The organism is Cupriavidus pauculus (assembly GCF_008801835.1).
GTDB classification, from domain to species: domain Bacteria; phylum Pseudomonadota; class Gammaproteobacteria; order Burkholderiales; family Burkholderiaceae; genus Cupriavidus; species Cupriavidus pauculus.
On the sequence record NZ_VZOW01000045.1, the window covers coordinates 1 to 41,733 of the forward strand.

General features: G+C 59.3%; 40 protein-coding genes and 2 pseudogenes. 31 read left to right on the forward strand and 11 right to left on the reverse strand.

Annotation, left to right across the window (positions count from 1 at the left end):
* Positions 1–124: 124 nt before the first annotated feature.
* The 16 genes and pseudogenes from F7R19_RS26825 to F7R19_RS26900 all read left to right on the forward strand — a co-directional run.
* Positions 125–1,042 (forward strand): annotated as a pseudogene (locus F7R19_RS26825) (VirB4 family type IV secretion system protein); the annotation flags it as partial.
* Positions 1,043–1,058: 16 nt separating this feature from the next.
* The gene (locus F7R19_RS26830) at positions 1,059–1,817 is read left to right on the forward strand and encodes a TrbJ/VirB5 family protein (RefSeq protein WP_008649459.1); all 759 of its coding nucleotides are present in this window, start codon (positions 1,059–1,061) and stop codon (positions 1,815–1,817) included.
* A gap of 12 nt (positions 1,818–1,829) precedes the next feature.
* Positions 1,830–2,882, forward strand: coding sequence for a type IV secretion system protein (locus tag F7R19_RS26835; RefSeq protein ID WP_008649461.1), 1,053 nt, complete (start codon positions 1,830–1,832; stop codon positions 2,880–2,882).
* Positions 2,882–4,123: a TraI domain-containing protein gene (locus F7R19_RS26840; RefSeq protein WP_008649463.1), complete on the forward strand. Its 1,242-nt coding sequence runs from the start codon at positions 2,882–2,884 to the stop codon at positions 4,121–4,123. The genes F7R19_RS26835 and F7R19_RS26840 overlap by 1 nt, the downstream gene beginning before the upstream one ends.
* Positions 4,123–5,988, forward strand: coding sequence for a conjugative transfer system coupling protein TraD (gene traD, locus F7R19_RS26845; RefSeq protein ID WP_008649464.1), 1,866 nt, complete (start codon positions 4,123–4,125; stop codon positions 5,986–5,988). Before F7R19_RS26840 ends, traD begins: the two co-directional genes overlap by 1 nt.
* Positions 5,989–5,994: 6 nt before the next feature.
* Positions 5,995–6,501: a hypothetical protein gene (locus F7R19_RS26850; RefSeq protein ID WP_008649465.1), complete on the forward strand. Its 507-nt coding sequence runs from the start codon at positions 5,995–5,997 to the stop codon at positions 6,499–6,501.
* Positions 6,476–6,772 (forward strand): hypothetical protein, encoded by a 297-nt coding sequence (locus tag F7R19_RS26855; protein ID WP_150982632.1) that lies wholly within the window; start codon positions 6,476–6,478, stop codon positions 6,770–6,772. Before F7R19_RS26850 ends, F7R19_RS26855 begins: the two co-directional genes overlap by 26 nt.
* A 3-nt stretch (positions 6,773–6,775) precedes the next feature.
* The gene (locus F7R19_RS26860) at positions 6,776–7,393 is read left to right on the forward strand and encodes a DUF4400 domain-containing protein (RefSeq protein ID WP_008649469.1); all 618 of its coding nucleotides are present in this window, start codon (positions 6,776–6,778) and stop codon (positions 7,391–7,393) included.
* Positions 7,394–7,448: 55 nt separating this feature from the next.
* On the forward strand, positions 7,449–8,282 hold the full coding sequence (locus tag F7R19_RS26865; protein ID WP_008649471.1) for a hypothetical protein: 834 nt from the start codon (positions 7,449–7,451) through the stop codon (positions 8,280–8,282).
* A gap of 278 nt (positions 8,283–8,560) precedes the next feature.
* Positions 8,561–10,300 (forward strand): ATP-dependent helicase, encoded by a 1,740-nt coding sequence (locus F7R19_RS26870; protein ID WP_008649473.1) that lies wholly within the window; start codon positions 8,561–8,563, stop codon positions 10,298–10,300.
* A gap of 246 nt (positions 10,301–10,546) precedes the next feature.
* Positions 10,547–11,737 carry a ParA family protein gene (locus F7R19_RS26875; protein ID WP_008649475.1) on the forward strand — a complete coding sequence of 397 codons (1,191 nt, stop codon included), beginning with the start codon at positions 10,547–10,549 and terminating at the stop codon, positions 11,735–11,737.
* A complete protein-coding gene (locus F7R19_RS26880; RefSeq protein ID WP_008649477.1) occupies positions 11,734–12,732 on the forward strand; it encodes a ParB/RepB/Spo0J family partition protein in 999 nt (332 codons plus the stop codon). The genes F7R19_RS26875 and F7R19_RS26880 overlap by 4 nt, the downstream gene beginning before the upstream one ends.
* 238 nt (positions 12,733–12,970) lie before the next feature.
* Positions 12,971–14,149: a helix-turn-helix domain-containing protein gene (locus F7R19_RS26885; RefSeq protein WP_008649479.1), complete on the forward strand. Its 1,179-nt coding sequence runs from the start codon at positions 12,971–12,973 to the stop codon at positions 14,147–14,149.
* 114 nt (positions 14,150–14,263) lie between these two features.
* Positions 14,264–14,455 (forward strand): hypothetical protein, encoded by a 192-nt coding sequence (locus F7R19_RS26890; protein WP_080710358.1) that lies wholly within the window; start codon positions 14,264–14,266, stop codon positions 14,453–14,455.
* Between the two features lie 867 nt (positions 14,456–15,322).
* Positions 15,323–16,030, forward strand: coding sequence for a hypothetical protein (locus tag F7R19_RS26895; protein WP_008649482.1), 708 nt, complete (start codon positions 15,323–15,325; stop codon positions 16,028–16,030).
* Positions 16,030–16,686: an RES family NAD+ phosphorylase gene (locus F7R19_RS26900; RefSeq protein ID WP_008649485.1), complete on the forward strand. Its 657-nt coding sequence runs from the start codon at positions 16,030–16,032 to the stop codon at positions 16,684–16,686. The genes F7R19_RS26895 and F7R19_RS26900 overlap by 1 nt, the downstream gene beginning before the upstream one ends.
* Positions 16,687–16,716: 30 nt before the next feature.
* Here the strand turns inward: F7R19_RS26900 and F7R19_RS26905 are convergent, their stop codons facing one another.
* Positions 16,717–17,913 (reverse strand): tyrosine-type recombinase/integrase, encoded by a 1,197-nt coding sequence (locus tag F7R19_RS26905; protein WP_008649488.1) that lies wholly within the window; start codon positions 17,911–17,913, stop codon positions 16,717–16,719.
* Between the two features lie 225 nt (positions 17,914–18,138).
* On the opposite strand from F7R19_RS26905, the gene F7R19_RS26910 reads away from it, so the two are divergent.
* Positions 18,139–18,969 (forward strand): hypothetical protein, encoded by an 831-nt coding sequence (locus F7R19_RS26910; RefSeq protein WP_011239987.1) that lies wholly within the window; start codon positions 18,139–18,141, stop codon positions 18,967–18,969.
* Between the two features lie 538 nt (positions 18,970–19,507).
* Here F7R19_RS26910 and F7R19_RS26915 read toward each other — a convergent pair.
* Positions 19,508–19,711: a hypothetical protein gene (locus F7R19_RS26915; RefSeq protein ID WP_029306646.1), complete on the reverse strand. Its 204-nt coding sequence runs from the start codon at positions 19,709–19,711 to the stop codon at positions 19,508–19,510.
* Positions 19,712–19,854: 143 nt separating this feature from the next.
* On the opposite strand from F7R19_RS26915, the gene F7R19_RS26920 reads away from it, so the two are divergent.
* The 4 genes from F7R19_RS26920 (at position 19,855) to F7R19_RS26935 (ending at position 23,012) form a co-directional block, all read left to right on the forward strand.
* Positions 19,855–20,418 carry a hypothetical protein gene (locus F7R19_RS26920; protein WP_029306645.1) on the forward strand — a complete coding sequence of 188 codons (564 nt, stop codon included), beginning with the start codon at positions 19,855–19,857 and terminating at the stop codon, positions 20,416–20,418.
* Positions 20,399–20,623 carry a hypothetical protein gene (locus tag F7R19_RS26925; RefSeq protein WP_029306644.1) on the forward strand — a complete coding sequence of 75 codons (225 nt, stop codon included), beginning with the start codon at positions 20,399–20,401 and terminating at the stop codon, positions 20,621–20,623. Before F7R19_RS26920 ends, F7R19_RS26925 begins: the two co-directional genes overlap by 20 nt.
* A gap of 91 nt (positions 20,624–20,714) precedes the next feature.
* On the forward strand, positions 20,715–21,524 hold the full coding sequence (locus F7R19_RS26930; protein ID WP_011514918.1) for a TIGR02391 family protein: 810 nt from the start codon (positions 20,715–20,717) through the stop codon (positions 21,522–21,524).
* 48 nt (positions 21,525–21,572) lie between these two features.
* Entirely contained in the window at positions 21,573–23,012 is a 1,440-nt protein-coding gene (locus F7R19_RS26935) for a Shedu immune nuclease family protein (RefSeq protein ID WP_150982634.1), read from the forward strand.
* 64 nt (positions 23,013–23,076) lie between these two features.
* Here F7R19_RS26935 and F7R19_RS26940 read toward each other — a convergent pair whose 3' ends face one another.
* On the reverse strand, positions 23,077–26,835 hold the full coding sequence (locus tag F7R19_RS26940; RefSeq protein ID WP_029306750.1) for an SIR2 family protein: 3,759 nt from the start codon (positions 26,833–26,835) through the stop codon (positions 23,077–23,079).
* 241 nt (positions 26,836–27,076) lie between these two features.
* Here F7R19_RS26940 and F7R19_RS26945 point away from each other — a divergent pair, with 241 nt between their 5' ends.
* The 4 genes from F7R19_RS26945 (at position 27,077) to F7R19_RS26965 (ending at position 31,463) form a co-directional block, all read left to right on the forward strand.
* A complete protein-coding gene (locus F7R19_RS26945; protein ID WP_011514921.1) occupies positions 27,077–28,345 on the forward strand; it encodes a DUF5623 domain-containing protein in 1,269 nt (422 codons plus the stop codon).
* A gap of 74 nt (positions 28,346–28,419) precedes the next feature.
* On the forward strand, positions 28,420–28,692 hold the full coding sequence (locus F7R19_RS26950) for a hypothetical protein (protein WP_011514922.1): 273 nt from the start codon (positions 28,420–28,422) through the stop codon (positions 28,690–28,692).
* 1,132 nt (positions 28,693–29,824) lie between these two features.
* Complete coding sequence (locus F7R19_RS26960; RefSeq protein WP_029306746.1) at positions 29,825–30,310, forward strand: hypothetical protein; 486 nt, start codon at positions 29,825–29,827, stop codon at positions 30,308–30,310.
* A 121-nt stretch (positions 30,311–30,431) separates the two neighbouring features.
* Positions 30,432–31,463 carry a hypothetical protein gene (locus F7R19_RS26965; RefSeq protein WP_150982636.1) on the forward strand — a complete coding sequence of 344 codons (1,032 nt, stop codon included), beginning with the start codon at positions 30,432–30,434 and terminating at the stop codon, positions 31,461–31,463.
* 57 nt (positions 31,464–31,520) lie between these two features.
* Here the strand turns inward: F7R19_RS26965 and F7R19_RS26970 are convergent, their stop codons facing one another.
* From F7R19_RS26970 to F7R19_RS27000, 7 genes are all read right to left on the reverse strand, one after another.
* Positions 31,521–31,871: a hypothetical protein gene (locus tag F7R19_RS26970; protein ID WP_011514926.1), complete on the reverse strand. Its 351-nt coding sequence runs from the start codon at positions 31,869–31,871 to the stop codon at positions 31,521–31,523.
* 94 nt (positions 31,872–31,965) lie between these two features.
* Positions 31,966–32,628: an SOS response-associated peptidase gene (locus F7R19_RS26975; protein ID WP_035832126.1), complete on the reverse strand. Its 663-nt coding sequence runs from the start codon at positions 32,626–32,628 to the stop codon at positions 31,966–31,968.
* 2 nt (positions 32,629–32,630) lie between these two features.
* A complete protein-coding gene (locus tag F7R19_RS26980) occupies positions 32,631–32,906 on the reverse strand; it encodes a hypothetical protein (RefSeq protein WP_150982637.1) in 276 nt (91 codons plus the stop codon).
* Between the two features lie 311 nt (positions 32,907–33,217).
* Positions 33,218–33,826, reverse strand: a complete 609-nt coding sequence (locus F7R19_RS26985; protein ID WP_223506440.1) for an ATP-dependent DNA ligase — start codon at positions 33,824–33,826, stop codon at positions 33,218–33,220.
* A gap of 26 nt (positions 33,827–33,852) precedes the next feature.
* Entirely contained in the window at positions 33,853–34,071 is a 219-nt protein-coding gene (locus F7R19_RS26990) for a DUF2188 domain-containing protein (RefSeq protein ID WP_029306742.1), read from the reverse strand.
* A 1,239-nt stretch (positions 34,072–35,310) separates the two neighbouring features.
* A complete protein-coding gene (locus F7R19_RS26995) occupies positions 35,311–35,550 on the reverse strand; it encodes a hypothetical protein (protein WP_029306741.1) in 240 nt (79 codons plus the stop codon).
* A gap of 531 nt (positions 35,551–36,081) precedes the next feature.
* Positions 36,082–36,969 carry a DNA-binding protein gene (locus F7R19_RS27000; protein WP_029306740.1) on the reverse strand — a complete coding sequence of 296 codons (888 nt, stop codon included), beginning with the start codon at positions 36,967–36,969 and terminating at the stop codon, positions 36,082–36,084.
* 138 nt (positions 36,970–37,107) lie between these two features.
* On the opposite strand from F7R19_RS27000, the gene F7R19_RS27005 reads away from it, so the two are divergent.
* The 6 genes from F7R19_RS27005 (at position 37,108) to F7R19_RS27030 (ending at position 41,397) form a co-directional block, all read left to right on the forward strand.
* Positions 37,108–37,851 (forward strand): DUF6884 domain-containing protein, encoded by a 744-nt coding sequence (locus tag F7R19_RS27005; RefSeq protein ID WP_029306739.1) that lies wholly within the window; start codon positions 37,108–37,110, stop codon positions 37,849–37,851.
* A complete protein-coding gene (locus F7R19_RS30040) occupies positions 37,848–38,207 on the forward strand; it encodes an ATP-binding cassette domain-containing protein (protein WP_063834240.1) in 360 nt (119 codons plus the stop codon). The genes F7R19_RS27005 and F7R19_RS30040 overlap by 4 nt, the downstream gene beginning before the upstream one ends.
* A 37-nt stretch (positions 38,208–38,244) precedes the next feature.
* Complete coding sequence (locus F7R19_RS27015; RefSeq protein WP_029306737.1) at positions 38,245–39,174, forward strand: tyrosine-type recombinase/integrase; 930 nt, start codon at positions 38,245–38,247, stop codon at positions 39,172–39,174.
* 220 nt (positions 39,175–39,394) lie between these two features.
* Positions 39,395–39,793: a hypothetical protein gene (locus tag F7R19_RS27020; protein WP_051731334.1), complete on the forward strand. Its 399-nt coding sequence runs from the start codon at positions 39,395–39,397 to the stop codon at positions 39,791–39,793.
* A 39-nt stretch (positions 39,794–39,832) separates the two neighbouring features.
* On the forward strand, positions 39,833–40,891 hold the full coding sequence (locus F7R19_RS27025) for a hypothetical protein (RefSeq protein WP_011514871.1): 1,059 nt from the start codon (positions 39,833–39,835) through the stop codon (positions 40,889–40,891).
* Between the two features lie 83 nt (positions 40,892–40,974).
* Positions 40,975–41,397: an HU family DNA-binding protein gene (locus F7R19_RS27030; RefSeq protein ID WP_011239982.1), complete on the forward strand. Its 423-nt coding sequence runs from the start codon at positions 40,975–40,977 to the stop codon at positions 41,395–41,397.
* A gap of 242 nt (positions 41,398–41,639) precedes the next feature.
* Here the strand turns inward: F7R19_RS27030 and F7R19_RS27035 are convergent.
* A pseudogene (locus F7R19_RS27035) lies at positions 41,640–41,733 on the reverse strand (MerR family transcriptional regulator); the annotation flags it as partial.

Consider the following 41,733-nt stretch of genomic DNA (forward strand, 5'->3'; position numbering starts at 1 on the left):
CCCGGAAAAACAGCCAGAAAACGACAACTGCAGTGCCAGAATCTACACCAGAGGAGCTGTGACCATGAAGCGAGGGTGGGTCAAATTTAGATGAAAACGGCGGGTCAGTATTCGATGGACATCAACAGGGGGGGCATTCATCGACGTAACCGGCAAGTTCCAGGCGAGCACACCGGTCAATCCGCTGTCTCTGCTCGCCGACCCGGGCAGCTTTACCTACGTCACCGAATGGCTAACGCTGGCCCTCGAAGACGACGATTTCTCCCTTTCTCCGCAACAGAGTCAGGACATGTTCGAGGCAGTGAAGCTGCTCGCGAGCTATCCCCGCGAGCGGTGGACCCTCAGTGCCCTCTCCACGATGCTCCATGCCGATCTGCGCGAGCGGCTTCAGATCTGGCTGGTGGGCGGGCAGTACGGCCACTTCTTTGATCACGTCGAGGATGCGTTCGCAGTGAGCGACAACCTCTGCATCGAGTGCGGCGAACTGTTCCAGAAGTTTCCTCGGGCGGCAGCTCTCTTCACCGACTATGCGTTCTACCGGATTAGCCAGTCGATGGACGGCATCCGCTACACCGTCATCGAAGTGGAGGAATGCGGCTTCTTCTTTCAGAACGAGCGCTTCTATAAGCGTTTCGAAGACTGGATCACCACCATCCGGAAGCTCAACGGAGCCATCTGGGCGGCGACGCAGTCCCTGCGGCAAATCGCGCGTGTGGCGAATTTTGAAATCCTCAAGGAAAACATCGCCAACTGGATCTATCTGCCGAACAGCCAGGCAAAGACGAGCACGGACCTTTACGGAGACATGTTTGGCCTGACCAAAGACCAGATCCAGATGATCTCCGATGCGGTACCGAACCGTGACTACCTCTGGATCACCAACGTCCAGACCCGCATGCTCCAGACCGCTTTCAACGACGAGATGGTGGCGATGCTGCGCTCGGACGGTGTGGCGCAATCCATCTGCGACACCCATTACGCGTCGGGCGAGCCCGACTGGCAAGACCGCTACGTGCGCGAAATGCTCGCGCGCGCAGCCTAAACAGGGAGATATAAGAGTGAAGAAGTGGATCGCCAACCTTGCCGTCGCCGCGTCCGTGCTCGGCGCCGCCCCCGCTCACGCCGCCCTACCCGTCACCGACTGGGTGGGTCTGGTGCAAACCACGATCTCGGCGTTGCAGTCCATCAAGTCCGAGGTGTACGAGAACACCAACATCGTCTACCAGTACCAGATGATGGCGAATCAGTTGCTGCAAGCTACAGGTCTGGATGCAGAGGCCATCACCGAGCAGTTCAACAGCATCAAAGACGAGATCGGAAAGTACGAGGTGTACGGCACCACGCTCAAGGACCTCTATGGCACCGTCTCCGACAACGCCGACTATCTGAAGAAGATTCAGAGCATGGTCGTCTCGTCCGGCAAGACGAAGGAACAGTGGTTCGAAGATCAGCGCTCCCTCCTGACCAACGGCGACAAAACTGCCAAGGCGCTCTTCAGCCTGGGCGAGCAGATCTTCAAGAACACACAATCGGTCGCCAAGCGCCGCCAGAAGATCCAGTCGCAAATCAAGCTTTCGGCAACCGCGCAAGCTGCCGCGCAAACCACGAACCAGATGCTCGACGTATTGGCGAGCCAGAACTCCGATTTGCTACAGCTCATGAGTGTGCGTGCCCAGGCCGACGCCGATCGGGACCAACAGACCGTTGCCAAGGAGACCCAGAGCGCAGAAGCGATGCGATCACTGGCAGCCGCTCAAGATGAAGAGCTCAAGAACCTCCGGGCCCGCGTCTTCTCCCGCAAGCTGCAGTCCAACTGACCGTCACACACTATGCAGATCGCCCGCTTCATCGTCTTGCTTCTGACGGCCCTTCTATTGCATTCGCCGCCGGCTTTCGCACAAGCGTCCGCCCCTGAAGCGGGCACCGACACCGCACAGCAAACTGCCCCGAACAAGGGTGGCAAGCCCGGGCTATTCGCGCAGCCGGGATCGATTGGTGAATCGCTCAAGAGCTGGCTCAGCCAGTTCGAATCGTTCCGTACCGGTCTGATCGGGGGCGCCACCACATTGAGCAAGACCCTCACTCCGGACGCGGACAAGATCGCCTTCGGGCTTGCCGTCATTTCGCTGACGTTGGCTGGAATTCGTTTCGCCGCGGCGTCGCAACCTGTCGCGGCCTGGACCGAGGTCTTCGAGACGCTCCTTATGCTTGGCATCTTCGCGTCCCTCTACACCGGATATGACAAGTTCGGGCCTGGCATTTACGAATACTTCCAGCATCTCGCCGACAAAATCGCAGGCACACAAGCGATGTCACCTGCGATGACGCTCGCTTCCGTCGGCGCCGGATTCATTGATTCCTATATTGAGTCTATGAAGGCGGCAAGCGGTATCTCAGACGTCTTGATGATAGCGTTTGCTGGAATGCTGTTGCTGGCTGCGTTCGTTTTTTGCGCCCTCGCAGCTCTTCTCTACACGTTTTTCATATCCCTGGGCGAGATTGCGGCAGCCATCGGAATTGTAATTGGACCTATCGCAGTCGCCCTCGGATTCTCCGACTATAGCCGTCGCTACTTCTCTTCGTGGCTGGACTATATGATCGGCGCATCGATGTATTCGGTCGTTGCCGCTGTGATGGCTCGCCTCGTCTCGAGTGCACTGGTGTCCACGCTTATCGATCAGAAGAGCGCCGGCACAGCGACGCTGGCTGGTGCCGTGTATGCCATGAGCATTGCGCTGTTCATGATTCTTGTCGCCTTCGAGCTTCCTAAAATCGCCGGTGCGATCTTCGGCTCCGGTGGTGGCATCAGCGGCGGTGGGGCCATGCGGGTTGGCCTCAAGGCCGCCGGCGGCATCGGCAAGTTCCTTGCGAAGTTGAAATAATGAGTACGCACACCCATTCCTCGATGCCGGCAGCAGCGCTTTTGTCAGCTCACGAGAGCCGGATCGCGTTGATTCGGCAGTATGCAAACGAGGTGTCCGGCGACTTGTTCGCCGTAAAGTGGCTGAGCATTCTGACGCGGTGCGCGGACTGGTTTTCCAGTATGCCCCTGCGCTTCGCTGAACATGCGGAACCGGGCGGTGCATTCCGCGCTACGGTCGAAGCGGCGTACTTTGCGATGCGCCTGTCCGGCGCGCAGAAGTTCGGTGCAGACCAGCCGTCTGAGCGCCGGCGCATGCTCGAGCCTCAGTATCTCTACGCCCTTTTCCTTGCAGCGTGCTGCTCGCGGCTCGACGAGCCGTGCCGTCACTTTCAGTTCTATCGCGACAGCGATGGTGCAGAGTGGATCCCCGCTGCCCACGGCGCCTTCGGTCCCTGGGTCGGCACAAGCAATTACCGTGTCACGAGACGCGAGGCTATCCAGCCCATTGAGCGTATGCGCACCGCACTTCTCGCGCGCGAGATTCTTGGTAGCGAACGATTAAGTGCCTTCGACAGCCAGGTGCTCACCGAGCTTTTCGGTGCGATCAATCCGGATCCTCGACCGACCGGACTCGAAACGCTGCTGCATAAGGTTGTACGGCAATCCATCGACACACTGACCCAGTTCGAGATCAAGGCCAGAAAAGCAGAATTCCCCCCGGACTCGACGCCCGTTCCGACAGCCGAGAGGCTGGAGAAGGCTGTCAATCCGTCCTTGGCTCAGGCTGACGCACCGGTGCCGGCGCCGCCGCCGGCCACTTCCACGCAGCACGCCGACGGAAAGGGTAACGTCTCGCCAGCGGAATCCGCGGGCCTTGGTTCGCAGGCTCAGGTCGAATCGCCGGATGCCACGGCCTCGGATGCCTCGGCGGCGCGAAATGTGGTTCAGCTCGACGGAGCGCGTTCGTTGCGCAAGGAGTTATCCGCCGACGATCCCTTCAAGGCTTTGGCCGGCAGCTCTAACTTGATGCGGGAGTTCTTCAAGGCGCTGGCCCAGGACGTTGCCAGCGGCAAAGCCAAGGTCGCGCGGATCGACGGCAAAGTCTCGATTAGCAAGCGCTCGCTCGGCAACTTTGGCCTGGCGTCCGACACCCTTGTCGAGCATCTGCGAAAGGGCAAGCACCTATACAAGGTCGATGGCCAGAATATTCTGTTGGTCGACGAAGTAGGACGTCTCATCGCGCCGGAGACTGCATCATGATGAATCACTACATCAACCATTTCCGGCCCATTTACGAATTTCGCGCGGCCGTTGGCTGGACCGTCGCAGCTTTGTTGATTCTGTTGAGCGGCATGCCGCACGCTGGCTATTTCGCGCTCTTGTGCCTATGTGCCCTACTGCTACGGTCCGCGCAGGTTTGGCGCGCCCTCAGATTCCGACTCGCCATTTCCACCAAGTGGCTTACCGTGGTCAAGATCGATGATCTTCTCGATGCCAGCCGCGGTCTCCGCTCGAAGGACAAAGACGTGGACGCCATGTACCTCGGCACCGGCTACGAATGGACCCAGAAGCACTGTCAACTTGCGCACGATATTCTGCGCATGCCGTCCACCGATATTCCCGGCTTGCCAAAATGGTTGCCGAACGAAACGGTACGTGCCATCGAAAAGGCCTTTGCTCCCGCCAACAGCATTGCGGACCATTCGCCTCAAGGCAAACCTTGGATTGCGGGTCTGGAGACCAAGAAGCAGCCAGTGCCGTTTCACTACAAGGCGATGGGCGGCCACACGTCCATCAGCGGCACCACCGGTGCGGGCAAGACGCGCACATTCGAACTGATTTCCACGCAGGTTATTCATAACCCTAATGACGTTTTGATCGTGATCGATCCGAAGAACGACGTCGAGTGGGTCGCAAGATGCCGGCGAGAATGCGAGCGTACGGGTCGGAAGTTTCTGTATTGGAAGCAGGCGGCGCCGTCCCAATCCATCCGTTTGAATCCACTGGAAAACTGGTCGCAACCGTCGGAGATACCCACGCGCGTCGCCCAGCTCATGGAGGAAGGCCCGTTCCGGCAGTTTGCGTTCCTGTTCATCGATCGTTCTGTCAAAGGCGAGCTCTACGTCGGCGACAAGCCCAACCTGCGCTCCATCCTCCAATACGCACAGAACGGTATCAACAACCTGCTCGAGCGTGCGCTTCAGCGCTTTTTCCCCGAAGCCGGCATGACGGACTGGGAAGACGAGGTCGCCGGATACATGCAGCAAGTCGGTCAGAAAGGTGGCGGTACCCGTCTGGACGCTATGGTTCGACTGTATATCGACCGCTTCTCGAATCTGGGCAAGGGCCACGAGTCGATCGACGGTCTCATCTCGACGTTTCAACACGATCGAGACCACTACGGCCGTATCATCGCCTCTGCCCTGCCCCTCCTGCAGATGCTGGCCACCGGCGAGACCGGCCTCATGCTAGCGCCCAAAGCGGATGACTTCGAGGACGATAGAGAAATCTGGGATATCGACAAGGTCATCAAACAGAAGGCCGTGCTCTACGTCGGTGCGGACTCCCTGTCGAACTCCATGGTCGCGCAAGCGGTGATGTCCATGCTGCTCGCGGACATCGCTTCGGTCGCTGGCGCGATCTACAACTTCTACGCGAAGCCTCCCGAGATCGTCCTTCAAGTTGACGAAACGGCTGAGGCCATCAACGAGCAGTTGCTCCAGCTTCTCAACAAGGGGCGTGGTGCAGGCTTCAAGGCGTTCGTTGCTTACCAGACGCGTTCCGATTTCACGGCAAAACTTGGAAACGTGGCCAAAATGCAGCAGGTTTTGGGCAATCTGAACAACCAGATCGTTCTACGCTTGGAAGACATCGACACCGCGCAGTGGTTCGCCGAGAAGGCCGGGACGACGGCTATCCGGAACCTGGTGATCTCCAGCAGCACGAGTACCGGCACGGAAGCGCACGTAGGTGAATTTAGTGGCTCCGTTTCGCGATCCGCACAGCTTGAAAAGGTACCCCTGATTCCGCATGACCTGGTCATGCAACTGCCGAACCTCCAGTACTTCCTACGGATATCCGGCGGCGCCGTCTACCAAGGTCGTATTCCAATTATTCAGGACTAACCATCCATGCGCAGCAGCCTGTTCCGCGAAGTTATCAAGCAACACAATTTGTCGGCGAAGCTCTCCCCGGTGTTCACCCTCTCTCCGGACCTCGATGAGATCTGTGCCCGCGTGGTCGACTACATCGGCACGAACTACCGTGTGCGGGAAGAGCCTTTGATCAAAGAAATGCTGACGGACGGCATCGCAGCATGGCGCGCCGCGCGCAAGCATGGTGATCCGTCTGTCGCGTTCATGAAGGGCCTCTTCTCGCGCGCGCATGACCTGTACAACAAGCGCTATGCCGCATTCAAGGGCGAAAAGTACAACGTCTGGTACCCGTTCCACGAATCGATCCCGGCATTCGAGCAACGGCAGCTGGCGGGCTACGTCTGCCAAGTCGTTGACGAGCCGGTCCCCGGCGAGGTTTCCCAGCGCTGTGCTGCGTTTCAACTCGCGGCCCGGGTGCTGACCGGATACGCCTTCTCCCGTTACTTCGAGAGCTACGATGTCGCTGGCAACTTTGCACACTGACGCCCGCTGGGTCGGGCAGCGGCTTCGCCGTATTCCGGCTATGGTGGCCGCACGCATCTGTAACGTCGACCCGGCCCTGGCGCTGGCCATGCAAGATTGGTTGGTCTCGCATGCTTACCCGGACGAGACGCCGCCTGAGGCGTTCACAGCCACCAAGGCCGCACCTTGCTTCGCGCTTGTGAACATCTCTCTCGCCAAGCCGGGTGTGTTCTGGGCCGCGCTTGTTGCGATCCCCAGCTTCCCCGTCCTGCTGCTACTGCGGTGGATCTGAACCATGGCAAGTAGCCGATTCGCATCCCACGTCCGTCTTTGGCTGATTATTTCGCCACTCATGATCTGCACGCTGGCGCCATTCATTCAGGACCAGACAGCGTTCGAAATCAGTCGTTCCGAAAGGGCGTCTGTGGAAGGGGTCCTTGGGACGGAGAAGGCCGATATCGCGGTGGCATCGGCAAACGCTCGCTTTCGCGAGTGGTTCATCGACTCTGGGGCGGTGAAAGCATCCTTCGCCGGTTCCGATGCCCCAACTGCTTTCTCGGACGGGGGCGCGTCAACGTTCGGCCGCGGCTGGATGCAGCACTTCTGGCTGACCATCTATCGGGCGCTATACCGTTCCGCGGTTGCCCACCACTGGCTCTTGGGCGCGACAGTGTTGATTCTGGCGATTTTCAATGACGGATCGGTATCGCGAAAGATCCACGCTGCAAGCGCGGGATTCGCCAATCCCGTGTCATTCCATGTCGCAGCCCACGGCCTGATGCTTTGCTTCGGGATTGGAGCCTCCGCTTTGCTTCTCCCGATTTCCCTGCTCGCCAATTGGTGGACCTATGTGGTGTGCCTGGTGGGCCTGCTTTGCTGGCGCCTCGCGGCGTCGTTCCATGTCGGCAAATAGTCCGGCCACTCAATTACGACGAGGCCATGTGGATGGCCTTCCAAACGGAGAAATCATGACCACGACCGACCTGATCCCCGCCGATGAGAGCAGCCTTGACGCTTCGGTAGCGGCTTCCCCTACCCCGAGCACGCTCGGAACCATCGACAGCACCGGGGACGTCGAGCACGAGCTCAACGAGATGGACGCGTCCGCCGATGCGCTGCGCAATGAGGGGCTGCTCTCGCCGGCCGATCATGAGCAACGCAAGGCTGAGGTCGAGCGAACCCGGAAGCTCTTTCGCGAACTTCAGCCGGAACAGCGCCAGGCAATCATCCGCCGGCGTCGCGAGCTGGGCCTGCAGATCCTGGACCGCGAACTCGCGGGCGCTGCCGTCGTGTCTGTCGCCCTGAAGCTGAATCACACGCGCCTGCGACCCCTGTTCGAACAATGGTGGCCCTACATGAACAGGATGTCGCTGAATCTCCAGCGCTTCGGCCAGAGCACCTTCACGCGAACGGAGTTGTCCACACTGGAGACGTTCCTGGAACGCGAACTGTCGAAGCTCGAGGACTATGTGGACGAGCAGGTGCGAGTGGCCAGCGCATACCGAGAGCAACGCGAAACCGAGATGCGGGGGGCCGGGGATATCGTATTTGTACCTACGATCCAGCGCCCGTCGGTCTCCCTTGAGGTCCAGGCGTACTCCCGGTTCGCGGTGCGGGCGTTGCAGGTGCTGATCAAATTCGACCAGACGATGGACCAGTTCGACTTCATGGTGTGGAACGGCATCCGCGACCAGAGCGACGTCAATGAAGAGGTGTCGCGGTTCTTGCGTAAGTTCCAGCCTTTGGGCCTGCGCAGCTACACGACGCACCTGAAGCTCATGACAACCGTGCGCGGCATCTAGTGCTTCCGGCGCGACTATGGTCGCACCAAGTCCGTCGCCATCCGACATGGTTGGACGTGGTGCCATTAGGTGCCAGATGACGGATCGGAGTTACCCACAGCGTAAGTCGGACATTGTGTCAGCACGTGCCACCAATTGGGGCTAAGTCTTACATGGTGCCTGTTTGCATAACGGCACAAGTCAAGCAACAGGCAGTTGGTGGCACTTCCTCTTCGTTGCTGGCACCAAGTCCGACCAAGTCGGTCAATGACCATCCCAGGCATTCGCCACACCGAGTTATGTCTCTCGCAGAAGTTCTCGAAAAGCTGAATCCGTCCCAGCGGGAAGTCGTTGACTGCCGCGACCATTGCGTGGCCGTCGCTGTGCCTGGTGCAGGGAAGACAGCGACGATTGCCGCCAAAGCCGCGTTGCTTCTGAGCAACCCAGCCCTTACCGTAGGTGCGGTCACTTTTAGCAAGGATGCTGCGATTGAGCTTCGCGATCGGATTCTCAAATTGGCGGGTCCTACGGCAAAAAAGCGGCTGGTCGCAGGCACCTTTCACTCACTCGCATACAAGCAATTGGGCAAGAATGGAGGCAAGTTGAACGACATCGTCACCGACGGTGTCCGCGCAGCGATCGTTGGCCAGATCCTTCAGGAGCGCGGCATCGATTGGAAGGTGGAGGATGCGCTGGCCTCCATAGAACGTTCGAAGCATCATTTGGACGATCCGAAGCCCGGTACTGTAGACGCACAGATCTTCGAGGCATACCAAGCCGCTTTGTCACGAAACGGGAAGATCGACTTTCAGGACATGCTGCGCATGGCGGTGGCCGGCATGCTAACGGGTGGCATCCGGCCCTACTCCGTTCACCACCTGCTGGTCGACGAATATCAAGATTGCGATAGCCTGCAATCGCGGTGGACTTCATTGCATGCGGCGGCCGGCTCTGTTGTGTGTGTCGTCGGGGACGATGATCAAACCATCTTTGGCTTTCGTGACGCCCTCGGCTATCAGGGCATGGAGGCGTTCATCAAGGAGTTTGATGCTCGCGCTATCGTGCTCGGCAAGAACTATCGCTCTCATTCCGAGATTCTGAGTGCCGCTGACAAAATTATCCGTAACAACGCGCAGCGGATTTCGAAGGACCTGTTGGCACATCGGGGCTCCGGCGGCTCAGTCGAATTCAAGAGATTCGACGACGAGTACAAGGAAGCGGTTGCCGTAGTTGAAACGCTGGCGCCGGCGATTCGTGCTGGGAAGACCGCCGCGGTGCTCGCTCGGACTAATCGCATTCTTGATCCCATAGAGGCGGTGTGTAGATCCCATGGAGTGAAGTACTACCGTGCCGCCGGCAAATCGATCCTCGATCGTCCCGAGGCAGCACTGATGGGAGATATGTTGGAGCTTATACAGCGAGCAAAGTTGACTGGTGTCGATGCTCTACTTGGATACTCTGGCATCGGAACCCTTGAGCTTCAACAGCTTCACGCCCAGGAAGCCGCCGAGGGTGAGTTGATCTCTGCCCCGCGCAAAAAGGACCTGGTCGAATCGGGAATATCAGAGGAGACGGCCGAGAAGTACAGGGATTTCTTGAAACGACTCGCCGAATGGCGTGCCCTATACGATCGCGAATTCCATGCGCTGACGTTGGATGGGGTCCGCGAATGGATGCTCAAGTATGTGACTGAGGACGCCGGCAAGCGTGCCATCAACACCTGCTACGACGTCCTCAGCCAGCTCAACGGACCATTCGTGGCCCGCCTTGAGTATCTTCGACGGAGAAACAACGAACCCGCCGCCGACGCCCTCGTGCTAACCACCATGCACGCCTCAAAAGGACGGGAGTGGGACAGCGTAGCCATAGTCCGAGCCGAAGAGACAATCGTTCCCGACAGCGAAAGCCCAGAAAGCGAAGAAAGGCGCCTCTTCTACGTCGCCGTCACGCGCGCCAGGGATTGCCTGTTTATCTCAACGGCGAAGAAGAACCCGACCTCGCGCTTCGTCCTTGAGGCTGGCCTAAGCCTTACTTCCTGAGGCGCGCATTCTTTGTGCGTTATATGGCACTTTCGTAGAATTCCTCGCCTTTTACTTTAACAACGACCCGTAAGTACCGGGGGAACAGCTCGATCTCTCGGGTACAACAGGCACAAAGTTAACTTGCGTATACGTCTAAGGGCCGCTAACCTTCACGGCAACGCAACCGCGGACGTCATTTTTGCCGAAAACGGTTGCACGATCCACCGGCGGTTCCGGTGAACAGCTTAAAGGTTTTTGAACCGAATGGATATCAAGCTAGCCCACCCCAGCAAGACGACGCCTGAGGATTTGAAGCAGTTGGCAAATCTCTCCGCGGTGATGCTGCAGAAAATTCGGGATGAGATGCTGGAGCCATTTCCTCGGAAGGAAGCCCCGCTGATCCCGTCTGGCCGCCTACAAGAATTGTGTGGCATCGACAAAACGCGGATGAACCGGTCCCTCAAAAAGGGGGATCTCCCTCAGGGCCAGCAATCGCGACCCGGTGCAGTGCGCTATTTCAGCCTCAGCGAGGCAATGCAATGGATCCGAGCGGAACTTAAGCCTGTCCCGCGAAGGGGACCAGGTAAAGTCATTGCAGTTGCGAACTTCAAGGGCGGTGTCACGAAGACCACTATGTCCACCCTCCTCTGCCAGGGCTTGAGTCTGCGGCGAGGTCGGAAGGTGTGCCACGTTGATCTGGATCCGCAGGGAAGCGCAACCACGCTGTATGGCATCAATCCACATGCCGAGGTGTCGTCCGAAAACACCATTATGCCGCTCATCGAGGCGTATTTGGCGGGCGAGTCCTTCGATATGCGAGGGCTTCCTCAGGAGACTTACTGGCCTAACCTGGATTTGATTCCTTCGTCTACTGAGCTTTTCAACGCGGAGTTTATGCTTCCGGCTCGGGCGACGGCAGAGGAAGGCCATATTCCGTTCGAGCGCGTGTTAAGTAACGGCCTCGATTCGTTGAAAGACGAATATGACTACATCATCCTCGACACGGCTCCTACCCTCAGCTACCTGACCATCAACGCGATTTTCGCTGCCGATGGCGTCATCGTACCGGTGGTCCCGGACACCTTGGCTTTCGCGTCTATGGTCCAGTTCTGGCAACTCTTCTCGGACCTAGTAACAGGCATGGAAGAGCAGAGCGAGGGATCTAAAAAGGAGTTCGACTTTCTCGATGTTCTCATGACACGCATGGAGAAAAAGAACGCTCCTCGCCTGGTGGCAGACTGGATTCGCGGCGTCTATGGGTCGCGCGTGCTGCCGATTGAGATCCCTGAGACGGACCTCGCCCGTAACAGCAGCATTCAATTTCGCACGGTCTATGACCTCTCCTCTAGCGAGGCGAACACCGAGACGATGCGACGCATTCGCCAACCCTGCGATGAGTTTGTCGACTATGTGGACGACAAGGTCAGCGCGCTTTGGCAAGGAATTGAAGAATGAGTTTGAGAGAAAAGCTTGCCGCAAAGGCTGGGAACATCAAGGTCACGGCGGAAGACTTGGAGAAAGCCGCTGCGCGCGGTCCGCAAGCGCCGCGAACTGCGCCCGGTCAGTTAATGCATATGCAAGGGAAGGTTGAGCGACAGGCTAACGAGATCGCGCAACTAAGAGCAGAACTTGAGTCGGCCCGCGTCAGCGGCGGCGCAGTGGATGTGCCTATCGACCAACTGCATGAGGTCCCAGGCCGCAGACGCTTCATGCCTCCCGAGAAGTATGTCGAATTGAGGGAAAACCTCAGGCACAACAAGCTCGTTCATCCTGTGATTGTATGCCCTCGGCCTGCGGGAGGCTTCGAGATTGTCTCCGGGCATCACCGGACAGACGCGTACCGCGAGCTTGGGCGCGATCACATACGCTGCGTGCTCGGCGAACTTAGTTCAGACGAGGCTGACACGGGCGCGTTCTACGCGAACCTTATGCAGTCAGATTTAACGGATTTCGAGAAGTTTCGGAAGTTCGACGAACTGCTGCTTCGCAGCCCAGACAAGACTCAAGCCGCAATAGCTGAACAGGCTGGTGTACCTGTCTCGACTCTCTCAGAGATTTTGTCGTTCCGGAACTTGCCTCCCGAGGTCCTAAGCCTTCTCGATAGCCGCCCAGACCTGCTCGGGTCGAATGCTGGCGCCGAGTTGGCAAGGGCGACCAAAGACGGTCGCGGGGATCGGGTCGTCGAAGCGGTTAAGTTGTTGGCCGAGAAGAAGATCGATCAACAGCAGGCCGTACGGATGACTAAGGCCGAGCAGGTTAAGACCAGGCCTGCCGCATCTACCGGCTTCAAAATCAAGGCGGGAAAGGCGACTTGGTGCGATGTTCGTATCGCAAAGAAAGTCATGCGCATTGAGTTCCGCAGCGAGGAAGAAGCGGAAGCGGCCCAATCGGCCATTCGCGAACATCTGGAAGGGTTAGCTAAAGCTGCGTCGGAAGACGCAAAAAGCTAAGTGCTTGTTTTTTAAGGACTTCGTACTACGAATCGAGGTTTTAAGCCATGTCTAGACTGTAATCCTACAAAAACAAAAGCCCACGGCGGCAACCGTGGGCTTTTGAGAACTTCAAGCTGACCAGTTTCCCGGCCGCTACACACCGAAGCCACTCGACATGGATTCGTTAGTCGGAGTGTAGCGGAACGCGAACCTGAGTCAAGCGACTTCAACCATTTTTTACGAATGGGAAGGTCATATGACTTTCGCGCAACGCTCCGTTGCTGGCGAGGATGTTGCTCGCCCACAAAAACACCTTAACCAGACAGACGCTCTGATTGCTCCGGCGCCCAAGCGCCTCAAACGCAAGACTATCGAAGCAGTCGAGCGCGCAACTCGAATCGTCGGGATCGGGCGTAGCGCCCGATCAGCTCTTGCCGCCCTCGCCCGCACGGCGAATAACGATGACCCCACCGGTAAGATCTTTAAGCACCGGGAAACGCTTTGTGCCGAAACCGGAATGTCGCCGGCTACTTGGTACCGTGCTCAACGAGAACTGCTCGACTTGGGCCTAATTACCGTCGACGTTCAAGTTCGGAAGCGATTTGGCCGATTCGCAGGAGCCTACATTTACCTGACGGAAAAAGCGACGGAGATGCTCGGCTTAAGCTCGCGAAAAGAAGAAGAAACCACGGGTACGGGCGAGGACGACACAGCGCAGCTCGGCGAGCCGGCCGTTCCACCACCCTCTTCTATGGCGCAACCGTCTCTCAAAACGAGAGTCCTGTTTACAGAAGATCGTGTCCCATACTCCTTTCAAAAAAGACAGCAGGATCGGCTCCCCCAGGACCTGACACGTCTGCGCGGCCTGGGTCTTGATGTAAATTTAATTTTTTGGTTGATGCGAAAGGCTAAAGAGCAAGGCCACTTTCTCTCAGATGTCGTAAGCGCGACATGGGAGAGTCTTGCGAAAGCACGCGTGCCAAAAGCGTATCTGCTTGCCCTACTCACCGCCCGCACCGATTTCAGTGCTGTCTGCAAAGCAAAGGCACTCAAAGAAGACAAAGCCCGAATCCAAGTGCAGGACCGCGATTTCGTGCGTTCGATACTCGCAGGGGCAGCGCGGCAGTGTTTCGTGGACGAAAAAGGCAACCATTTCGAAGTCGAAAGCGACGGAAGCTCAGTGCTTGTCACCGAGGTCCAAAGTGCGGTCACTTCCCGCTTGGTAGGAACTTCCCTCGCCGAATTTGCAAGGCGACTACACGCTGGTGCGTACCAGAAAGCTGAGGTCTACGCTGCTCCCCAGAGAGCAAGCGGCCGGCTCGAGAAACGGGGAAAGGAGGCGGCTTCGACGTTATCGGCGTTGCGAGCGATGCTGCGCGACCGCAGGTCAGCCAACGCGGCAAACACGACGAACAATGCTCATGCCATGGCCTAGGGTGTGTTTTGCGCTGAAAGAATCTCCGAACGAACACGGAGCCCGTCCTTCGACCAGGCCCCGCCTGAAAAGCAGTAAGCTGCATAACTTGTGACGACTTCGAATGGAAGCTTCATGCCCGACCAAGTCTTGTACGTCTACCGTTGCTCTGCCTGCGACCATCGCGGCCAGGTTCATTTTGACGATGACACCCACGATGGCGACGCCGGGCACTGCAGCACTTGCCATGCCACGGTTACGCTCGAATGGGACGGCGGCGTGACGCTCGATTTCGAACCTTCCAAACCGGGAAGCCCACGTGCCTGAGATCGATCCCACTGTCACCGTTACCCTGGAACTTGCCTACCACTAGGCATTTTCGCGGCCCGCTTCGACATTCGCGAGTGGGCCTAGATCACGACGAGGCTTCCGTGAAGATCGAAGCCATAGGGAGTCCGGCAAGCCTTGGCAGATCAAGGCTTCACGCCTTGTTGAATGCCGATCCGGGCGTTTCTGTCGCCCGGAAATCAATGCAAATTATTTAAGCGCGGCCGCATGAGACGGGCATATGTCCGATTTGACAGATTACGTAGTCGTCCTGCCCACCGTGGCGAACATGGTCATGGGCTTCTTGGGATTCCAGCTCACCAATCAGATCAAGAGGACAGACCTGCTGCTAAAACTGCGCAAAGGCCATGGAGAAGCTCGTTTCGCCCTACCGTGCGCTACGCGGCCTAGCTGATCACGGCAGTCGTTCCAAGTGAGCAGTGATAGCAGCTATCGGCAATAGGGCAGGGCAAGAGGTACGCTGGCGACAACAGGTAAAGACCGACCAAGCAAACATAGGCGAATTCGCGGCTGCTATTCGTATTGACATGCAGACGTCACCCAGCCCGCGTCCGAAGCACTCGGACCAGAATTCGTCGCAGCGCGACGGATAGGAACTGCGTTAGATGATCGAGCGATGAGGTATCGCCGAATTGGCAACGGATCACCGGACGCGCGAGCGCAATTGGTCATGACACCACGGAGCGGCCCACAGCAACGGGGCTACCGTTGCCCGAAGCGTCTCATGCCATTGCGATGAACCTTCCTCGTACGATGCGCTGCGCCGAGAGGGCGAGGGCAAACAGTATTTATATACTGAACGAAGCGCAATACGCCCACGAAAATCGGCAGGCAAGAATTGCTTTCATGAAATTCATGAACTATCATGTTCGCATGGAAACGAAAAACCGACCCGTTCCGAATCGCAGGATCACTTACAAAGCCGCTGGCTCGAGTGGCGTAGCGAGAACTACCGTCGTGCCAACGGACGCCGGGCGCAGGATATTTGCCGACAAGCTTCTAGAGCGAGTCGTGGAGCTGGCAGGGGACGAGGTGCACAGTCAAAAGATGACGGTCGCGTTCCTGGACCGGTTGATCTTGGGCGCGGCGGAAGCTTTGGGCGAAGTTGGCACGAAGCCGACCACCCAGAATGGCCCTGTCGATGCGCTTCAAGCTGCTCGGGAGCGCGGCCGCCAATACGCGTTGGAGGAGCTGCAGCAGCCGGAAAACCTATCCTTACGCGATGCGGCAGCGTACGCGGGTCGCTCCGACCGCGCGATCAACGAAGCCCGCTTGAGCGGGCAGCTGTATGCACTGGTGCCCCCAGGCAAGCAACGCGGCCTGCGCTACCCCCAATGGCAGTTTGATGCCGAGGCTAGCCGACTGGCAGCCGTGCTCGCCCCGTTTATCGCGGCCAAGGCCAGTTGCTGGGTGGTCCATCACTTCATGCAGCGCCCGCTGGAAGTTCTTGACGGTGCACGGCCGATGGACTGGGTGATGGACGCCGCGCGGCCCATCGCGCCACTCGTCGAGGTCATCAACGCCCGGTACGCCGGCGAGCAGGGAGCTGCTTGATGCCGGTGCTGACAGCGGAGGCGCTGGGTTGCCCGGTGCCTCCGCAGGATTTGGCTGCCCGCGTCATGCCGGTGAAGGAACTCGACCCGGGGGTAACTAAGTTGTGGCGGATCCATCGCGGCGTCTACGGGCCGATCCACTACAACCGCCGCTCCACGGGAGGGCAACCCTACCGCTTTGACGCACCCGACGATACGTTTGGCGTCCTGTATGCGTCCCCGAGTTTTGCGGCATGTATGGCCGAAGCGGTGGTCCGGGACCGATTTCAGGGCGAGTCGTTACCTTTGCTGCTCGACGAAGCGGAGCTGACGCTGCGCTGCGTAAGCCGACTGGGCACCGCAACGAATCGCCCGCTGCGCCTGGCCGACCTCACGCAGCCCCACTTTCACCTTGGAATGGACAACCGCATTCTGTCGACGGCAGACTACCGCGGTCCGAACCTGTGGAGCGCCGCCATCCACGCGGCTTACCCGGACATTGACGGGCTGTATTTCACGTCCCGCTTTGCCAATGAAGCTAGCGTGGCGATTTTCGATCGGGTCCGCATCGTGGCGCAAGGAGAGCCAATTCCGCTAGCGCAGTTCCCCTTGCTGCCGGCTTTTCTGGAAGCCTACGATATCGGCATCGCGCCCGCCCAAGACCCTTGGAACTCGTGAAGGGGGAGGGCACAGCGAAGTCGGCCGACCCTACACCGCCGGTAATTTGCCGCCGATGCTGCGCGCGACATCCTCCAGCGCCTCATGGGTGTAGCGTCGCGTCGTGTTGATATCGCGGTGACGCAGCGTGCGTTGCACGTCGGTTACCGGCACGCCGGCCCGCAGCAGGTGCGTGGCGTGTGAGTGGCGCAGCCAGTGCGTGGACGCTGCCCGCAGGTTTGCCGCGCCTTCGGCGTATCCAGATGCTTCTAGCCGAACAGCTGCGGCCTCGAACACCTGCCGCACGATCGTGTAGAGGCCTTGGCGCGTGCGTACCGGACGGCTAAGCCGGCGCTGAAGCGCGAGCGTGTCGGTGAGCGGGGCCAGGCGCTGCCGGCCTCCGGCCATGGCTGGGACGACGGCCATCGTGTCGGTGGCACGCGGCTCGGGCGAGAGCCCCACCAGCTGGCGAAAGCGGGCCAGTTCCGCCATGACGTTATCACAGGGCACGAGCTGGTCACTGCCGCCCTTGGCCTCGCGGATGCGCACCGTCCAGAAATCCCCATGCCTGCCGCGCTGACGCTCGAAGTCCGGCCACGTAAGCGCCGTCACCTCGGAGGCGCGCAACCCGGTGTGGAACAGCAGGGCGAGCAGCAGGCGGTCACGTGCCTTGTGCAGTTGCGCCCATAGCGTGGGCGCCGGTCGCGCCTCGACGGCGTCGAACACGGCCGCTAGCTGCTCGGCCTCTAGGAAGCGGCGCTGCGAGCCTGGCCCGCGCGCCGACCGAGCGCGCGGCACCGCCTGGAACGGATTCACGCGCAGCGCCTCCACCCCGACCAGCCACTCGAACAGGCCCCCCACGATGGTGGCAGTCTGACGCCGCGACGCCTCAGAGAGCGGGCCGCGCAAGGGCCGCCAAGCCGGGCTGTCCTGCCGCACACGGCCGTCCCCGACCGCGTGCGCTGGCGGATCGGCTAAGAAGGCAAGGTAACCATTAGCGTCCGCTACCTGCCAGCTGGCCAGCGGCCGGCCGAGCGCGTGGGCGTACCACAGCAGGCGGTGCGCCTCGAGTGCGTACTGGGCGCGGGTGCTGGCGCGAATGCCGAGGCCCGCCGCGTACTTGGTGTCGAGCCAGGTGCGCACCAACTGGGCATCGCTTTGGCCGGCTGGCAGTACGGGGCTGGCCAGGGCGTTAGGTAGTGCGTCGCGGTGGTCCAGCGAGGGGAGCGTAGGCAGGAGATCTTCCATCAGGCGGCAACGGCGGCGAAATCGGCGGGCAAAAGCGGCGGCAGGTGCCCGCCAGCCAAGGCGGGAGGCGGCTTCGCCTCACGGCAGGTGCAGTATAGCCTTTGTGGGCATCCATTTGTCATTATTAGGATAATGACAAATCGTAGAGGTATAGGATACTGCTAATCGTATTAGTAAAGGGTAGACTATCAGCCGTCCGTCTCGACGCCGTTTGATAGTTCGCCCATGCCCCGCACCCCCACCGCCTTTGCCGACGCCGAACTGCTCGCCATCACCCGCGCGCTGCAGCAACTCGACGTCGCCCACGCCGACAACCGCGCCTTCCTGCGCCGCGCCTTCGATGCGATTGATCGCATCACCGGGCGCACGTTCGGGGCGTCCGTCTACCGGCGCCTGCTCGCCGCCGCCGGCGTCGCCCGGTCGCCGAGCGGCCAGACCGTGGCGGCGGTGATTGCCGAGCGCAAGGCCCAGCCGACCGACGCGGTAGAAGCCGAGCGGCGCGGCATCCTGGACGACGGCCTGCGGGCTTTCCTGCACAAGGAGATCCGGGTCGCGCTGGACGAAACCGGCGCGGGCGCGCCGCGCTTGGCCGTGCCGGCAACCGCGGCGTTGTCAGCGACGGGCGGCAATACGGTGGGGGAGGGCGCCGCGTCGGGAATCCTGGCGGCGCTGCTCACTCAGCGTGTGGCCACGCTCGAGGAAGAAAATCGGCAGTTGCGGGAGCGTGCGGCCACCGCCGAGGCATCCAGCCGGGCGGCGCAGGACGAAGCGGCATCCGCGCAGGCGGCGCTTGCCGCCGCGCGGGCGGCCCTGGCCGACAAGGAGGCGGGCCTGGTGGCGGCGCTCCAGGCGGCCACCGAGGAACTGGCGCGCATGGGCGAGCGGCAGGCCGCGGCCGAGCGCCGGCGGGCGCTGGAGACCGACGCCGTGCGGCAGGCCTACCGGGCCGAGCGCGACACGCTGGCGGGGCGGGTAAGTTTTCTGGAGGAGGAGCTCAAGACAGCGCGTGCTGGCGTGGACGCATATCGACAGGCGCTGCGCGGTCGTCCAAGCTAACTTCTCGATCTGCCGTGGAGGTGAAGGCGTAATCGAGGCTTCCGCAGAGACGACCAACTCTGGGGCAGTCTGCTGGTTCCTGGGCGGCAGCCGCCAGGATTCGCTTCTTGATAAGAAAGATTATCAAGAATGCGAAAAACGGTATGGTAGGGAGCAGAGTATGCCTTAAAGTGATTTTTTCGGTACTTTTAGGCTTGCGCTCGACCAGGAATGGGGCGTTGCGCCTCGGTGACCCCCGCGAAGCAGGCGAGAAAGCGGCTGGCGGCGTTTTGCGTTCTCCCTCCTGCATAGGCGGTCCTCAACCGCGCGCCAAGATTTACTGCGCCGAATCGGTCCTCGGCCGTGCTCGGAGGCGATGCGCGGGCGCGGATCGCCGGCGGGGGCAGGGCGGCGCAATATATATATAGATGAAATCCATAGTTTCGCCCTGGGCGGGAGCGGCACCGGCCGCATCATTTGCAACACCTCTTGCCCCAGTGGTCAGCCCCGCGCCGCCCTTATGCCTGAATGCCGACGGCACCGAGCCGGCGCTCCTACCCTACAGGTGACTCACCCCGAGGCGCACGGCATATTCCTCGTCAGTGAGGATTTCCATCTTGGCGGCCCGTGCTGCGCCGGTGTGGGGATGACGTTCGGTCTGCCCGCCGTGGCCGGCGCATTCGACGTAGGGGTGCTGCAGATCAGCGCGGTCTCGTTCGCGTGCCAGGTTGACGAACATCTGGGCGGTGCGGGAAAGGGGCATTGATTGCTCCTACTAGTTAGACAAGCGGCAATTGTCGGGGGCGATTTCGGCGCCGACATGGAGCGTTTTCCTAGTCGATGAATTGGTGGCTTGACATTCAAAGCCGGGAGATACAATGGGCACATGCCTACCGCCGTTTAACTATGTATCACTACATTACCCCGGAGGTCCTTGAGGATCTGTTTGCGGGCCAGCCACCGGCAGGTCTTCAGCCCGATGTGATCGACATTACCGAGCCGCTGTCGCTGGACGAGGGCATTGAGGTGATTGGAATCTTGTTCGCAGGCCTACGTTTCGTCGTGTTCTTTGCCGATGTACTCGTCTATGCACTGGGTGACCCAGAGTGGATCGAGGAGACGGCAGACGAGTGGGCGAACGGATTTCAGCCTGCTCCGGCAGCTCGCTTGGTGAAGTTCATGCGTGCAGATGCCGACGCGGATACGATGTTCGATCCGGAGGCCTGGCCGCTGCCCCACCCGCGGCTGATCTGGCAGTTCTGTGAAGTGCTTGCTAGAGCACTATCGATCCATGCTCAGTTTTTCCCGGGCATCCCCCAGTATTTCTATATGACGCAGTCGAGCCAACTCGATCTGCTTTACAATAGACTCGGAAGGCGCTTCGAGGCTGGTGCTTACGGTCCCCGGTTCGAATGTGTTACGCGCCCGAATGCAGACACAGGAGGTTTCTATGGCTTTGAACGCAGGTAAGTCGACGATGGTCGGTCTGACGACCGCGCGCAAGCCGAGCAAACGGCTGCGGACGGATGTCGTGACCATGCAAAAGCGTGGTGTTCAAGTACTGCTATCACGCGTTGAAGAATCCGGCAGCGTGAAGGCACGCGCGCCCGCTCGCAGTGCATATAGCGGCAAGCTTCGCGTTGCACTATCCGATCTTTATTCGGTTACTAAGTAGTGCAGCGCTCTAGCGGACAAGCCTCCTTCGGGAGGCTTTTTTGTTGGTAAGCGCGAGCAGTCGTGCTGGAAAAGGGGAGTGAATCGTCGGCATGACTGGCAACATCACATTCACAGCTAGCCAACTGGAAGCGATCGCGCGCGCCTTGGGCGACACTGGAGAGGGTCTTACGGGCTCCGAGATTGCGTATCTATTGGCCAAGGCCCACATCACGGACAGCGATCCGTTGATGACGAAGTGGAAGCGCTTGTTCAATGCGTTCGCGCATTGTCAAAACCAGCTCGGCCATCGGCGCAACGTACTTGCTTTCATACGGTTCGCTATGAAACCTGAGCGCTTTGCACATGAAGCTCATCGGTTTGAACCTTTGCGGGCGAATCTAAATCGCGCCTTGGCATTTGCCGCTCTCCAGGTGGAGCCCACGGGTGCGCTCGCCGAGAGCGACGGTGTCTCTACACTAGTCGAAGCAAAACGCAGGGCGGAAACGCTTAGAACAGATCTTGCTGCGCGCGGCCTTCACGAGGACGTCCTGTCCTATTGTCGAGCAGAGCTCGTCGCGGACAACTATTTTCACGCCGTGTTGGAGGCAACGAAGAGTATCGCGGCCAAAATTCGCGATAAAACGGGACTGGTGGACGACGGTGCGTTACTTGTCGACCGTGGGCTCGCGGGGAATCCTCCGATGCTAGCCATCAATGAGTTGGCCGACGAAAGCCAATGGAGCGAGCAGCGCGGCTTCGCGACCCTGGTAAAGGGTGTATTTGGGATGTTCCGCAACCCAACCGCGCACACACCCAAGATCCTCTGGAACATGACGCAACGAGACGCTGAGGACCTGCTGACTCTGGTATCGCTAATTCATCGTCGCCTAGATGATGCAACCATGCCGCCAAGGATCTGATCCGGGCGGTATTCGCCCGTGTAGGGAGGTGTTTTTGAGTGAGGGGATATGGAGCAAGGTAGGCTGGAAGTTACTGCAACGTTCAACAACAATGAGGTCTTGAATCCATCCTTTGAGTTGTCGCACGGGGTCGATCAAGGCGTGCAGTATCGGGATCTGTATCTGCAGACCTATCAGCGAGGAGCCAATGATCCGAACGTATGGGTGGCCCAACCGAGGGAGCAGTGGCACTGCCTCGCACGGGTGTATCCAGACCGGCTTCTTACTTATCCGGTTTTTACCAACCCCCACGCCCAGCGATATCTGAGCCCGAAGCATGGCCCGCTCACTTCCGTCATCTTTCACCGCAAAGTAGACGAGCCATTGCCTGAAACGGCCGACGCGGCAGTTACGGAAATCGATCTGTCTCTTCCATGGAAATGCTTCTCCGAAAGTACCTATGGCCTTGGCCTCGTTCCGGAGCTTGACGAGGTGTGGTGCAGCCTATCTGGGATTCCAGCGATTACCGCCATCGGCGTCACCAGGTCCGGAACTTCGACGGTTACGGAAAGCATCGCGTGGATCACGGTGAGTGATCTCCATCGTTTCCGGCGCAACTTCCAGCGTTTCAAGCGGCTAGCCCGCGAGCACGTGCATGTTGCTAGGCGCTGGGATGTCAGAAATAATCTACTCGCAACGCTCGATCCCGACCGATTCCCTCACATGGCTCCTGCGGCTGCGGCTGCACCGCTTGTCGAGTACGTGCGTACTCGAGGGAGGCGCGCCGATGTCAGTGAACGCGCGCAGAGGCAAGCCGCGGTACGAGCTGTTCGGCAGGAACTTGCAACCATTGCGACGGAAGCACCGGCAGAGGTCCTGCAGTTGCACGCCGAAATCGAGCGGGTCACCCTTGCAAGGATGATCGACCGGTACGCAACCATGCTGGAGCAGTCCCTGCCAGAACCACGATGGCAACAGTTCTTCGAGAACAACCTTTTTGTTCTGTCGCTCGTGTTTTCGCGGCCCGTTCGGCTGTTGCACACGCAATTTCACGCGCAAGCATCTCGGTTGGACGGTACCGGGGCCCAAATAGGTGACTTCCTTTTCGCGGAGCAGGGGCAAGCCTTGGCGATCGTCGAGATCAAGAAACCATCGTCGTCACTTGTGCAGGCTACCCCATATCGCAATCGCGAGGTATTCGGTCCACATGCGGAACTAAGCGGCGCAATAACCCAGGTGCTCTACCAGCGAAGTGCCATTCAAAGCAACTGGCTGTTGCATCGGGCAGAAGCCGCCCTGAGAGATTCGCAGCCGGATGCCATCAAATGCATAGTGCTCGCAGGGACGATGCCAAGCGACGAGACGCAAAGGCGAAGCTTCGAACTCTTTCGGAACGCCTGTAAAGACGTTGAGGTCGTGACGTTCGATGAGCTACTCGGCAAACTGCGGCTCTTGCTTCAACATCTAACTCCGTCAAGCGGAACAACCGAAGACACCGTGCCGTTTTAATCCTACCCGCACGAAGAAAAAGGCCTCTGGGCACGACGCTGTACAGTGTGGTTGCTAGATTAGTTCACCTGCGATACTTTGACCGACGAAGTAGTGTCGAGAGCTTAGCCGATCCATTTAATGTCGGTAGTCTCTGGAGTTCTGTCAGTAGGTTGTCGACATCGTCCGGCCACATCGACGCCGCTGTCGGTAGTGTTTGCCAAAGGAGGTCGACTAATGCCGGGCCGTGGCTCTGAACGACCCGTTCGTCGACCTTGTAATATCGCATCGATAGTTCCCGCGGTGCGATTACCACTTTTGGAACGATGAGTTTGACCGCCTCACTGAACCTGTCGGAAACCGCGAAAGCAAGATCCACAAGCCGGGCAGTCATACGAGCATTTTTCACGACCTTCTGCAGCGGCCATACTTTCTCCAGAAAGTAGAGGACTTGGTCGTCATACTTGGCGGGAGACTCCTTCGTCCATCTTGCAAGTGTCCGAACTAGCTCGTCGCGGAACTCTTCATCCGAGAGCACCAAGATCTCGCGTAGCTCTGAGTCAGACATTGCTTCCTCGGCGCAAGCAGCCTCGGTTCTTTGCATCCAACGATCAAGAAGTGTTGCTGCAATTAGCGCACTGCCACCTTTCAATAAAGTTCTATCTCGCACGTGACTGATTAAGACATCCTTGAACAAGGCGAATGCCTTGGGAGAAAGGGTAGTAGTGCGGTAAAGGTAGCCCTGCCAAAATGCTGCCGAATCGTTGCCTTGAGATGAAGATAGCGGTAGCAACGTCTCTGTGGTCCATTGACTATCCTTCGCGAAGAAGACCTCGAAACGCATCGCGATGCGGAATATTGCGTGCTGCCGAAAAGGGGCCGGCAGCTGCAAGAGTTGCACAATGCGGGTCGTCAATTCGGAAAGAATCACAGGAGTATCCAAGTCGCTGTCGACCAAAAAAGCCGACTCGGCGAGCCGGGCGGCCGCACTGTCCACACTCTGCTCAATCCAACTCCTGTTACGTTTGCCAGCGGGGTCATCGAATGGCTCGCAGCGGAGGCTTTCAGCGCAGGCTTGCCACAGATCCCAAAACATCTGGTGACTAATGGAATCAAGACGCTGGGTATTGCGCCGCAACCAATTGGCCGCTTCGCGTACCACTTGTCTGAGTTGGTGTGGCGAGAGGCGCGAAAGTCGCGCTGCGAGCGCGTACACCAATCGCGGAGATGCATGTTCCTTGTTCAACAGTGTCGCCCACGTCCAAGGGTGATAGATTCCCTTTCTTTGGGCCAGTACCAGCGCTTTAAGTGCCTTCGATGGACTGTGATTTACAAGCCCAAGGAAGGGCTCGCTTACGGTATGTAGATGGCGAGGCTGTTGATTGCGAATCTCTTCCACCTTGGCAACGATGTCTACCAGCATAACTCCCGCAAGTGGAGCCAACGCTGTATCTTGGTCAACAGAAAAGACCTCGAATTTCGGACGTCCTGTAAAAAATGCTGCATCTTCAGTCCAATCCGGAACCAGATTGCGAAGTTCGTCGATCTTGTCCGAATGGCTTGCTTCGATATCTATGCCATGCTTCTTTAGCCATTGAACGCGACCAAGTCGGCATCTCACCTTCGTGTCGTTGGCCACACCATCGTATGGAATTTCGCCGTTGAGTATGCGATTGGTCAATTGCTCTTGGGCGTTTGGCGGGAGTTCGGGCCATCGAGCTCTGATGCTGATAAGCAGATCTCGTTCGTGCGCGTCATCCCAGAAATCAACGTCCGTCAAGTTCAAGTAAGCATTCGCGGCTTCCGCCGGCGACGCAAGATCGGATCTTGAAGCGGCCACAATCCTGATTCGAGTGGAAATGTCGTCAGAGTCCCCCCAGTGCGATACCTCGAGACGTGCGCCTGCTGCATCGACATCGGCGAGCGCAAATAGCAGTCCAATGTAGGCAACCACGTGTCCAGTGATTCCATGCGAATCGCGGTCTCCTGGTGCCCCGTCATTGCGGACGAGAGTATGTAGGTAGCTGTAGAAATCGGGATTGATCTCCCGCTCCAGGCGTATAGCGTGTTCAATCTCTTGTCTGAGTAGCGACAGAGCGTATTTCCTCTGATGAGGTGGAATATCAATCTCGCTGTGAGGCCTGACATAATCGAGGCTGACATGTATCAGATCTTGCTCGGCTGCTCCACAAAATGCGGACACCCCGTGTGACGGCTCCACGCGTAGCTGTGGCCGATACAGCCGCATCGCTTCCTGTACCAAGCTTGCTGTCCAGCCGCTGACGCTGGCTTTGCCTTCGACGGAGTACTTTTGGTGGTCCGGATCGGACCGGTGCTGACTAAGGGAAGAAAGGACGAACTGCCAATCACTCCGAAGCTTAGGAGAATACTTGGCCGAGTCGAAACGGAGTCTGTACTGTAGCCGCGAAATAATGCCCGGATGCAGGGCGCTGATGCCGGCGGCCCAGATCAAGGCGCTTGGTTGGTGCGACACTCTAAGCAACCATTGCTGCAGGGATCTGAGCCGGTGCGGCAAGTCTGGATGTTGGCAATCACGCCAGCCAGCCACAGACTCTGGTCCAACGACTGCGATATCCCCGCGGTTGATCTCGAACGCGTCCCACGCCTCAGCGGGCATGCTCGAAGCATTCAGGGTCAAGTCTTCGTCCCGAATTGGTGGCTCGTCGGAGTCGAGGCAGACGGTATCGAAGAATGGCGGAATATCATTGCTTAGCAAGATTCGGGGTTCTTGGGGTGGCCCGAAGTACCTGGCGTTGCGATCAAAAACAAACAACCACTCTGCGGGGATCGGAACTTGCGCAGCAGCGATCCTGCTGGCACCGTCCAGTGTCGAGGCGAGATGCGCGACTATGCCGCGCTCATGAGGTTCGAGGGCAACAGGGCCAGACATGGCCTTGCACAAGACATCGTCGTTCCAGGCATCCACATCCCGTGCGCGAATGGCCCATTGCTCTAGGGATTCCCATAGTGCGGCATGTTGGTGGTCGCTACTGTAGGCAATCGGAGTAACACCCTTGTGCGCCCACAATGCACCGGCCTGCGCCGTGTCACCAGACTGGAATGCATACATGGCGTTCCCTGGCGTGGAGAAGCGGCTTAGCGCTTCGAGCAGGTACTGGATCGGTGGGTCATCTGCTGAATAGCCGACAAACACGATCTGATATCTCTGCAGCAGAAGATTGATGTAGCGTGTCGCCCATCCCTCCGACAGATAGGCATACCCAAAATCGGCGCTCGACATGACAAGTTCGTTGTCATGCGCTGCTGTGTAAGAGTCGTTGACCCGACCATGTAGATGGACGATGCCGCGGAAGTCTTGCTCGCGGCGTGGGTCTGGAAGATGGGGAGGGCTGAACTGAGGGAGAGTCGCATCGCATTGCTCAAATAGCAGGTCAAAGTTCGTTGTGACCAGGCGCGGCTCTCCAGTGGGCCCTCTTGAGAGGTCTAGGAGAGTACGGTGGGGTGTGAGCGCAGATGATGAATCGACTACCGGTTTCAGGGACTTAGCGACAGCGGCTCGCACGTCGATCGCGTCGAAGTCTCGTTCAAGCAGCGAGAAAAGTCGGTCAGCTGCAACCAAGCCTCCAATGCCAGGATTCTGAATTTCTTCCTGGAGCTTTCTTGTAGCTGCAAATACTTGCCGAGGTGGGCTAGTTTGAATTGCGCCGAGTTCGTCCATCACCATTTCGGCGAGACGGTAAAAATCCGGGAGCCCAGCGCTCGCCTTCGAAACACCCGCTCCGCAAAAAAACAGAACGTCACCGGCATCGCGGGCGGTTAGCAGTTCATCGGGTATTGAGGGGCCAGTAGGAGTAAAGCGCATGGGAACGAAGCGGGGTCTGACAAAGGAGATCGCCAATTTTGGCACCGCTTAACCATCGTGTGGAGGGTAGGCACTCCAATTTGTGCTAGCATTCACAGGTGCGCTCAACGTAGGCGCCTGCTACCCGTCATTGCAAAGCTGGAAACGGCACTGCGTCCTCATGAGTATTCTTCCATGGCTATCTTTTGGCCCTGGGCTAAGCGGTTGACGGGTGACGCTTGAATCCGGGCTGGAGATCGTCATGAGTCGTCGTTCTACCCCTCCCTCTACTGTGGCTGGAATCAAGCGCTTGGGCATCGAGATCAAGCGCGAGCACGAGATTTCCCATAGCTTGGCTCTGGACTTGGCCGCCAAGGAAGCCGGCTTCCAGAACTTCCGCCATGCCTCATCTGTGCTGTCGGCACCCGTGGTCGCTGACACAAATCATACGGCCCACCTTACGGCCTATTGGGTCAAGCCGCGAGGCGAGTATTTCGAGCGCGGCCGGCTTACTTTGTCAGTCCAGCTGTCCAAGCCCCTTGATCAGACTGTATCCAGGCATCAGCTCATGAGCGCCAGGCACTTAGCCGGCTTTCGCATCGAGGCCCAGGATCATCTTGAGTTAAAGCTCGATATCCCACGGGAGGAAGAGGGCGCTCGTGAAACGTTGGAAGCTGCGGCGCGGACGCTGCGTTTCTTGGCTGCGACTGGATTGCGTCCGGCTACCACCCAAAGGGAGCGCTGGCCGCTACTTTCGCGATTCGAGACGTTGCCTGGTGCCGATCACTATTCCCTGTGGATCGACCGCAACGGCGATTGGATCTATATGGACGAACCGTATAACAAGCCGGAGCTTGCGGAGCGTGCCAGTTGGTCAGAGCGCAATGGAATGACGATGGTTCGCCCCGCGTGGGAAGGTCTCTACTCCCCTCAACTGACGGTTCCTTTTTTCTTCTGCGATAACGAAACTGTCGCAACCAGTGTGGCGGATGCCATCGCACGGCTAACGAACGGTACTCCTGGCACGTGGGAGGTGGGCAGCTACGACAGTGAATTTGTCAGTCCCGCGCGTGCCGCATTGGATAGGCCCCGTCGGCGGCGGCCGATGCCGGCTGTGCCGGGCCTTATTCGCAATGGAGCCTTGCCATACGGCAACGCTGTTGGAGGAAGCCGGTCGCTATGGCGGCCAGCCAAACCAATGGGCGTGTCGAGCCACCGCGAGGCTGCGTATTTGCTGAAGGCGCTTTTGGTCTCCGATCTTGAGTACCGCCAAACGATGGCGGTAGGAAAAGTCCGATCCACGTTGGACAATTGGATTTCGTTGGAGCACAAGGCAGGCCTTGGCGAGAGTCTGGATCTTTATTACGGAGGCGCAAATGGCAGGCCTCTTCTGGACGGTCCCTCCAGGCTCGCGGCAGTGCGGCGTGTACGCGAAATTCTGTCTGCTGGGTACCAATCCTGTCGGCCGAGAGAGTTCGTGCTAAACAGCCTTTCTATCGTGGAGGCCGCGCTGAAGAGGGAGACTTCGTAACGCCACGGTGTGGGCAGGCGACGGCGCTAGGCAGGGCGCTGCCCACTTTTGCGCGGCACTAATGGGAGGGGCCAATGGCGGATGAGTTTCCGGTAGGTGTGCTGGTTCTCGACGACGCAGCTGTCTATTCCCTTCGCATCATCGACGAAGGCGGAGGCCGATATCGCGGGCGTTACGTTTGGCACAAAGGAACGGACCTCGCTTCGGTGGAGGCACTCCTTTGCGCCAAGTGGTTACCAGAAGCCGAATGGCATCGGACGTTTGGATGTTTTACTTCGGACGATGAAGTCGATTGCGCAGTTACCATCGAGATTCGAAACAAGCTGAAAAACGGTGCCACTTCTTGAGTGCACGTGCCTACGTCGCTTCATGATCAGCTCGAGAGGCGACACGCAGCAGCTCTTCATTGATGGCGCTCCTGTCCGGAGCATAGTGAGCGGCTCGATGGCAATTTGGGCAGATTGCAACGCAGTTCCACGCTCGGTCGCTAGTTTCGACGCCGAAAATGTGATGCACGTCCAGGAAGCTTGGAAAGGGCGCACGAATGCTGCACGTCGGATTCTCGCAGACGCCATCAGCGCGGTCCAATACCTGACGCCGGACGCGGTCATCGCGTTTCACGTACGAGCGCTCTGCAGTCCTTCTTTCAGGGCTGTCGCTACCGGCCGCGGCAGGCGAGGGCGCCTGTAGGTCATCCAGCGTGTCGTCAATCGGACCGAAAGGCGATTCCCCTCCAACCTCCTGCAACGAGCACAAGTCGCTTACGCCAGGCCACGACCATAGGACATCCGGCACCGCGTGGGCGTCCGGTGTCCTTGTGTCCTTCAGATACAGCGTTGGGCTGCCGCCGTTTTTGGCGTGGTTCTTCCGGATTCGCCCGAGCTTTCCGGTGGCAATCAGAGACTCGCTCGTTTCGCACTGTGCTCTCCATATGCGAGGAACATCGGCAACGGGGAGAAGGGCGGCAAAATCGAAACCATCGCCTCGTGGCTGTAACAGGAGAAAATGGGTCACGCCAGATTCCATTGCTCTGTCGCGGATTTCCGAAAGCGTGAGATCCCAGTCATCGTCGGTAAGGCGTGCGCGCAGTTGGGCGGCTGAAATGGTCTCGGGCTTTCCGCGCTGATACCGCCAGCACAATCGGACTCGGGCCGAAATGCGTGTCCCTGAGGGGCTAGTCGCGCTGACGGTCTGTGATTCGGCCTCGCCTACCGGACGTCTGTTGTCGTCAACGGCAACGAAGCCCCTCGATTCAAGGAATGGCTTGACGAGATTTCGGCTACGTCGCTCTGCCTGGAGACTTTCTTGAGTGCGAAACTGTCGTGGCTTTGTTTTGGCGTCCATTGTGCTTTTCCCCATTATTGCAGGGTACGTATCGACCGGCAGGAACGCTCCGGACCTCAACTTTTTCTTGACTTGAGCCGATAGTAAATAGACTGCGTAATGCAGTACTTGTCAACTAAGAAAACGGAAAAAATCATGAAGAAGACACTCCTGTTTGCGGGCCTCCTGTCTGGCTCGGCAGCGGTGATGGCGGCAAACGTGGGCACACCGTCCATGACACTCTCGATCGAAACCCCTTCGGGGAAGCAAGAAGCGTTGGTGTCGACGCTCGCGCCTTCGGTCACCTCTAATGGCAGGACGATTAGCTACGCACGATCCTGCAAGGTGGATGGCAGCGGTAAGCCGAGCATCGAGCGTGCCACGGTTTTCGAAGGAACGACGGTCACAGTGCATCCCAAGCAAATCAACGATGGGACGCGCGTGATTGCGAACGTTGTCGCAGTCAACACGCGCCTTCGCAAGATGGACAAGGTGGAGCAGGGGGGCTGCTACATCGAGCTGCCGGACGTTGATAGCGCCAGCGCCGAGAGCCATTTCAACCTGGCCAGCGGCAAGTCGGAATCGATGTCGCTTAGTGGATCGAACGGAGCGTCCCTGAAGGTGACCGTTCAGCTGCCGTAACGAAGTCGAGGGGATGGCCGCACGAGCGGCCATCCAGCCGGATTTGCATGGCGACGACCAAGCTCGGCGAAATGGACACCAACCCTGCGCATTCACTGCGCATCAGGATCCGAGATTCTTTATGACAGACCTCCAAGTTGTTGAGCCGCAGCAGCTAGAGCTTGGCGTATCGTCAGGCATGCTGGAAGCATCTGCGGCCCTCTGCGCTTTGAAGATCACCCTTGACAGACATGCGCGCCGCTTTGTTGGTCAGGCCTACCTGAATGATTGGATGGGAGGACCGGGGACGTGCGCCTTTTGGGGTGACGAGTTCCTGGAGGTTGTAATCCCGTTCTTGAGGTGGGAGGATGGCCATAGCCGGCCTTTCCAGGCCTTTGTCGATCCCAGGTTCGTGTTGGGGGCGAGTATCAAGGGAAAACCGGAAGACATAGCTGCTGCTGAAGTCCCTAGCCGTATCAAGAAATATGCGGAAACGTTCGGTTCGATAGATAACGTCCACTACATCTGGTATCGCGCTTTGGGGATTCTCTGCGCGCACGAGGGAAAACACCGTGTCGCGTTCATGCGTGCCCACGACCAGCCTGCAATTGCTGCGTGGGTGAGTGAAGCGATGTACCCTGACGCAGACCGCATTACCATCGTTAAGCCAGATGAGGGGGAGGAATGGCTGGCGATATTGGATGGACGATACGTGCAAGTTCTCAGACGGCCAGAGGTATCGAGCGCGATGATGCGCGCTTATGGCGTGAAAGAAGCTCGCTGGCGCGAGCTCGTCGACATGCCCGACAAGGACCTAGTCATACAAGCCGTTCGTCAACGTAATTTTCATAACCAGCCCCGCAGTTCGGCTGAGGAAGACAGGGCTCTTGACCTTGATGAGCTCGCCCGCAAGGAGCGATCAGATGCGGAGTTGGTTTCCCGAACTATCCACGATATCGAACCCTTCAGGCTTGACTGGAAGCGCTACTGGTTTCCGGTCATTGCCTGCATGGTGGTAGGAATTCTTTTGAAGCTATTTGATAGTCCCAAGACCGATGAGCCAGCCCTGGTGTTGCTCGGTGTGGCCTGTGGATTAGCTGCGAGCATGTCGTTGCTCAAGTTTTGGGGACCACGCTCGGTGGCCGGGAGAAGCCGTGCATTTTGGCGACCTTAGGTAAGTGTCAACGCCAATCCGCTCGGCTCTGAGCCTTTCGCGATGGTGGCATGGCAATCACCCGATGAAGTGCTTCCACAAGAGATAGCCCGCCAATGCCAGTATGCCGAGCAGCACGCCAAGAATGCCATATTCACTTTGAATCGGCCGATTCCCTGATGACGGCGCCTTATCGCGCGTGTAATGGCGCTGAGCCCGCACGACGTCTTTGACTTCCTCGGAGGTTGGAAGGGCTATCCGGCTACGGGCGCTTCGCTGAGCTTCTCGTAGTGCAGCGATTTCGAGCTTAAGTTTCTCGATCTCCAAGGCGGTCTTCCGAGCTGACCATACTTGAATCAAGAAGCCGACGCTGCTTGCAGCGGAGGTCGCACCAGCTACGAACAAAATCCAGAAGTTTTCAACGGTCATGAATACCTGCGTGATGTACTAAGCCTCATGGTCGGACCTGGGCTGGTGAGCGTTGTGCTCCACGCGTTGTGTGTGGCGCAGGGCAGGGATCCGCCTATATGTCTGCGGTGTTCTCTGTTGATTTGCGCGTGCGTGGAGGCATTGGCGCTGGCTCAGCGATGAGAGATTCAGCAGGGTAGAGGCGAAGGAACGTGCGAGCGCGCTCGGCATCCCTGCAGGCAAGCCAGTCGTCCCAGTCGGCGCGAGGAACCAGTACCACGCTGCGCTTTTCGTCTCCGGGCTTATGGAACCGCTTCATCAACGGATGATTCTCAGCGTTGAGCGTTGGCATCGTAAAGGATATGGCCCCGTCGGACCATGCGCGCCACAAGCCGGCAATCGCAAACGGTTCATCGTGAGGCAGGCCGATCTTCCACCGCACGGCTTTGCCCGTCTCCCAGTTCGGCTCATAGAAGCCTGTTGCGCCTATCAGGCAAAGCTGGCCAGCCTTCCAGTGTTTTGCAAACGAGCTGAGCTTTCCGATGGTTTCGGCGCGAGCGTTGGCTGTCGGGTAGTAGCGTACGCCGGGTGGGATCTTCCCCTTAGGCACCATACTGAAGGATGCAAGCACGGCTTCACGCTCGCCACTCTCCGTTGCGCGGATGATCGGGGCAGGGTAGTCAGGCCAAGCTTCCGATCGCCATTCTCCGGCAGGCGGTTCGACGCCAAAAACGTCTCGGAGCACTTGCCATTGGACCGGCGCGTAGTTGACGCACATCATCACCCTCCATTCAATTTGCTGGACTTCCCCCGGCCGCGCACCACGTCAGCAGGAATTGGCGTTTCCAATTCCTCGCGCGTGATCGGCCGCATCAGCCAGGCTTGCCGGTATTCCTTCAGTTCGAAGTCGGCGCGCTCGAATCCCGTGACAACCAAATCGTCGGAAGTCATTCTGACGATCTTCGCGTCGTACAGCACGCCAAGTTCCGCAACGTCTTGGTGCTGGCTGTAGAGCATGATGGCATGCGGTATGACGCGGTGGGCGCGCGTATCCATGCGGTCCTCGATCACGACCTGGCCGCGCCATAGCAGCTGCCCGCCCCACCATCCGCGGTGTAGCCGGCGTCCTTCCAGGCAGAGTTTCATGACTTCGAAAAGCATACCTGTATAAATATACAGTGCTCACTAAACGGCCCGCAAGATCTGACGGGAACCACTTCGTCTAGGTTGGCTGTATCCCTCGGACGTCGGGGTGACAATACGGCACTTAAGAACCGAAAATGCGCCATCGTGATTGACCCCACGGTGACGATCCCGGCCCGCGTATCCATCCGCGGGCTTTTTTTTGCCTTTGGCAGGCACGCACGCTAACTACGCCGAAATGCGCCGTGCTTATGCGCATCGGGCCGCTTTACCTTGATCCAGTCAGTGGTTGGCCCACCTTGATAGGGGCTGCCGGCACGCTTGCATACGATGCCTTCAAGATTGAGCGCTAGAGCGCTCGCGAAGAGCCAATCCGCCTGATCAAGGACAGCCTGGACATAGAGAAGGCCGGGCAGGGCAGCGAGTAGCGGGCGCAGCATAGTCTTGCGCTCCTCGATCGGCTGCACCCGCACGTCCCGACCCCTGATCGCGAGAATGTCGAAGACGCAGTAGACAATCGGGTCGGCGCCTTCGTACCAGGACTTGCGCCTGGCCCGCCCATGCAGCCGCTCAAAGTCGGCGCGGCCGACGGCATCCAGCACGCAGACCTCGCCATCGAGGACCGTGTTGGCGGGGAGGGCCTTGAGGCTGTGGTGTAGTTCGGGGAACCAGGTAGTACAGTTGGCACCGTTCTTTGTTCGCACAGACGGGATCGAGCCGGTCAATGCCAAAGCTCGGTAGCCGTCGTACTTGACCTCGGCCCACCAGCCGTCGCCGCGCGGCAGCGACTTGCGCAGGCCGGGAAGCATCGGCGCGAATGCCGCCAGATCCAACGGTTCCGTACCTCGCGGCATGGGCCTTAGCCCTTAACGTCTCGCGGGTCATGGCCGAAGGTGTTGCGCTCACGGATCTGACCGTCGCGGCCGTGGATGAGCAACTCGACCTCGTCTTGTTTGGCGCGTTCGGTACCAGCCGCAATGGCTTCTTCCTGAGTAGCGAACATCGTCCGCCTGCCTCCTCCAGCCGCCTCAACCGCCCAGCCGTCGCCAGCCGGAACCACGTGGATGTCGTTGGCCATGATCGTCTCCTTTGTTGGCCTGACTTCAGTGTTCTATTCGAATCGGCGTTTCGGTATCAGATACTGTCCTACGGGCCATTCTGCGGGGCGTCAGCAGATGCTGCGTGTAAGCTGCAACCGCCACTTTCCGTTCCGAATCACGTGTCAATGTGATTTAACATAAACCTTATTATTGGTATCTGGTAGCTACCAGATAGCTACGCATGGCTTGATGTCGTTTTCCTCATACTGTATATATTCACAGTATGAGGCAGACAATCCATTCTGATGCTGGCCAGCAATTGCCGCTGCTGGTTGATCACTCGCCATGCACGGCGCCTGCAGCGCTGCGGGCGGAGACCATTGCGCCCGCAGTCCGGGCGGGCGAGGATGCTCAAGTGCCGACGGCTAGCGCGGCCCGAGTAATCGATCCGACAACTATCCACCCGTCCCTCTGGCGCGCGAGTCAACTTGCGCGGCCCGTTGGCCGTGTCGTTTCCAGCGGGATTCTAGAACTGGACGCGGAACTGCCGGGCGGCGGTTGGGCTGAGGGATCTGTCTCGGAACTGATCGTTAAACACCCGGGCATCGGTGAACTATCAATGCTCCGAGGAGCGCTGGACGCAGCGGTACAACGCAATCGCCCGATATGGTTGGTAGGCTGTCCGTATGCTCCAAACGGGCCCGAGCTAGCCCGCATTGGATTGGCCAGGCACGTTCGATGGGTAAAACAGAGTCGCCTGCCGACGCACAGTGGGCGTGCGAGACCATCCTGCGGTCGAATGCGTTGGGCGCGCTTGTGGCATGGTTGCCTCGCGCGCGACCAGAAGGGATCCGGCGCCTGCAGGGCCTCGTAGCGGCAACGGACGCATTGGCGTTTGCGATACGTTCTATCGGGGCTGCCCATGACGCCTCCGCGTCACCGCTGCGGATCGCGCTCGAGCCAGCGTCAGGAGGCTTCGTGCGCGCGCAGATACTGAAGCGTCGGGGGCCAGCGGCTTCCAATATTCTGCTGTTGCAGCTTGGGAGCCTTCCACATCTTTCGGGACTCAGTGGTGGCAACCGCGGGCAGGTCCGACCCAATTCAGAGACGACTCTGGACAAGGACAGGGATCGCAAGAAGGTCGCCGGGATCGTTGAAGTGGCCGGAGCTGGCACCTGACGTTGCTGTTCCAGCAGCAAACGCCATGCCGATAATTCCAATTATCGGCATGGGCGTAACACACGAAAAAGCCGCCCGGAGGCGGCTGGCCAGCCGACTTATTTGCCCCAGTCGGGCACAAGCTTGGTCGGCATGTCCAAGGACACGTAGGCATCACAGTCGTCCCATGCCTGAAGCTCGGACGTGCGCGGCGGCTGAACATCCTTGTGATGGCTTTGGCTTGCCCCCGAAGTGGGGTGGTACCAGGCGTACAGCCCGTCTTGATCGTTCACCATGTGGACGCGGTAGCCCTCGTTCTTCAGTTCCGCGATTCGTTCAGGACTTGGACCTTGACTCATGTTCTTCTCTATCTCAGGTTGCGGCTTCCGCCGGTGCGGGGCGCCTAGGGCGCCGGTTTTGTGACCCTGGGGGCGTTTTCTTTGTCATAAGGGACGAAAGGCCGCCCCGAAAGGCGGCCCAATCAAGCGCCTCAGGCCGATCTATGACTTGCGCCGTAGCTTCCTGAGTTCCAGCAGAAACATCCCAATCGTGGCCAGCTGGTAGGCCGCTGTTAGCAGATCTTGGCTGTGCTCCATGGCACCCTCTCTCCGTGTGAATCGAATGGCCAGTGTTCTGTCACGACTTCGTGGCGTCGACTGGCTGGGCCAATCTTCTGGCACCGCCGGAGACTTTTCCTCTTGTGGGTTCTTCGCGCCGCGTTGCGCAACGGAGCACCCAATTCACCCCAAGCCGGCTGCCGGCTGTGGTGCCCCTCGCCATCGCTGGCGTGCGGGTCGATGGCTTGCCGGTAGATGGTTTTCACCAGGTCAGCATGGAGCGCGAGAGGCATCAGCGCATCTCCTTCGGGGACTCGCCCGTCGATTCAGAGCTTATGGCGTGCCCGATGCGTCGGGCGTCGGCTTGCCGCGCGCAACACTGCGCTTCTCGGAGCCGGCCTTTCGCTCAGGCGATACCGGCCCAACAGCGCGCCGGAGATCCACCAGCTTTCGCCCTTCCCGTTCGCCGCGCGCTCGCACTAGCCGGCCGTCTACCAATTGCGCCGTGAGCTCGTTCACCTGGACGTTTGCCTGTTCCTCGCGTGCCGATGCTTCGCGAAGCGCGCTTTCTATGCGCTCGCGCTCCCTTTCCGCGCCTTCAAGTCGGGCGGCGGCTACGGCCGCCTTTTGCTCCGCGATAACTCGATCCCCGCGCTCTTTCGCTGCCTCGGCACGCGCCGCCTTCAGTTCCTCCTCCAGCCCCGGCACGGCTTCCAGGCGAAGTTGCGACTTGGCCAGGTCCGTCCGGACGGATGCGGCCGCGTTGCGCTCGTGTTCCGTTTCGGCACGAGAAACGCCCAGATCTGCCTCGAGCTGCTGTACGCGCCCCGCATATGCATCGCGCTCCGATTGCAAAGCCGCATTCTCGGCCTGCACGGCTTCAAGCTGGCTGATCAGCCGCTCGTTTTCGATGCCAAGGTCACCGTTGACCTGCTGAAGTTCAGCCACCTCTGCGGACAGTTCTACCTTCCCTTCCGTAATGAGCTTGGCGAGATAGTCAGCCAGGACGCGCTGCAGCGGCGCCGGCAGTGCCATCGGCGCTTCGGGGACTTGCACCTGCTCGGATTTCCAGTCGGCCAGCATACGCATCACGGTCGACTGAGAGCCGACGTCACCAAGTTCTTTGCGCACTGCCCGAACGGTGACCTTGGCGCCGGCGGCGCGGAGGGCGTTGGCCGCGGCGTTGACCTGTTCTTGCGTAATGGACGCTTCACGGATCATAACAACTCCAATGTGTTACGTATTGTTATGTTATGAATGTTATGTTTTGTGCATAGCGAACGCAAGCTGGATGCTTGACATGCCGCTTAGTGGCGTACGCTCAAGGGGCAATTTCGCCACATCGCTTGAGTGCCCGCAATGCAGCTTGCCTTCTTCCCGCACAACACAAAAGTCGAATTTGATCCCGCGGCGGCGGCCCTGATTGTTCTGGCTTGTTCCGGAAAGAAAGCCGCCGTCCGCTCCCCTGCCCTGCATCTCTACCAAGGCGTGATGTACCAGACCTACCGTGCCCACACTCCATGCGGCACCGCCGCGCCTGCGATGGTCATCCTCTCCGCCAAGCACGGTTTCGTAGCGCCCGACGACACGCTCGACCCGTACGATCTGCAGATGACAACTGCCCGCGCAGACGAAATCTTGAAAAGGCTGAATCAGTCCGTGATGCAGGTGGCCTGGCCATTCAGGGCCAGTAGAGTGCTCCTCGCCGGAGGACAAACTTACCGGCGCGTGATGCGCGCTGCGATCCGGCTGGTAGGCGCGGAGCGCCTGCCCATCGAGGAGGTCAGCGGCGGTATCGGCAACCAGCGCTCTCAACTTGCTCGTTTCCTCGCTGGAATGGCCCCGCAGTTTGTCGAGCAGATTGGCTCGCATCCGAACGGCAACCCGGTGTTTCGGCGATATGGTCCATTCGAAGTGGGCGCCGAGGTAGAACTCCAATACCGGGTGATTCCAGGTTCGACGACCACGCCTGCGCACGTTCTTGCGCTCTTTCCGGGACCTATCGGGCCGACCGCAGAGGTAGAAATCGCTTGCGATGTGAAAGGTCGCATGAGAGGGAGTACTCGCTGGGTCAGCGTAACGGACTTGGGGCTAACGTCATGAGCATCGAGGCCGAAAACCAGCGCATTTTGAGTGGGGAGGCCCAGCGCCTCGCGGAACATCTGGACGGTACGGCCGAGCAGTTGCTCGCCCTCGCCTTTGCCGGCTACCACGCTTGGACAAGGAATCGTCGACTCCAATTTCCCGAGAGTCGCCGGCACGCCTTTTTGCTTGAAATCCTCCGTTACTGCGCAGACGAGCATCTACTCGAATGCCCGCCGCTTGAGATGAGCCGCGTGGAAGCGGTGGAACAGGCGATGGACGCTTACTACCCTCGTTACGCGCGCCTTCGGCGGGCGCCGCGCTCGGGCAGGCTACCCCTCCACTTGCAAGCAGATCGCGTCGCGAAGCGACGATAGGTTTGCGAGGCAGGCAACTTTCAGTATATAAATTCTTATGGATAAACTGTGGCTTTCCGATCCCCAACGGGCGTATGCCGACTGGCAGGCCCGCGAAGCCGCTGGCGCTGACCGGCGGCCGTTCTCCCAGCAATCCATCGTTCAGCATCGGGCGATGTTCGACAGGTTCCACCGATACCTGGTCGGGTGCGGTGCCACGCTGGCCAGCTTCGGCGCCGATGTTCTCGATGGTTTCTGGCGCGACGGCGATGCCGCAAACTACTCGCCAGCGACGCGCATGCGCTATCTCAAGCTGGTCGATCGCCTCTGCAGGCATCTTGTGGCCATCGGCGTCCGGGATGCCAACCCTGCCAGCGAACTCGTCGTCGGTCAGCACTGGCCCGTCGACGATCCCGATGTTCTGTTCCTGCCCGAAGACGTCGACCGTGACATGCAGGAGTTCGTACGACCACAGCCCTCCGACGATCCGGTCACCCTGCAGAAACGGGCGATCATCGCGATGTTCCTCAGCACCGGTGTCACGGCCAGCGAAGGCCGCGCGGCGCGCATCCAAGACCTGAACCCCCACGCATCACCGCCATATCTCCACGTACCGGCGCGCCCACCCAAGCTATCCCGAACCATTCATCTGGAGCCCTTTGCGGTCGCGACACTGAGCGCATGGCTCGGTGAGCGCCGAGCTTGGCCAGCCGAGGGCGATCTCCTGTTCTCCCTCAAGCGCACAGGCACGCCGATCACGGACATGAGCCTTGGCAAGATCGTTCGTGAGGCATTCGCCGCGGTTGACCACGAGGCCGAAGACATGGGCCCGCGAATACTGCGCAACACCTACTGCCGGCGGCTGTTGATTCGTGGCGTCGCGCCCGACGCAGTTACGGAGCGGCTGGGCCTGGCCAGCAACCGGACGGTTACACGAATCGCCGCCACACTCGACCCGCCTGAGAGCCAGGATCGCCCCCCTCTTTAGCCGGGGAGGCCGTCGCAAGCCTGCTACGCCATACTCGCAGCTCGAATTTCCGGACAAACGAACTGAACAACACCGGGAGAAGCAACATGGTCACCACCCTCGCCTGGGCTCTGTACGCCCTCACCCTCTTGGCCGCGCTTTTTGCGGGCCTGCGCTGGATTATCACGAACGACCCGAGCTACGCATGGGTCGAGTAACGATCTGCTTGGCGGCCTTGGCCATGATCGGCGCTTCGCTGGGCACAGCCCATGCCTTTACGAAATGCCAGCGCGCCAGCCGAGTGTTGTACACGCAGGATCTGTACTGCCCAACAGGTTATTCTCCGGTTGCCAGCACTGCCGTCGGGACGGTCTCTACTATCGGCAAAAGTGAAGGCGTGCGCCGGCAAGAGCAGGAGTATCTCGAGGCGCGCGCGAGCACGTCTCGCGCGGGGGCGCAGAACGCCACTGCTACCACGTCCGTACAGGCCCAGCCACAGGCCGTTGCATGCGATGCGCTCGCCGAGCAGGCCAGGGCCGTTGAAGCTTCGATGCGACGCCCCAACCCATCGTCGTGGCAAGACAACCTGCGCCAGCAGCACCGCGTGATCCGCGACCAACAGTACCGGATGGGATGCTAGGATTCCGAAGGTCTGAGTATCGATTGATCGCGTCGCACAGTGAAACAAGCCAGTCCCAAAACGTCGCAGCGCGCGGCGGCCGCCCTTACCAGGCTTCGCGCCGCCGCCACACTGCAAGGCTTCGTCTGTCACGCGACGACATGGCACAGCGTCAGTGCCAAGATTCTCCTTGAATGCGCCAGTGGGCATCGCTTCGAGCGCGCCGCATACGGCGTCCTATACAAGGCCTCCGGTTGCCCTGAATGCAATCGCGCCAACGTCGCAGCGAAGTTCCACAAGCTCGTGGCCGCACGCGGCGGCCAGTGCCTGAACGACGGCGGATTTTTGGGTGGAGCAGCGATACACCGGATACGCTGCGAAAAAGGCCATGAATGGACGCCAGAGGGCCGAAGCGTATTGGCGGGCTATTGGTGTCCTCGTTGCGCTGGAAAGCCCACGATTTCCACCCCGCAACCGAAAGCGTCAAAGTACGGTCTGATCGACCTCCACAGAAAGGCCGCCGAGCACGGTGGAAAGTGCTTTGCAGCCGTGTGGAAGACTGGTCGCGATCATTACCCGTTCGAATGCGCGGCCGGCCACCGGTGGGAAGCGATGGGCTACAAGGTTCTCAAACAGGGGAACTGGTGCCGAGCATGCACGGATGCCAGACTTGGGGAAAGGCGTACCGATGCCGAGGGCTTAGCGCGCATACAGAAGGCCGCTCACGAGCAAGGCGGCCGATGTTTGAGCACCGCCTATCATGGAACGGCCGCGACCTACCGGTTCCTCTGCAAGGCTGGCCACGAATGGGATGCACTCGGCAACAACGTCCTCCAGGGAGGCTGGTGCCGGCGTTGCCGCAACGAGGGACAAAAGCTGGGCATCGAAGCCATGCACGCCGTGGCACGGGAGCGCGGCGGCAAATGTCTCTCCGAAACCTACCGCACCGGCAAAGCGAAGCTCAAGTGGGAATGCCATCGTGGCCACGTATGGGACGCAACCCCGTCCGGGGTAAAGGCTGGCCACTGGTGCCCGTCATGCGCGATTCTCAACACCATCGCGCCAAAGAATCAGCACAAACGCCGGCGCTACGAGGCCGCAGCAAAGGCCGCAGACTAGCAATTCCTATTGCACGAAACGCGGCCTTCTCGCTAAGCTATTTCGGTCCGGCCAGATGCCGACATTTTCGAAACAGGAGCTCCATGGCAACAAAGAAGACGGCCGCCCCGAAGACAGCGGCCAAGAAACCGGCAGCGCCGGCGAAGAAGGCTGCACCAGCAGCAAAGAAGGCAGCTGCCGCGCCCGTGGCCAAGCCGATCAAGGATACGTTCAACAAGTCGAGCCTGCTCGCCCACCTGGTGACGCAGACTGAGTTGGACAAGAAAACCGTTCAGACGGTGCTTGCCCATCTGGAGAACACCATCGCCAGCGCCATTCACAAAAAGGGGGCCGGTGAGTTCACGTTCCCGGGACTGTTCAAGGTGTCGGCCATCCAGGTGCCTGCGACCAAGAAGCGCTTCGGCCGGAACCCCTTCACTGGCGCTGATCAATGGTTCGCCGCGAAGCCGGCCTCGGTGAAGGTGAAGGTCCGTCCGTTGAAGAAGCTGAAAGACGCGGCTCTGTAATACCGCTGCCTATCAAGCAAAAAGGCCTGGCACATTGCCAGGCCTTTTCATTTGGAGCAGGGGTCCCTTTGATTTCCCTGCACATTACCGGGGTAGCCGCCCCTAGTCTCCACGCGGGGTTCCGGCCAGCGCTCGCCTGATACCCCAGTCAAATCAGTCATTGCTGACTGGTCCTTTGCTCCGTCCCCTGAACCTAGATTGGCCTCTCAGGGGTCGTCTCAGAAAACGGAAAATAAAGCACGCTAAGGCATAGCCGAACCTGCCAAGCTTGCTCCACCCTGTAGTGACGCGATCAGCGGGCAGGAAACGTTCCCCCTTCGCGCATGGCAGGCGCAC

What these genes read in the sequence shown, in the direction of transcription:
- F7R19_RS26835 (WP_008649461.1), top strand. Translation starts at nt 1,830, where the DNA reads ATGCAGATCGCCCGCTTCATCGTCTTGCTTCTGACGGCCCTTCTATTG.
- F7R19_RS26840 (WP_008649463.1), top strand. Translation starts at nt 2,882, where the DNA reads ATGAGTACGCACACCCATTCCTCGATGCCGGCAGCAGCGCTTTTGTCA.
- traD (WP_008649464.1), top strand. Translation starts at nt 4,123, where the DNA reads ATGAATCACTACATCAACCATTTCCGGCCCATTTACGAATTTCGCGCG.
- F7R19_RS26850 (WP_008649465.1), top strand. Translation starts at nt 5,995, where the DNA reads ATGCGCAGCAGCCTGTTCCGCGAAGTTATCAAGCAACACAATTTGTCG.
- F7R19_RS26855 (WP_150982632.1), top strand. Translation starts at nt 6,476, where the DNA reads ATGTCGCTGGCAACTTTGCACACTGACGCCCGCTGGGTCGGGCAGCGG.
- F7R19_RS26860 (WP_008649469.1), top strand. Translation starts at nt 6,776, where the DNA reads ATGGCAAGTAGCCGATTCGCATCCCACGTCCGTCTTTGGCTGATTATT.
- F7R19_RS26865 (WP_008649471.1), top strand. Translation starts at nt 7,449, where the DNA reads ATGACCACGACCGACCTGATCCCCGCCGATGAGAGCAGCCTTGACGCT.
- F7R19_RS26870 (WP_008649473.1), top strand. Translation starts at nt 8,561, where the DNA reads ATGTCTCTCGCAGAAGTTCTCGAAAAGCTGAATCCGTCCCAGCGGGAA.
- F7R19_RS26875 (WP_008649475.1), top strand. Translation starts at nt 10,547, where the DNA reads ATGGATATCAAGCTAGCCCACCCCAGCAAGACGACGCCTGAGGATTTG.
- F7R19_RS26880 (WP_008649477.1), top strand. Translation starts at nt 11,734, where the DNA reads ATGAGTTTGAGAGAAAAGCTTGCCGCAAAGGCTGGGAACATCAAGGTC.
- F7R19_RS26885 (WP_008649479.1), top strand. Translation starts at nt 12,971, where the DNA reads ATGACTTTCGCGCAACGCTCCGTTGCTGGCGAGGATGTTGCTCGCCCA.
- F7R19_RS26890 (WP_080710358.1), top strand. Translation starts at nt 14,264, where the DNA reads ATGCCCGACCAAGTCTTGTACGTCTACCGTTGCTCTGCCTGCGACCAT.
- F7R19_RS26895 (WP_008649482.1), top strand. Translation starts at nt 15,323, where the DNA reads ATGAAATTCATGAACTATCATGTTCGCATGGAAACGAAAAACCGACCC.
- F7R19_RS26900 (WP_008649485.1), top strand. Translation starts at nt 16,030, where the DNA reads ATGCCGGTGCTGACAGCGGAGGCGCTGGGTTGCCCGGTGCCTCCGCAG.
- F7R19_RS26905 (WP_008649488.1), bottom strand. Translation starts at nt 17,913, where the DNA reads ATGGAAGATCTCCTGCCTACGCTCCCCTCGCTGGACCACCGCGACGCA.
- F7R19_RS26910 (WP_011239987.1), top strand. Translation starts at nt 18,139, where the DNA reads ATGCCCCGCACCCCCACCGCCTTTGCCGACGCCGAACTGCTCGCCATC.
- F7R19_RS26915 (WP_029306646.1), bottom strand. Translation starts at nt 19,711, where the DNA reads ATGCCCCTTTCCCGCACCGCCCAGATGTTCGTCAACCTGGCACGCGAA.
- F7R19_RS26920 (WP_029306645.1), top strand. Translation starts at nt 19,855, where the DNA reads ATGTATCACTACATTACCCCGGAGGTCCTTGAGGATCTGTTTGCGGGC.
- F7R19_RS26925 (WP_029306644.1), top strand. Translation starts at nt 20,399, where the DNA reads ATGGCTTTGAACGCAGGTAAGTCGACGATGGTCGGTCTGACGACCGCG.
- F7R19_RS26930 (WP_011514918.1), top strand. Translation starts at nt 20,715, where the DNA reads ATGACTGGCAACATCACATTCACAGCTAGCCAACTGGAAGCGATCGCG.
- F7R19_RS26935 (WP_150982634.1), top strand. Translation starts at nt 21,573, where the DNA reads ATGGAGCAAGGTAGGCTGGAAGTTACTGCAACGTTCAACAACAATGAG.
- F7R19_RS26940 (WP_029306750.1), bottom strand. Translation starts at nt 26,835, where the DNA reads ATGCGCTTTACTCCTACTGGCCCCTCAATACCCGATGAACTGCTAACC.
- F7R19_RS26945 (WP_011514921.1), top strand. Translation starts at nt 27,077, where the DNA reads ATGAGTCGTCGTTCTACCCCTCCCTCTACTGTGGCTGGAATCAAGCGC.
- F7R19_RS26950 (WP_011514922.1), top strand. Translation starts at nt 28,420, where the DNA reads ATGGCGGATGAGTTTCCGGTAGGTGTGCTGGTTCTCGACGACGCAGCT.
- F7R19_RS26960 (WP_029306746.1), top strand. Translation starts at nt 29,825, where the DNA reads ATGAAGAAGACACTCCTGTTTGCGGGCCTCCTGTCTGGCTCGGCAGCG.
- F7R19_RS26965 (WP_150982636.1), top strand. Translation starts at nt 30,432, where the DNA reads ATGACAGACCTCCAAGTTGTTGAGCCGCAGCAGCTAGAGCTTGGCGTA.
- F7R19_RS26970 (WP_011514926.1), bottom strand. Translation starts at nt 31,871, where the DNA reads ATGACCGTTGAAAACTTCTGGATTTTGTTCGTAGCTGGTGCGACCTCC.
- F7R19_RS26975 (WP_035832126.1), bottom strand. Translation starts at nt 32,628, where the DNA reads ATGTGCGTCAACTACGCGCCGGTCCAATGGCAAGTGCTCCGAGACGTT.
- F7R19_RS26980 (WP_150982637.1), bottom strand. Translation starts at nt 32,906, where the DNA reads ATGGATACGCGCGCCCACCGCGTCATACCGCATGCCATCATGCTCTAC.
- F7R19_RS26990 (WP_029306742.1), bottom strand. Translation starts at nt 34,071, where the DNA reads ATGGCCAACGACATCCACGTGGTTCCGGCTGGCGACGGCTGGGCGGTT.
- F7R19_RS26995 (WP_029306741.1), bottom strand. Translation starts at nt 35,550, where the DNA reads ATGAGTCAAGGTCCAAGTCCTGAACGAATCGCGGAACTGAAGAACGAG.
- F7R19_RS27000 (WP_029306740.1), bottom strand. Translation starts at nt 36,969, where the DNA reads ATGATCCGTGAAGCGTCCATTACGCAAGAACAGGTCAACGCCGCGGCC.
- F7R19_RS27005 (WP_029306739.1), top strand. Translation starts at nt 37,108, where the DNA reads ATGCAGCTTGCCTTCTTCCCGCACAACACAAAAGTCGAATTTGATCCC.
- F7R19_RS30040 (WP_063834240.1), top strand. Translation starts at nt 37,848, where the DNA reads ATGAGCATCGAGGCCGAAAACCAGCGCATTTTGAGTGGGGAGGCCCAG.
- F7R19_RS27015 (WP_029306737.1), top strand. Translation starts at nt 38,245, where the DNA reads ATGGATAAACTGTGGCTTTCCGATCCCCAACGGGCGTATGCCGACTGG.
- F7R19_RS27020 (WP_051731334.1), top strand. Translation starts at nt 39,395, where the DNA reads ATGATCGGCGCTTCGCTGGGCACAGCCCATGCCTTTACGAAATGCCAG.
- F7R19_RS27030 (WP_011239982.1), top strand. Translation starts at nt 40,975, where the DNA reads ATGGCAACAAAGAAGACGGCCGCCCCGAAGACAGCGGCCAAGAAACCG.